General features: G+C 54.0%; 24 protein-coding genes. 10 read left to right on the top strand and 14 right to left on the bottom strand.

Features of this window, described 5'->3' with window-relative positions:
• From ONB24_02005 to ONB24_02015, 3 genes are all read right to left on the bottom strand, one after another.
• Window positions 1–610, bottom strand: a 610-nt coding sequence (locus ONB24_02005) for a UbiA family prenyltransferase (GenBank protein ID MDZ7314875.1), incomplete at its 3' end; no start/stop codon positions are given.
• A 104-nt stretch (window positions 611–714) separates the two neighbouring features.
• Window positions 715–6,864 (bottom strand): Ig-like domain-containing protein, encoded by a 6,150-nt coding sequence (locus ONB24_02010; GenBank protein ID MDZ7314876.1) that lies wholly within the window; start codon window positions 6,862–6,864, stop codon window positions 715–717.
• 26 nt (window positions 6,865–6,890) lie between these two features.
• The gene (locus ONB24_02015) at window positions 6,891–7,502 is read right to left on the bottom strand and encodes a hypothetical protein (GenBank protein ID MDZ7314877.1); all 612 of its coding nucleotides are present in this window, start codon (window positions 7,500–7,502) and stop codon (window positions 6,891–6,893) included.
• A 348-nt stretch (window positions 7,503–7,850) separates the two neighbouring features.
• On the opposite strand from ONB24_02015, the gene ONB24_02020 reads away from it, so the two are divergent.
• The 3 genes from ONB24_02020 to ONB24_02030 all read left to right on the top strand — a co-directional run bounded on the left by ONB24_02020 (window position 7,851) and on the right by ONB24_02030 (window position 10,572).
• Complete coding sequence (locus ONB24_02020) at window positions 7,851–8,699, top strand: TIM barrel protein (GenBank protein MDZ7314878.1); 849 nt, start codon at window positions 7,851–7,853, stop codon at window positions 8,697–8,699.
• A gap of 110 nt (window positions 8,700–8,809) precedes the next feature.
• Complete coding sequence (locus ONB24_02025; protein MDZ7314879.1) at window positions 8,810–9,760, top strand: hypothetical protein; 951 nt, start codon at window positions 8,810–8,812, stop codon at window positions 9,758–9,760.
• Window positions 9,757–10,572 (top strand): ZIP family metal transporter, encoded by an 816-nt coding sequence (locus tag ONB24_02030; GenBank protein MDZ7314880.1) that lies wholly within the window; start codon window positions 9,757–9,759, stop codon window positions 10,570–10,572. Before ONB24_02025 ends, ONB24_02030 begins: the two co-directional genes overlap by 4 nt.
• 6 nt (window positions 10,573–10,578) lie before the next feature.
• Here ONB24_02030 and ONB24_02035 read toward each other — a convergent pair whose 3' ends face one another.
• The gene (locus ONB24_02035) at window positions 10,579–12,054 is read right to left on the bottom strand and encodes a B12-binding domain-containing radical SAM protein (GenBank protein MDZ7314881.1); all 1,476 of its coding nucleotides are present in this window, start codon (window positions 12,052–12,054) and stop codon (window positions 10,579–10,581) included.
• 155 nt (window positions 12,055–12,209) lie between these two features.
• On the opposite strand from ONB24_02035, the gene ONB24_02040 reads away from it, so the two are divergent.
• The 6 genes from ONB24_02040 (at window position 12,210) to rnhA (ending at window position 23,884) form a co-directional block, all read left to right on the top strand.
• A complete protein-coding gene (locus ONB24_02040) occupies window positions 12,210–13,238 on the top strand; it encodes a HAMP domain-containing histidine kinase (protein MDZ7314882.1) in 1,029 nt (342 codons plus the stop codon).
• Entirely contained in the window at window positions 13,219–13,944 is a 726-nt protein-coding gene (locus ONB24_02045; GenBank protein ID MDZ7314883.1) for a response regulator transcription factor, read from the top strand. Before ONB24_02040 ends, ONB24_02045 begins: the two co-directional genes overlap by 20 nt.
• An 88-nt stretch (window positions 13,945–14,032) precedes the next feature.
• Window positions 14,033–15,280: a 6-phosphofructokinase gene (locus ONB24_02050; protein ID MDZ7314884.1), complete on the top strand. Its 1,248-nt coding sequence runs from the start codon at window positions 14,033–14,035 to the stop codon at window positions 15,278–15,280.
• A 73-nt stretch (window positions 15,281–15,353) separates the two neighbouring features.
• Window positions 15,354–20,834 carry an MG2 domain-containing protein gene (locus ONB24_02055; protein ID MDZ7314885.1) on the top strand — a complete coding sequence of 1,827 codons (5,481 nt, stop codon included), beginning with the start codon at window positions 15,354–15,356 and terminating at the stop codon, window positions 20,832–20,834.
• Between the two features lie 43 nt (window positions 20,835–20,877).
• The gene (pbpC, locus tag ONB24_02060) at window positions 20,878–23,133 is read left to right on the top strand and encodes a penicillin-binding protein 1C (protein MDZ7314886.1); all 2,256 of its coding nucleotides are present in this window, start codon (window positions 20,878–20,880) and stop codon (window positions 23,131–23,133) included.
• A gap of 58 nt (window positions 23,134–23,191) precedes the next feature.
• Entirely contained in the window at window positions 23,192–23,884 is a 693-nt protein-coding gene (rnhA, locus tag ONB24_02065; GenBank protein ID MDZ7314887.1) for a ribonuclease HI, read from the top strand.
• Between the two features lie 360 nt (window positions 23,885–24,244).
• Here rnhA and ONB24_02070 read toward each other — a convergent pair whose 3' ends face one another.
• The 10 genes from ONB24_02070 to ONB24_02115 all read right to left on the bottom strand — a co-directional run bounded on the left by ONB24_02070 (window position 24,245) and on the right by ONB24_02115 (window position 41,724).
• Entirely contained in the window at window positions 24,245–26,137 is a 1,893-nt protein-coding gene (locus ONB24_02070; protein MDZ7314888.1) for an endo-1,4-beta-xylanase, read from the bottom strand.
• 187 nt (window positions 26,138–26,324) lie between these two features.
• A complete protein-coding gene (locus tag ONB24_02075) occupies window positions 26,325–28,490 on the bottom strand; it encodes an endo-1,4-beta-xylanase (protein MDZ7314889.1) in 2,166 nt (721 codons plus the stop codon).
• Between the two features lie 14 nt (window positions 28,491–28,504).
• Complete coding sequence (locus tag ONB24_02080; protein MDZ7314890.1) at window positions 28,505–30,739, bottom strand: DUF4838 domain-containing protein; 2,235 nt, start codon at window positions 30,737–30,739, stop codon at window positions 28,505–28,507.
• Between the two features lie 106 nt (window positions 30,740–30,845).
• The gene (locus ONB24_02085; GenBank protein MDZ7314891.1) at window positions 30,846–31,199 is read right to left on the bottom strand and encodes a hypothetical protein; all 354 of its coding nucleotides are present in this window, start codon (window positions 31,197–31,199) and stop codon (window positions 30,846–30,848) included.
• A gap of 93 nt (window positions 31,200–31,292) precedes the next feature.
• Window positions 31,293–33,464, bottom strand: a complete 2,172-nt coding sequence (locus ONB24_02090) for a tetratricopeptide repeat protein (protein ID MDZ7314892.1) — start codon at window positions 33,462–33,464, stop codon at window positions 31,293–31,295.
• A gap of 92 nt (window positions 33,465–33,556) precedes the next feature.
• Window positions 33,557–35,437: an oligoendopeptidase F gene (pepF, locus tag ONB24_02095; GenBank protein MDZ7314893.1), complete on the bottom strand. Its 1,881-nt coding sequence runs from the start codon at window positions 35,435–35,437 to the stop codon at window positions 33,557–33,559.
• Between the two features lie 17 nt (window positions 35,438–35,454).
• Complete coding sequence (locus ONB24_02100) at window positions 35,455–37,107, bottom strand: peptidase (protein MDZ7314894.1); 1,653 nt, start codon at window positions 37,105–37,107, stop codon at window positions 35,455–35,457.
• 17 nt (window positions 37,108–37,124) lie between these two features.
• Window positions 37,125–39,266 carry a TonB-dependent receptor gene (locus ONB24_02105; GenBank protein ID MDZ7314895.1) on the bottom strand — a complete coding sequence of 714 codons (2,142 nt, stop codon included), beginning with the start codon at window positions 39,264–39,266 and terminating at the stop codon, window positions 37,125–37,127.
• On the bottom strand, window positions 39,263–40,063 hold the full coding sequence (locus tag ONB24_02110) for a hypothetical protein (GenBank protein ID MDZ7314896.1): 801 nt from the start codon (window positions 40,061–40,063) through the stop codon (window positions 39,263–39,265). The genes ONB24_02105 and ONB24_02110 overlap by 4 nt, the downstream gene beginning before the upstream one ends.
• Window positions 40,064–40,161: 98 nt before the next feature.
• Window positions 40,162–41,724, bottom strand: a complete 1,563-nt coding sequence (locus tag ONB24_02115; GenBank protein MDZ7314897.1) for an outer membrane protein transport protein — start codon at window positions 41,722–41,724, stop codon at window positions 40,162–40,164.
• A 250-nt stretch (window positions 41,725–41,974) separates the two neighbouring features.
• On the opposite strand from ONB24_02115, the gene ONB24_02120 reads away from it, so the two are divergent.
• On the top strand, window positions 41,975–42,363 hold a 389-nt coding region (locus ONB24_02120; protein ID MDZ7314898.1), incomplete at its 3' end, for a TetR/AcrR family transcriptional regulator.

Consider the following 42,363-nt stretch of genomic DNA (forward strand, 5'->3'; position numbering starts at 1 on the left):
TTTTGTCGAGGAAAGGTTCGTCATACAGGCGGAGGGTAGTTCGTATGCTGCCGCCCTCACTGCCCAAAGCAATAAACTCTGCCCGCCGCTTTCCTAAAGCAATAAAGAGCGCTAAAAAGCTGGTACAGATGATCAGCCAGGAAGATACCGGCTCGTGGATTACCCAAGTTCCGGCAATTGCACGCAGTACAAATCCGACGGCAATAATCATTACATCCAGAATAATGACATTTTTTAGTCCAAGAGAATAAAAAATAGACATGATCACATAAGCCGATGCCGCCAGTCCGAAGCGAAAATCCAGCCTAAAAGCGGTCGGCAGGCAGACGAGCATGAAAAAAAAGGCACTAAAGAGCGCAATGTTCGGCGACAGCCGACCCGAGGCGATCGGCCGCATCCGCTTGGAAGGGTGAAGAGCGTCTTGATGACGGTCTAAAACATCATTGATGAGATAAACAGCGGAAGAGATGAGGCAAAAGATCGCAAACGCCGATAAGGACCGGAAAGTTTTATAGGTAAAAATATCCCGGGCGAACAGCAGTCCTGCAAATAATAAAATATTTTTGCTCCATTGCCTCGGACGCATGGCAATGAAGAGATCGCGCAGCATGTATTTTTCCCGCCTTTATTGCCTTCATTATAGCAATTTCCGCACAAAACGCGAAGCGATTTTTAATAACCGCCTCCCCATGTCCTCATGGGGAGGCGGTGGGATTATTTGAGCAGCGTCATTTTGCGGATTTGCGAAAACTCGCCGGCCGTAATACGGCAGTAGTAAATGCCCGTAGGCACCGGCTGACCCGATTCGTCGCGGGCATCCCAAACGACCGTATGGATGCCGGCCGGGTATTCACCTTCCGCAAGAATCCGAATGATTTTGCCGGTGAGGCTATATACGGCCAGTTTAACCGGCCGCGCGGCGGGTAATTCGAATTGAATCGTCGTGGTCGGATTAAAAGGATTGGGATAGTTTTGACGCAGGGCAAATTCTTTCGGCAGTTCAATGATTGCTTCCACCAAACCGAGTTCAGTGATGGTTCCCGTGGTCTCGTGCTCGAGCAGCTGGTAGTACCATCGTTCACCTGCCTGCACTCGTTCGTCGATAAAGCTGTAGACTCCGTCAGTCCGCGGGATGATGAGAGAAGTATTGATCGGCGTAAAGGGCCCTTCTTTGCTGCGGCCGCGCTGAATCGTAAAGCCGAGCAGGTTCTTGACCGACTTGGTGCGCCATACAAGTTCTACCCGACCTTCTTTGACCGAGGCGGTAAAGGATTCCAATTCGACGGCCGCCAGCTTGCTCAGATGAATGCGCCAGCTCTTGCTCACCTGTTCCGAGCCGTCCGAAACGATGACGCGAACCACGGCAAAGGAATCTGGAAATGCCTGTTTGGAAAAGATGATCACCGGCAATTCGGGCTGGTCGCCGGCAAACAGCTCTTCTCGCGGTGTCGAGACCATCCAGGCGTAGGAGAGCGGATCGTTGTCCGGATCAACGGCCTGCACTTCAAAGCTCAGCGGCGTGTTGAAGGGCAGAATCAGCAGGGTGTCTGCCGGTGAAAAGCCGAGAATCTGCGGAGCGCTGTTTCGGGCGACAACTGAAATGCGTACCACCGTGCTGTCGGCGGCGTGGTAGGGGTCGCTGATCCTAAAAGTAACCAGATGATCTCCGGCGTCCGCGTTGGTCGGTGTCCAGCGGAAAGTTTGGGTTGTTTCCGCGTCGAATTGGGCGCCCTGCGGCAAATTGCGCACGCTGTAAAAAACTTGGTCGCCGTCGGGATCGACTGCCTTGATCTGGAACTGCAGCAGGTTGCCGGCTTCTACCGTGCGGTTGCGCTGCAGCGGGGGACTAAAGGTCGGCGCCGAATTGACGACAATGATCGTATAGGTGACCGGCGGGTGGACGGCATTGAGCGCTCTGAACTCGATTTGCTGTGTTCCGCTCAGGCCGACGACCCAGGTAGCCTTGGCCGTGCCGTCCGAACCGGTGCGCAGCGGCATGGTTTCTTTGATGTATCCTTGACCTAGGGTCGGCATGACCTGGATCGATTCATTCTGCAGCGGCCGATTGAAAGCGTCGAGCGCTTTGACGCTCACACTGATCTCGACCTGCGGCCTCACCTGCAATCCGTCCGGCGAGAGCTTGACCAAAGTAATGGTACGCTGCTCCTGTACAATTGCCGTAAAGAGAACGGCGCCGTAATTGCCTGCGTTTGCCCGTATCAGATGGAGTCCCTGCTGTGTTCCGGCACGAAGGAGCGCCTGCGCCTCGCCTTGCTGATCCGTATACGGCCGCGTAGAGGTCAGCCATTCACCCTGACCTTGCAGGATCGAAAAGTCAACCGGAAAGTTGGTGATCGGCTTGCCGGACGGATCCGTCACTTTCACTCGAAACGCGGCGGGCATCGGTTGATTGACGAGTGCTATCAGGGAGTCGCCGGAAACGATGCGCACGCGGCCTTCAGCCGGCGGCAACGCATAGGCAATAATATCGACAGGTTGCTCGATTCCTTGAATGCGGGCGCGCAGCTTTTGTTCATTATTCGCATCGCTGAGGGTGTCTCCCAATGTCCAGGTTACCATGGCGCGGCCGTCTTCGGCGGTCAATACCGGCTGAGGCTCTTTGATGCTTCCGCCGCCGCGCAGTACGGTGAAATGCACGGGAATATTTTTGACCGGATGTGCCCACGCATCCTGAACCAGTACCCCGACCGGTTGGGGTAAAGTTTTGCCTTTTTCCTGCGATTGGCCGGCATTCAATACGGAAACAAGAGCCGGGGGCCCGGCGATGAATTCGATGATCGTAGAAAGAATCGGCTGCTGGTCGACCAGAGCGTAGATGGCGGCTTTGCCGATGTTTATGGAGGTAACGGAACCTCGCGTCACTCCTTCCGAGTCCGTCGGCAGAGTTGGTTGCGAAATAAAGACTTCCAATCCGCTTGCCTGCAGGGTCACCATCTGAGAGACAATCGGATTGTTGTATCGGTCGCGCAGGCGCACGGTTACGGGTGAAGCCGTTTGTCCGTCGGCTACCACGTTTGAAACGGCCGTTATGGAGCATGTTTCCGGATCAGGTGGCCCTACCAGAGTCTCAATACTGAACTCAAGAAAGGCAGGCGTCAAAGGATCCACGCCGTCCGTGGAGGATGCTCGAATCGTCACATTACCCGGCCGTGTGTCGAGGCGAACAGCAATGCCGGCTATGCCGCGGCTGTTGCTTACGGTTTCAAGGGTCGTTCTCTGCCCGTCCAAAAAGGCCCTGCCGGATATCACTTGAAAGATTACGGGATGCCCCGCCACCGGTCGGTCGGCGGCATCCAAAACCTGTACCTGGAGAGAATCCGCTAAAACTTGCCCGACAGTACCGCTGTAAACCTGCTCGCCGTTTACTTTGCGCATTTTTTTAGCAAGGCTGATGCGCCCGGAAGCAAAAAACTGCAAAGGCGAGTTCCGCAGATTTCTGCCGTTGAATCGCGCTACGGCTTCAAATACATAATTATTCGTGCCGTAATTGGAACCCAATGTTGCGGTCGCCTGAGCATAGCCGTCCGCGTTGGTCATTTTTTTCACCGACGGTGAACCTGAAAATCCGGCTCCGGGCGTATAGGAGACAAAAGTGACTTCCACGTTGTTGACGCCGATGCCGTTGCGGTCCACAACCCGTACCACAAACGGTTCGAGCAGTTCAGTGTTGATGCGGCCGATTTGATTGTTGCCGCTGATGTAAAGCAGCGTTTCAGGGTCGCCGGGCGCCAGAAAAGCGCGAAAAACTTGCGGACTATCGATCAAAGGAATGCCGCTGCGCAGCGCCGTTGCCTCAACGCGTTGTTCATATTCGGTCGGCCCCATGGTATAGAGCGCCTGCGCCTGGCCGAAGGCGTTGGTGTATTCCGTAATTTCAGTTCTGCCGTTCAGCGTGCCGCCGCCTTGAACCACGCGAAACGTGACCGGATGGTTGGCGATGGGGTTGAAAAAAGAGTCCGTGACCGTGACGACAAAGTACTCGTTGAGGGCTTGACCGGCAATGCCTCTTTGATTGTCGCCGCCGCTTTTTACCAATCGCGCGGCAGGTCCGGTGGTGCCGACGGCGGTAAAATTGATTTGCGGAAGGGGGGTGCCGACGGCTGCCGCTACGGCCGAATTTCTTCCTGTCCGCGGACCTAACTGCCAATATGCTTGGGCGAATCCCTGAGCATCGCTCAGTACGACGATGCTGCTCTCACCGTTAAACGATCCGCCTCCTTCTGTTACGGCAAAACGGACCTCGTAATTCTTTACCGGATTGTCCAGCACATCGAACAATCTGACTTTAAGCGGCTCCGGCAATCTCTTTCCCGCCGACCCGGTTTGATTGTTGCCGGAGACATATTCGATCCGTGTAGGAGGACCCGGAATTGCCGAGGCTTTAAAAATAACCGGTGAGCCGGAAGCGGCTTGCGCGTGTGCTTCGAAGACATATATTGTGTCGCCGGCAGCGGTGCCTAAAGTCGGGCGTGCCGAAGCGTAGCCCTGGCTGTCTGTAAGGACATTGACAGAGTCACTGCCGCCGAACTTGGCCCCAAAAGTCATCGCTTTGAAGCGGATAATCTCTCCCGCCAGCGGCGCGTTCATTCGATCCACCAATCGCACGCGCAGAGGTTGCGGCAGCTCGGTGTTGATCTGTGCCGTCTGCCGGTCACCGGAGACATACAGCAGCCTCCGCAAAGGCTCCTGGGCCGAAGCGGTAAAAGTCAGGGGACTGTTCAGCAGCGCCGTCCCGCCGTATTCTGAAGTCACGTAGACACTCTGAATACCCAAAGCAGGCCCCAAAATCCAATTAGCTTGAGCAATTCCTTCTGCATCGCTCGTCACGGTCACTTGGGCTGAAAGCGAGCCGCCGGTCGTCAGCCGACCGCCGCCTGAGGCAATCGTAAACTGAACCGCATGACCGCCGACGGGGTTGCCGAATCGATCGGTGACGCGGACGCGAAGCGGTGTCGGTAAAGGTTCATTGATAAAGCCGCTTTGCGCATCACCTCCAGATTTAGCCAACACGGCCGGAACGTCCGGGTTTGCCGTCAGCTCGTAAACATCCGGTGAACCGACCAACGGTGCGCCGTTGAATTCCGACGCGGCTCGAATTTGATTGACGCCCGCAGGACCGGCGATCGGACCGAGAATCCACTGAATGCGCGCTCTTCCGTCGCTCTCGCTTAAAACCTGCTGCGAGGTGACCGAAGATGTCGGCGAAAGCGAACCGTTTCCCGACAAAATCGTAAAAGTCACCGGGTGCCCCGCCACGGGCTGATCGTCTGTGGTCAGCACCCGATAGACGAGCTCATAAGGCTGGCCGACGACCGCTCTTTGTGAAAAATTGATGTCGCGAACCAACCTGGCCGCATCGATACGGCGCGGGGTAATGACAAGCGTCTGGTTTGCAGGAACGCCGGTATATCTGCGTTCCGAACCGTCAGGCAGAATGACTTTGACGTCGACGCGCGTTTCTTGGTCCAAACCAAAATGCTGAACCAAAGAGGACTGACTTTTATAACCGCTTACCGGCAGAATTTCACGGTAACCCAACAACCCGGAAGAAACGCCGTACGCACCGCTTCGGTAGACATAGATCTTGGCCCCGATTCCCGCAGCATTGCCGGAATTGTCCGCCACTTTCACCTTGAGATAATTCTTGCCGCTTTGGATGTCATTGCGGAGTAGATAGCTGCGGCCGTAATTCTTTTTTTCTCCGGTTTTGGCATCGGTAGCCTGACCGCCGCGGCTTACCGCGTAGATGTCCAGGCGACCGTCATCATTGATATCCAAAAGCCCTATCCCGCGGCCGTCGGCAAAGTTGTACTCGACTCCTGTTCCGGTTCGTTCGATAAATCGTGTGCCGTCATTGATATACAACTTACCGGTTCCATTGACTGCAACGGCAAAAAGATCGAGTTTGCCGTCATTGTTCCAATCTCCCAATTGCACGCCCATGGCGTTGATCGGCACCGACCACTGAGCTGAAATATTGTTGAAATTAAAGTTTCCGTCGTTCCGATACACCTCAACTCGACCGGATGTACGATTGGCAACAAAGAGATCCAAATCACCATCGTTGTCCCAATCGGCTAAAGTAGCCGAGCTGCCGACGCCGGTAAATGAAAGGGCGGCGCCGTTCACAAAGGTGCCGCTGCCGTTGTTTTTGACAATTTGCACGCCGGTTTCATGCACCAAGGCCAGATCGGTAAAACCGTCGCCGTCGAGATCTCCGGCTGCAACCGCCTGATATTTAAAAGCCGAGGAACGAAAGTTTTCTAATCCCCGCGTTTGTAAGACAAAATTGCCGCGGCCGTCGTTAACATAGACCTTGTGCTGAGCCGCTTGGCAAACTACGACGATATCGTAATCTCCGTCGCGATCAATGTCAATGACCGTTCCGCCGTTGCAGTCGGCTGCCGTATCTCCCGAGAGACGATTGGAAGCATCGACAAAAGTGCCGTTGCCGTTATTTAAATAAAGCTTATTGGGCAGTTTGGGATAATCGGGGGTACGGTGAAAATTGACGACAAAAACATCTACATCGCCGTCTCTGTCAAAATCTGCCGACAGACTCTGGTATGAATAACCGGCATCGGCCAGTCCGCGGGATGAACTTTCTTCTTTAAATGCCCCGCTCGTCTGCATATACAATAGGTTCGGCGTCTCGATACCGGCCCCCATAAATCGAGAGATATATAGATCTTCGGCATTGTTCGCATCCAAATCGGCTACGATAACGCCTTGTCCGCCGATTTGCCGTTCTGCCATTTCTGCCGATGGAACAGCGATATTGGTAAATGGAAAATTGGTATCGGGAACGAATATCTTTAAATCCTTATAGGTAACCCCCGTCATGGTGGTTTTGTAATAGTTGTCGCGGCCTAAAAAGATATAAGCAAAGGTTTCAATCTGGCCGCTAAAGAAAAGGCATGTTCAGTTAAGACTTGCCCATCCAAAAGCACCCTGATGGTGGATCGATTCCAAACAATCGAGAACTTGTAATCTCGATTTCGATCCCAAGTTCGTTTGGCAATCTCGCTGGTTTTTCGCTCGGTAGCCGGATTGGCTCCATAAAAGGCGGCGGATACAAATTTAAAGTCGCGATTGAGAGAGGCATATTTGGGTTCAGTCTTTAAAAAGGCATATGAGGCGGGAGAAGGGTCTACTTCGTCAAAATTTCCGGCGCTGCGGGAATGAAGCGCAAAAAGAATCCACTCGTTGCTGATGGTCGGCATCATGCCCCGCATCGTCACTTCCATCGTACCTTCAGCCGGCAGAGCGGCGGCGCAGTCGATGCGCAGCTGCCCGCTTCCGGACGTGGCTCGCCAACCCTGAGAGGTAAACTCTCCGCCGTAGGAGGTGATCTGACCGATGGCGTTCGGCGCATTACTGGTCAGAGGCACATGATAAAGCAGCCGAGTATGCTGTTGAGCCGCGGCAGACAGAGACAATGCTAAAACCAAGGGAACGATGAAACGATGGTATATAGGCATGTTCACTCCAAAAATATCAACTTTTTTACAGTAAAGCCAATGAACGGCTTTATCCTGTGCAAAGATTAGGCCTTCAGTTTTCCAATCAGGTTTCGGGCATCCGAAAAGACATTCTCAAATCGGCGTGGAAACTTTGTTTTCTTTTAAATTATCGCCAAATCAAAACTTGTGTCCCTCGTCCGTAGGCGGCATTTATACTGAAATTGGTATGTCTTGTTTTGTTGCACCATATGACAGGATGTTTTATTACGAAACGGATCATCAGACTGCAAAAAAGTTGTCAGATATGAAAAATTTTTGTACTATGCAGTACGGCGGGGGAAAACCTTTTGCAGAGGAGAACGATTCATGAAGCAACAAACGAGACGTACTTTTTTGAAAGAAAGCGGAGCCGTAATTGCGGCGACCGCCTTATTGGGATGCCAAAAAAAGGAGAGCACCCGTTCGGCAGCGATTCCCTTGGGCGTTCAGCTCTATTCCGTGCGTAAAGAATGTGAACAGAATTTACCCGCCACTTTGGAGGCGGTAGCCAAAATCGGCTATCAGGGCGTCGAATTTGCAGGCTTTTACAACTATTCCGCTAAGGAATTGAAGGCGCTCCTCGACGCAAACGGCCTCAAGTGCTGCGGATCCCACACTCCCTTCGATGCCCTTCAGCCGGAAAATTTCGAAGCGACCGTCGCATTCAATCATGAGCTGGGAAACAAGTATCTCATCTGCCCGTGGTTGCCTGAAGAAAGACGCAAAACGATCGATCAATGGAAGGAGCTGGCAGCGTTTTTCAATGAGCTTGCCGAGAAGGCCAAGCCGCACGGCATGCGAATCGGCTATCATAACCATCATTTCGAGTTTCAAAATTTGGACGGCGAGCTGCCTTGGGATGTCTTTGCAGCCCATACGCGTGAGGACGTCATTCTGCAGTTGGATACCGGCAATGCGGCAAGCGGCGGTGCCGATGCCTATCAGACGCTCATCAAATACCCGAAACGCGCCGTCACTATCCACTTGAAAGAGTTTTCCCAAAGCAATCCCAACGCTGTTCTCGGCGAAGGCGACATTCCGTGGAAGGACGTGTTTACATTTTGCGAAACCCAAGGCGGCACTGAATGGTACATTATCGAAGAAGAAAAAGAAATCTATCCGCCGCTGGTTGCAATTGAACGATGCTATAAAAATTTTCAAGCCTTGAAGGGTTGATGAGCGAAACGGCGGGCTTTTTATAAAGCCCGCTTATGCTAGGCGTTAGGCTTTGGTAAAAGCGCGACCGGCAGGCTGGAGACAGCAAAATGTAAAGCGAGGGTTTGAAAATGATCCGATTCCGCATGATGTTGTTGGCGGCGTTTTGCCTTTCAGCCTCACTAGGCTTTGCCGCTAAAAAACCGACAGCTCTGCCGAGAACAACAGTGGAGGAACTTTCCAAAACCGCTTCATTGCCCCGAAAACTTGTCATTCGCGACGCGACCAAGATCTACTGGTCTTTCTTTATCTCAAATTATTTTGGCTTCGACGAACTTTGGACTTCCTACTCGCATGACATGAAAAATTGGAGCAGGCCGTTATATACCGGCATTCCGATTCTTCCGAGCCGCAATTATAAAATCCGCGTTACGGCCGGCTCGATCGAAGCAGATTGGTTCGAACCCTTTGAATGGGATCAGAGTCGGCGTTACTTCCGAAGTTCCATCGACACGACCGTTCATGGATACACAATTTTCAAGCATATTTTATACGGAGATGCAGACGCCGACGGCTTAACCGACCTTGCCGAGGAAATATTGTGGACCGATCCAAACGACATGGATACGGACGGTGACGGCATGGCCGACGGTTATGACCCCAATCCGTTGGCGGCACCGGTGGAAGAATTGACTTCCGTCGAACAGCTGCACAAGTTATTGGTCGAAAGCGTCTTGGAAAATTTTCCATCTCATCAACTGGTCATTGTAGAACAGCCCGAAGATCGTGCGTTGGAGTACAATCGGTCTTGCGGACTGGTTCTGAGCCTTTCGCCGGCAGCCTGCGATGCCTATGTAGAGGCAAACGCATACGGTGTGCCGATTTTGACCTGCAAGGTCGAGCCGGAAGGAGAGCAGAATTATCAGGTCCTGTTTCAATTTTTCGTTGCGCCTGATGATGCCTGGGGTTACGATGCCCGTTTTGCTTGGGACGGCTCGGATCGCACTTTTCACCTTGTAGGGACGCCGGATGAATGGCGGGTGATTCCGAACCGCATGGAGGAACAGTCGAGGCAAAGATGAGTTTGGAGCGTTTAGTTGATTTGGCGCCGGTACTGCAGGCCTTGATTGCCACCGGTTTTACTTATCTGATGACTGCCGCCGGCGCTGCCGTAGTTTTCTTTTTTAAAGCCATTAATCGTAAACTATTGGACGGCATGCTCGGTTTTGCGGCAGGCGTCATGATTGCCGCCAGCTTTTGGTCGCTCCTGTCGCCGGCTATCGAGTTGGCCAAGGAAAGCGGCTCGCGCCCCTGGATGCCGGCGGCCGTCGGCTTTCTTCTCGGCGGCGTTTTTTTGCGCCTTTTGGATGCACTGCTGCCGCATCTGCACATGAACACGCCGAAAGCCGAAGTCGAGGGCCTTCACACCACTTGGCGGCGCAGCGTTTTGTTGATCTTGGCGATTACGCTGCACAATCTCCCTGAAGGATTGGCGGTGGGCGTGGCGTTCGGCGCCGCAGCGGCGGGCATTCCGGCCGCTTCTCTCGCCGGGGCTGCCGCCCTTGCCGTCGGCATCGGAATCCAGAATTTTCCCGAAGGCGCAGCGGTTTCCGTTCCCCTCCGGCGTGAAGGATTGTCGCGCTTTCGCTGTTTTTGGTACGGACAGCTTTCCGGTCTGGTGGAGCCGCTAGCCGGCGTTCTCGGCGCCTTTGCAGTGAGTTCAATGCGCGCCGTGCTGCCTTATGCCTTGGCCTTTGCCGCCGGTGCTATGATCTATGTCGTGGTGGAAGAGCTGATTCCCGAATCTCAGGCCGAGCAGAACAACGACATTGCCACCGTGGGCGTCATGGTCGGTTTTGCGGTGATGATGATTCTTGACGTTGCGCTCGGCTGAGCCTCGCTATATGGCCTGTACCACTCGACGAAAATGAAAGCCGTAGATGGCCAGCGTCACCGCCGTGGGGAATGTCTTGGGTCGGCGAAAAAGGCTGTAGGTCAGCAGACTCCAATAATGCCTGCGGCCTTTGTCCAGAATGCCGATTTTCCAAATCGATCTTAGAAATGCCGCCACATCGTTCCATGTCAGGCGTACCGTATGATTCGCCGGTGGTCTGTAAGTTTTTAGAAAGGTTTTGATCCGCGCGTAATACGCTTTAGGGGAATAGATGCTCTCCAATATGTTTCGATACCCGCGTAAAAGCTCCGCATAGTTCATTTTGGGTATGAAATTGGTTGAGCCGTCCATGTTGTCGCCGGACATGACGCTTAGCAGACGGTTTTCCTGCTTTAGCCGCTGGAACAAGCGGCTGCCGGTCGGCGCGCTGAGCAGGCCGACCATCGCCGTAACGATGCCGCTTCTTTGGATGAATTCGATTTGTCGGCTGAAAATTGACGGCGGATCGTGGTCAAAGCCGACGATAAAGCCTCCGGAGACGATTAATCCGCACTGCTGCAGCTTCCTGACGGAATCGAGGAGGTCACGGCGACGATTCTGCACTTTTCCGCATTCGGCCAAGCTTTCCTCGTCGGGCGTTTCGATGCCGATAAAGGTGTGGCGGAACCCCGCCTGCACCATCAATTCGATCAGCTCATCGTCGTCCGCCAGGTTGATGGACGCTTCGGTTGTGAATTGAAATGGATAGCGGCGGTCGCGCGACCAGCGGATGAGCGACCCCAGCAGATCTTCCTTGAGCCGTTTCTTATTGCCGATAAAATTGTCGTCGACAATGAAAACAGCGCCGCGCCAATTGAGGTCATAAAGCCGCTGCAGTTCCTCCAGAAATTGTTGGGTCGATTTGCAGCGCGGCTTGCGGCCGTTCAAAACGGTAATGCTGCAGAACTCGCAATCAAAAGGGCAGCCGCGGGAGTACTGCACTGCCATTTCAGCGTAACGGTTCATTTTCAACAGCTCGTATTGCGGAATCGGCGTGCGGTCGAGGTCGGGAAATTCCGCAGAAGTGTAAACGGCTTTCGGCGTTCCCTGCAAGTCTTCGAGGAAAAGCGGCAACGTGGCTTCCGCTTCATTCAGGATGAAATGATCGACGCCCAGGATCGATTCGTGCTCCATCGTCACCAGCGGACCGCCGGCAACGACCTTGACCCCCAGCCGATTACAGCGCCGCACAATTTGCATAAAGGACTCTTTTTGCGCATTCATGCCGCCGAGAAAAACATAGTCCGCCCAAAGCAGATCTTTATCTCGAAGCGGCGAAACGTTGAGATCAATAAGGCGTTTTGTCCAGCTTTCCGGCAGCATGGCGGCAACCGTCACCAGACCGAGGGGAATGTCCGAGGCGCGCTTGGAGATGAACTTGACGGCGTGGGAAAAGCTCCAAAAGGTATCGGGAGTTTTGGGATTGACAAAAAGTATTTTCATCTGCATTTCCTTCAATGGTTCTGACCAATATAAGCATTGGAAATTGAAAAGCGTGTAAAAGTACGGTAAAGGCTGAATTTGACGTTTCCGGAAATGAAAAATCTTTTTATTTTGGTTATGCGGCGGCTGGTTTGACATGAACCGATGGAGCAGTAATGCAGAATAAGCACCTCAGAACGACTTCGATCGTTCTTTTTGTCCTGGCGCAGATAACCTCCTTTCTGCTGTTGGTGCTGTTTATCTATCGGTTTTTCTATTTGCGCGGTTCGGTCCCGCTTGCCGAAGGCATGCCGACTTTTGAGAGAGGTGAGGGTTCCGGCATTATCGTCCTCATCGGCGGGTGCCTCCTTTACGTCGCGGTAACCGTGGCGCTATCGATCATTTTCAAGAATCTCAGCACTCAGCTTCGACTGAACGAAATGTACGACACGTTCATTGCCAACATAACCCACGAGCTCAAATCGCCGTTGGCCTCCATCCAGTTGTATTTGGAAACGCTCAAACTGCGTCCGGTACCGAAGCAGCGCCGCGATGAATTCATCGATCTTATGCTTCAGGACGCTCTGCGCCTAAAAAATCTCATCAACTCGATCCTCAAGGTGTCGATGCTGGAGCAAAAGCGGGATCTGTTCGAGTACCGGCGTTATCGCTTTGATGAGCTCGTCTGCCGGCTAATGGATGAAGTGAGAGCACAATTCAAGGTTGGACAAGAGGCTATTGTTTTAAAGGGAACTGCTCCTGTTGAGGTCGTGGTAGACGAGAATGCGCTGCAAATTGTTTTGAGCAATCTGATCGACAACGCAATAAAATATTCGCAGCCGTCCGAACTAGTGACGGTCGATCTTTCCAGCGACGAGAGAACCGCTCGTTTGATCGTACGCGACAACGGCATCGGTATACCGACAAAGGAATTAAAACGGATCTTTCAGAAATTCTACCGCGTTTTAGATCATCGGATGCCGAACGTAAAAGGTACCGGTTTAGGTCTTTATTGGGCCAAAGAAATCATTCGGCAGCACGGCGGCAGGATTACCGCCTTTAGCGAAGGCTTCGGCAAAGGCAGCACGTTTTGCGTCGAATTGCCGATTTATCGGGAGCGCAAGACTCCCCGCCTGCACAGCCTGCTGCATTGGTCGAAGAAAAAGCGTGCCAAGGAGAGTTCCCATGTGCGCCAGTCCCTATAAAGGCAGCCGTATCTTGATCGTTGAAGACGAGGAACCGTTGGCAATCGGTTTGGAGTACAATTTAAAGGCTGAAGGGTATGTGGTGACGCGCGCGGCAGACGGGCTTGAAGCCCTGGAGAAATTTGCCGCAGAGCCGTTTGACCTGGTGATCCTCGACATTATGCTGCCGTATCTGGACGGCTTTCAGGTGGCGGAACGACTGCGGGTGATGGCGCCGCAGGTGCCGATCCTCATGCTCACGGCGCGCGGTGCAGCCGACGACCGCCTTCGCGGCTTGAGTGTCGGTGCCGATGACTATATCACCAAGCCGTTTCATCTGGAAGAGCTGCTGCTGCGCGTGGAGGGCATGCTGCGCCGCAAATCGTGGTATAATGATCCGGCTGAAGAAATGCCGGTCCTTTGCATCGGCCAAGCTCTGATCGATCTCAAAACTCTAACCTGCAGCAGGGGGGAACAGCAGCATCGGCTGACGCCCCAGGAAGCTGCAATGTTAAAGTATCTGTACGATCATCCCGACCGCATCATCCCTCGGAAGGAGCTGCTGCAGAACGTCTGGCAGCTGCCGCCGGATGTCGATACGCGCACGGTCGACAATTTTATTGTAAGACTGCGCCGACTTTTAGAAGACAACCCCAAACAGCCTCAGATTATCCTCAGCGTCCGCGGCGCCGGCTATTTGTTCCGCCTGCCGCCTTCCGAAAAATGAATTAAAGCCAATTTTAAAATTGATTCCCAAGCATTTTTTGGTTACATTACTTTTATAAGGCGAAAATAATCTCAACAGGAGGATTTAGATGGCTGTTAAAGGAAATGCAGTCTATGCCCAATCCGGCGGCGTGACCAGCGTCATCAATGCTTCAGCCTACGGCGTCATCAAGGCTGCTCAGCAAAGCGGTTTTATCGAAAATATCTACGCGGGACTCTACGGCATCAACGGCATTTTGGAAGAAAATCTGATCGACATCAAACAGGAAGCGCCCGAGGCAATTGAAGGCCTGCGCTATACGCCCTCCGCGGCTTTTGGTTCCTGCCGTCGTAAGCTGGGCGACCTGCAGAAACATCGCGAACAGTTCGAGCGCCTGATTCAAGTCTTTAAAGCTCACAACATCCGTTATTTCTTCTACAACGGCGGCAACGATTCGATGGACACCGCCTACAAAGTGAGCCGCGTCTCCAAAGAGTTGGGCTATGAGGTCATCGCAATCGGCGTTCCCAAAACCGTCGATAATGACCTGCCGGAAACGGACAACTGTCCGGGGTACGGTTCCGTTGCGAAATACAACGCCGTGTCGATTCGTGAAGGCTCTCTCGACGTCGAGTCCATGCATCGCGACTCGACCAAGGTGTTCGTGATGGAATCCATGGGACGCCATGCAGGGTGGATTGTCGGTGCGACCGGTTTGGCGGCGGTTACGGAAAAAGACGGTCCGCACATCATCCTTTTCCCGGAGCGCATTTTTAATGAAGATCTGTTCTTGAGCAAGGTCGAAGAGACGGTCGCCAAGATCGGCTTTTGTGTTGTCGCGGTTTCCGAAGGCGTGCGTCGTCCCGACGGTACGTTCCTTGCCGATTCCGGCCTGCGCGATGCATTCGGCCATGCGCAGTTGGGCGGCGCCGCCCTCGAAATATCCAAGATGATTATGAACAAACTGAAACTCAAAGTACACACCGCCATCCTCGATTACTGCCAGCGATCGGGCCGCCATATCGCTTCCAAGACCGATGTCGAGCAGGCGATTGCCTGCGGCAGAAAAGCAGTCGAGCTGGCCGCCGAGGGGAAAAACGGCTTTATGCCGATCATCGTGCGCGACAGCGACAATCCCTACAAATGGCATATCGGCGAAACCGACATTGCCAACATCGCCAACAAAGAAAAGCCGGTGCCGGATGAGTTCATCCGCGAAGACGGTTTTCACATCACCGATGCGTTTCGACGCTACGCCTTGCCGCTCATCGAGGGCGAGGACTATCCGCCGTATGTCAACGGTCTGCCGGCTTATGTTCGCTTGAAAAATCTGCTGATTCCTAAAAAGTTGAGCTGAAGACGAGTCGGGCTCCGCTTGCGGAGCCTTTTTTATTTGGGGAAAACGGGGAATATAACCTGGAGGTGCAGGCATGAAAAAGATTCTCATCGCTTTATCGGTCGCTCTTTTATTGAGCTGCGGTAAAGAGCAATCATCTGTACGCGGCAAAGCTTCTGCCGCCTTGAGCACTCATCCTTTGGTTGAAGCCTACACCTCGGGTTTCATCGGACGCACATCGACCATTCGCGTGGTTTTTGTCATCGACCTCGTCGACAGCAATCGTGTGAATACGCTCATCCAGCCCAGCCCTTTTACTTTTTCGCCCAAACTGCCGGGGGAAGCTTATTGGGCCGACCGCCGGACGATCGAATTTCGGCCCAGAGGTCGGCTAGCCGCAGGCGTAACCTACCAGGCCGAATTCGATCCGCGCAGGCTTTCGGATGTCGATTTGGGCGATGCGGCTTTTTCTTTTCGCTTCAGCACCATCGTCCCGGCTATGGAGGTGCAGCCGGAGGGTTTCATCATCGAGGGTGATCGGCTGCAGTTCGAAGGCCGCGTCAGCTTGTCCGAGATCGCCGATATCGATGATCCTCTATCGCTCCTCAAGGCGCGACTGGGAAACAAAGAATTGCCGCTGCAGCGCGAAGGAGAGGATCGCCGCGCTTTCCGCTTCCGCATCGTCGAGGTTCCGCGTTCGGAGAGGCCGGGAACTCTCTTCATCAGCTGGGACGGCAAAACGGCCGGCATCGAAGGGCGCGGCACCTTAGAGATTCCGGTGCCGGCCAAGAGCGTTTTCGAGCTCATTTCGGCGCGCGCCGTACAGGAAGAGGGAGAATTTATTGAACTGCGTTTTTCTCAAGCGCTGCAAAGTAGAAATTTTACCGGCCTGGTTCAAGTGGACGGCTCGGATAATCTGCGCTTTTCCGCCGATCGCAATGTGCTGCGGATCTATGGCGAGGAGCCGTTTACAGTCGGCGAGCACACCGTCACAGTCCATCCCGCCTTTGCCAGTGCCGAAGGTAAACGACTCGAGCGGAAGACCGTACGCACAGTGATCTTTGCGGAACGAAAACCCTCGGTTCGTTTTCTCGGCAAAGGCGTCATCCTGCCGACAACGCAGGGGGCCACTTTGCCGATCGAGGCTGTCAACCTGTCTTCTATTTTGGTGACGGCCGTGCGCATTCCAACGGAAAACGTGCCGCAATTTTTGCAGGTCAACGATTTGGGCGGCGAGCAGGAATTGCGCCGCGTCGGCCGCGAGGTGTGGAAGAAACGCGTCGATCTGACGACGCCGGAAGACGCGGGCAACCGGCGTTACGGGCTGGACTTGACGCCGCTGATTAAAAACGCACCTACCGGCTTGTATCGGCTGACATTATCTTTTCGCAGGCCGCAGATCATCTATCCCTGCGCGGAAGCGGCGAAAAGTGAAAAGCTCGACGAATCCCTCGCCGATTGGGATGACGAAGAAAGATGGAACTATGAAGAATTCGGCGATTTTGATTGGGGCGAATTTTATTCTCGGCGCTTCGATCCCTGCCATCCCGCTTACTATTATCCCTTTTGGGATCACGACGTAACCGTTGCGCAAAACGTGCTCATTTCCGACATCGGGTTGCTCGCCAAAATGGGCGGCGATACGCTGTGGGTCGCGGCTGCCGACCTCAAAAGCACGGTTCCGCTGCGGGGCGTCAAGCTGACGGTATTGAACTATCAGCGGGGCGTTATTGCTTCCGCAACGACGAACGACGAGGGACTGGCGCTTATTCCTTGCCCGCGCAAACCGTTTCTGTTGATCGGCGAGCACAAGGGACAGATTTCCTATCTCAAACTCAACGACGGATCGGCGCTTTCTCTCAGCCGATTCGACATCGGCGGCGAGCGGCCGGTCAAGGGCATGCGCGGCTTTTTTTATACGGAGCGCGGCGTCCGGCGGCCGGGCGATCCAATCTATGTCACGCTCATCCTTTGGCCGGAGGGCCGTCCGCCTGAAGAACATCCTGCAATCTTGGAGTTGATCGACCCCAGAGGCCGTCTCGTTGCCTCCGCCGCGCAAAAATCCGTGGACGGTTTTTACAGCTTCAAGCTCGCCACGAGTCCCGACGCCCCGACCGGCAACTGGACCGCACGATGCACGATCGGCGGCGCCGTTTTCCAAAAGACGCTCAAAATCGAGACCATAGTGCCCAATCGTCTGGAGGCGCAGCTCGATTTCGGCGACCGGGAGGCGCTCGGCTTCGAACCTACATTTTTGCGGCTTTCTGCACGGTGGCTTTTCGGCGCCAAGGCCTCCGGACTCAAGGCCAAAGTCGAACTGCGCCTGACGCCGCAGCCGACTCGCTTTTCAGCATTTCCCTCTTATACTTTTGATAATCCTGCTGCTCCCTTTACCCCGGAAACGGTGCAGCTCTTCGACGGCCGTCTGGATGAAGAAGGCCGCGCCGAATTTCCGCTGCGCTTACGCGATGACCTCCAATGCCCGGGTAAATTGGCCGCCGTTTTCGATATGCGCATTTTCGAACCGGGCGGCGCCTTTAGCTCGCTTCGTCGCGTCGTGCCGATGCACCGTTACCAACATTATGTTGGAATTGCCGCTCCGGCCGACAGCCTGATGCCGATCCTGGCTGTAGGCAAATCGCACCGCATCGACGTCGTGCGTGTGTCTCCCGACGGCCGCCCCAAAGGCGAGGGGCTGGTGGAAGCGACGCTGCTGAAAATCCGCTGGCGCTGGTGGTGGGAAAAGGGCGGGGAGGATGCGGCCGATTTTGTCGCCGCCCCTTCCTATAAAACGATTCCGCTCGGCACTTTTTCGCTCAGCGGCGGCCGCACTAGTTTCGAAATTCGCGTGCCTGAGGAAGAGTGGGGACGTTACCTTTTGCGCGTCCGCGACTTGGATGGAGGACACACTGCCGGGCGCGTCCTTTATTTCGATCAGCCGGAATGGATCGGACGAAGCCGGGCAGACGGCAGCGAAGGCGCCGCCATGCTGGTGTTTACGTCCGATAAAACCTCCTATCAAATCGGGGAAAAGGCGACCTTGACGATACCGACTTCTCCCGTAGGCCGCGGCCTTGTTACTTTGGAATGCGGTGATAAAATACTGCATGCCGAGTGGTTTGAACCGAAAAGCGACCGCTTTAAATACCGCTTCAAGGTGACGCCCAGTATGGCGCCGACGGTCTATGCTTCGGTCAGCCTCCTGCAGCCGCATCTGCAGACCGCTAACGACCTGCCGATTCGCCTCTACGGCGTCATCCCTATTTCTGTAGTCGATCCGCAGACTCGGCTCAAACCGATCATTGACTGCAGCGACGAAATTGAGCCTGAAACATCGGTAAAGCTGGAAATCCGCGAAGCGGAAGGCCGCGCCATGACCTACACCTTGGCGCTTGTCGATCAAGGCCTTCTCGATCTGACGCGCTTTACCACGCCCGATCCCTGGCAGTACTTTTACGGCCGGACGGGTCTCGCCGTGAAAACGTGGGACCTTTATGACTGGGTGATCGGAGCTTACGGCGGCAGGCTGGAACGGCTTCTCGGCATCGGCGGCGGCGAGACCGTGGAAATCGAGGGCGGCTACCAGGCAAACCGATTCCCGCCGTTGGTGCTTTTCGAAGGTCCTTTCCGCTTGAAAAAAGGGGAAATCCGAACCCACACGCTTACGCTGCCGATGTATGTCGGAGCGGCGCGCATCATGGTCGTCGCCGGATCGGGTCGTGCTTTCGGCGCAACGGAAAAACGCGTCACGGTGCGCAAATCGCTGACCTTGATTTCCGCACCGCCGCGGGGATTGAGCGTGCAGGAGGAAGCCGGCGTACCGGTTACGGTGTTTGTTGATGATCCGGAAATCAAGCAGGTTCAGGTGAAAATGCGCGTTGAGGGCGCGGCCAAAATCATCGGCGAACCTATGCGGACGATCGAATTCCGCAAACCCGGCGAACAGACCGTGGTCTTCAGCGTCGGTGCCGGAGAGGTGCCCGGCGTCGCGAGACTGGCGCTCGAAGCCGAAGGCGGCGGCAAAACCGCGCATGAGACCATTCAGCTGCCGGTACGCAATCCCATGCAGCCCGCAACGATTGCCGCTTCTTCGTTTCTCCAACCGCAGGCGCGCTGGTCTCCCGAGCTCCGGCTTCCGGGCAAAGAGGGAACCAACCAGCTGGTTGTCGAGTTGTCGCACATTCCGCCGCTCGATCTCAGTCGGCGACTCGGCTACTTGATGCGCTATCCGCACGGCTGCGTCGAGCAGATCACTTCGGCCGTTTTCCCGCAACTTTATCTTAACCGTCTGCTGGACCTTTCGGAGGCGCAGCTCAAAGAAATCGACGGGAACATTCGCGCGGCATTAAGGAAACTGGCCGCATTTCAGACTGCTGGCGGCGGCTTTGCCTTTTGGCCCGGACAGGATCACGCCGATGAAGCCTGCACCAATTACGTTACGGCTTTTCTGCTCGCGGCGCAAAAACTTGGTTACACGCCTTCGGGTCAAATGCTGGAGGACGCGCTCGCCTTTCAGCAGAAAACAGCGCGGGCCTGGAAACCGGTCGACGAGGCTTCGCTCCTCGTACAAGCCGATCGACTGTATACGCTTGCCGCGGCAGGCCGAGCTGATTTGGCTTCCATGAATCGGTTGAAAGAACTGAGCGATCTGACGTCGACCAGCAAATGGCGTTTAGCCGCAGCATACCTGTTGGCGGGACAGCAGGAGGCGGCCAGGCAGCTGATCCAGACGCCATCTCGAATTCCATACTATCGGGAATCGGGACATCCGTTCGGCTCCGAGCTCTATCATAAAGCTCTGATGCTGCAAACCGCGACGTTGCTGCGCGACCAATCCAAGGCCTCGGCTCTGGCGGAAGAGATTGCCGCCGCTTTGAGCAGCGAAGAGTGGCACAGCACCTATGCGTCATCCTCGGCATTAAGCGCCGTGGCCGAATTTGCGGGACTGCAGGAAAAGAGCGCTTCGGTGATCAAATGCACGCTGACGATTGACGGCCGCGTCATCAAACTGCAGGGAGAAAAACCGCTCCTCCGCTACGAACAGTCGCTTGCAGGACGCTCGATCGATCTGCAGGCCGTCAATACCGGCGCCTCGCCGCTTTATGCGAGAGTGCTGCTCGAAGGTACGCCGGAGCTCGGTCAAGAAGAGGCTGCTGCTAACGGACTTGACCTTTCGGTCCGCTATTTGACCGCGCAAGGTCAATATCTGCAGCCCGATCGGCTGCGACAAGGTCGCGACTTTTTAGCGCAGCTCGTGATCACGAATACCGGACTGCGTGACTATGGCTATTTAGCTTTAACGCACCTGATGCCCTCGGGTTGGGAAATCCATAACGAGCGGCTTTTCGATGATGCGACGCCGCAATGGTTCGATTATCAGGATATTCGCGACGATCGTATTTATACCTACTTTTCCCTGAAAAAGGGAGAAAGTAAAACGCTGACGGTACGCTTGACGGCTGCCTATTTGGGACGCTTTTATCTGCCGCCGATCTCCGTCGAGGCTATGTACGATCCGTCGGTTTACGCGCGAACCGCGGGAGAGTGGGTCCTTGTTGAGTCTTCGGAAAAATAGCGCTTTCTTTCGTCGCCGCGGCCTTGTTTGCGTCGCCGCTGTAATGGTTTTTCTAATTCTTTGCTTCTGGGCGATTCCTCTGCCGCGCTTCGAAAAGCCTTATTCGACGGCGATCTATGACCGCCGCGGCGAACTGCTGGCGGCAGGTGTCGCCGCCGACGGTCAGTGGCGCTTTGCTGAAATCCGGCGTGTGCCGCCCAAATGCGCCGCCGCAATCATCGCTTACGAGGACCGCCGTTTTTACGCCCATTTCGGCATCGATCCCATCGCCGTGGTGCGGGCTATGCGCGATAATTTGAGAAATCGACGCATCGTCAGCGGCGCGGGAACCCTGACCATGCAGGCGGTTCGACTGTCGCGGCCGGGTCCTAGGACGTGGCGGCGCAAATTCGTCGAGGCAATACTGGCACTGCGGCTCGAAGCGTCTTTGAGCAAACAGCAGATTCTCGCCCTTTATGCCTCGCACGCACCCTTCGGCGGCAATGTCGTCGGCCTCGAAGCGGCGGCATGGCGATGGTTCGGGCATTCGCCGGAGCAGCTCTCATGGGCAGAGGCGGCGCTTCTGGCTGTTCTGCCCAATAATCCTTCTTTGATGCATCCAGGCCGGAACCGCGAAGCGCTGAAGGCAAAACGGGACCGCCTGCTGACCGTTCTGCTGCGCCGCGGCGTCATCGATTCGCTTACCTGTCGATTGGCGCAGCAGGAACCGCTGCCTGAAAAACCGAACCCCTTGCCGATGTCGGCCCCGCACGTCGCCTCACTTTTTCGTCAAACAGGCGGCAGCGTGTACACCACCCTGGACGGCATTTTACAGCGCCGAACCCAGGAAGTTCTCGAACGTCATTTGCGCCGTCTTTCCGCACTGGGAATCTATAACGCCGCAGCCGTAATCGCCGCAGTCGATTCCGGCGACGTGCCGGCTTATGTCGGCAACGTGACGTTTAACGAAATTGACGGCAGTCCCGCAGTCGACATCATTCGCTCGCCGCGCAGCACCGGCAGCCTGCTCAAACCGCTGCTTTATGCCGCCTTGCTCGAAGCCGGTGAAATGGCCCCTTCTGCTTTGGTGCCGGACATCCCCACCCGAATGGGCAGCTTTGCGCCGCAAAACGCCTCGAGGACTTTTGAAGGCGCCGTACCGGCCGATCAGGCGATCGCCCGCTCGCTAAACGTCCCCGCCGTACGCATGCTGCATCGCTACGGCGTCGATCGCTTTTATCATTTGCTCAAAAGCCTCGGCATGACGACACTGTTTCGACAGCCGAACGACTATGGACTTTCGCTCATCCTCGGCGGCGCCGAAGGAACACTATGGGATTTGACCGGCATCTATGCCGGGCTGGCCCGATGTGCCGGTCAAGCTCATCCGGCTGAATTCTTTCCTCTGCGGTTGATAAAAAAGACAAAGGTAAGAGGAAATGCTCCGCTGTCGCCGGCTGTTTGCTGGACTACCCTGAAGGCCATGCGTGAAGTCACGCGACCCGGTGAAGAAAGAAATTGGGAATTGTTTTCTTCCTCGCCGGAGGCGGCGTGGAAGACCGGCACCAGCTTCGGCTACCGTGATGCATGGGCGATCGGCGTGACGCCCGACTATGTCATCGGTGTTTGGGTCGGCAACGCCGACGGCGAGGGTCGCCCCGAATTGACCGGTATAGGAGCTGCGGCGTCTATTCTTTTTGACCTTTTTCGATTGCTGCCTGCCTCTCGACCATTTGTGCCGCCGAAACAGGGTTTACAGCCGATCCGTATTTGCGCGGCAAGCGGCTTTTGCGCCGGCATGTATTGCGCAGAAACGCGGGAAATCATGGCCCCTGTCTCCGCCAAACAGTCGCCCCCATGCCCGTTCTGCACGCTGATTCATTGCGATTCCAACGGCTTACGGGTTAATCCGGAATGCGAAATTCCCTTGAAAATGACGGCACGCCCCTGGTTTATTTTGCCGCCGGCCATGGAGTGGTTTTATCGACAAAAACACCCCGACTATCAACCTCTGCCTCCTTTACGAGCCGACTGCCTGACAAGCAGCCGATCCGCCTCTATGAGCCTGCTGCGGGATCCGGCCGGTTTACTGTACGTGCCGGTCGAATTGGATGGAACGCGGGGCCGGACTGTGTTTGAAGCCGCCCATCGCGACCCGCAGGCGGCAATCTATTGGCATTTGGACGAACAGTTTATTGCCGTCACGCGCGGCATTCATCAAATTGCCGTCGATCCGGCTGTCGGCGAGCATCGGTTGACCCTGGTGGATGAGCGCGGCGAAAGATTGACGACGCGCTTCCGCATTCTGGAGAAAGATTAGATGAGTCCACGGTATAGGGCAAAAACGGTATGTTTCGAATCAACGTTTTGGGAGAATCGTGAGCAGTTCAAAAAAGATCTTTTACGCTGTTGCGCGGGGGAGACGTACGGGACTATTTACCTCCTGGGGCGGCGAAAACGGAGCCGAAGAGCAGGTGCGCGGTTTTCCCGGCGCCGTCTTTAAGGGATTTGCCAGGCTCGAGGATGCGCTCGATTATCTGCACGCTCACGGGGTAACGGCTGAAGGGTTTGCCGATCATCGTCCGCGTGATCGCCATGCCGACGGCGCCGTACATTTTTACACCGACGGCGCATCTATAGGCAACCCTGGCCGCGGCGGCTTTGCGGTCATACGAATTCGAAACGGCGACCGCAGCGAGTGGGCGCAGGGATTTCGACTGACCACCAACAACCGCATGGAGCTGCTTGCCTGCATATCGGCGTTGGAGTCGCTGTCGGAGCCGCTGCCGGTTGTCATTCATTGCGATTCCCGCTACGTGATCGACAATTTGCAGCAGGGACGCGTTCGACGATGGCGTGAAAACGGCTGGCGCACCGCGGCCGGCAAGCCGGTCGAAAACGCCGACCTGTGGCAGCGGCTGTTGGAGCTCACGGAGCGTTTTTCGCCGACATTCGATTGGGTGAAGGGACATGCCGGCTCGCCGGAAAATGAACGCTGCGACCGTTTGGCTCAGGCTGCGGCCGCTGCAGACGATGTCGCGATTGATGAGGGATATGAGAGAAGGGACTGAAAAAAAGTTCACAATTTTTGATCTACGGTCGCTTATAGCGGCTTTATTTATTATCAGCATCGGCCGGCGCCTATAAAAGGCTGTGCCCTTGAAAGCTACGAAAATCGCCGAGGAACTATAATAACAAGGCATTTGCTTTTTTAATCCAGTGTACTCCTAAAAAATATCTCCGGCCATGTTCCTCAATTTTTAAAAGCGAGAGGGTATAATTTGACCCTATCACAATAATCGGTCACTCCACACAACTTGGGCAGTCCAGCCTTCCAGCTCACAAAAATAAGAAAACTCTCGAGTCCGCGTCATTTGCTGATGATTTTTTCACGGTGAGATAATTCTGCGTAATGACGCAAGTGAAGGCGATTAACGACGCAACAGCGTCAATCCTTTCGGATTTTCCGGCGGCGAGGTGTCAGGTTCCAGTTCGACGAAAAACGTGCTGCTGTTCGGCTTGAAATCGATGACCGTCTGCTGCAGGCAGCCGCCGTAAGCGACGGTAACTTGGTATTGTCCATAATAAAGGCGCCCTGACCACTGGCCGGTCTTGTCGCATACTCCTTCGCCTTCGCTGCGCCAGCGCTGAAAAACGTAATCCATAAAAACCCGCCCGGAAGGCTTGAGCGACCAATCGGAGTAAAAGATCGGTGCATCTTTTTGCCAATGTGCGCCGTCCCAAAAACCCCACATGATGAAATTTTTAACGGCGGGATGGCTGTAGCAGGTAATAAGCAGGTCACGGAGATAATCGGCAGCCGCTTCGTCTGGGATGTTGACCGCATCGAACTCGGTGATGCTGATCTCTTTGCCGCGCGCAGCCAAGTCGTCGAATATTTCCAGCCAGCGTTTGGGAGGAACGAGCTCGTACTTGACGTGCCCCTGGATCCCGACCCCATGCACCTTGGCCCCGCTTCGGTCGAGCCTGTCCAACAAGTCGAGGAAGCGCTTATACAGTGCAGCATCGTACCCGCCTGCAGAGAGAATTTCGTTTACATTGATGTAGAGTTTTGCGGAGGGATCCTTTTCTTTTGCCCAGCGAAAAACCGAGGCATAGATCGAATCGCTGCCCATGGCAAATTCCAGATCACGACACCAAAGCGGTTCATTCAAAACGTCCCATTCCTCGATTCGTCCATTGATACCGGGATAGCCCAGTATTTCATAAATGTGCCCTCTAACGCGATTCGAAAGATAGGACTTATCCGAGCGATGCTCCTGCATGTCTTTGGGCATGGCCGACCACGCCGGCCAGAGCAGATTATGTCCCCTTAATCTAAAATTTTTGTCCCGCAGCCAATCGATGATCTCGACAACTTGCTCCCGGCTGCCGTGAAGGCGGTCGTCCTCCCAGGGCGGCCATTTCAGCGCATTCTCCAATACGATTGTATTAAACCCATGACCTTGGCCGTCCAGGTCGGTCAATTTGCGGAGATAGATTTCGCCGTCTCGGCTGGGCTGCAGCCACGGAAACACGGACACGGCCGTGCCGAAACCGAAAGCATGACGGATCATCGAATAGCGGATTCTGGCTCCGACGGCCGGCCGCCCGTTTGCGTCGCATACCTTGAGCGATATTTGTCCGCGATGGATTTGTTCGATGCGGTTTAAAGCCTCTTCGCGCCAAGACGCGGAGCTTTCGCGGCCTTCATAGTACAAACCAGGGCATTCAACCGGCAGGTCATAGATTCGATAAGATTTCTCATAATTCAAAGCTGCAGGCGCCGAAATGAACAGTGTATCGGCAGGCTGCATTGGCAAAATTTTGAAATAACCGTTACCGCTGGTCTGCGCTTTGAAAGGCAAAAGAATAAACTGCCATTGCGGAGAAAGGCGAACCACAGCTTTAAGGGAATTCGTCGCCGGTGTTGCCTGATTGTCGTATTGCAGGGTGACTTTGGCGTCTTTTGCAGACCTCAACCAAAGCATGAGCAGAGCCATGTCCCCGCCGGAAACTGCCGACGCTGCCCAGCGCAGCTCAGATATTTCTCCGGAAATATTATGCGGTCTATATTTGATGAATTTCCGAAAAGGCATTTCGTCGGCGGGCAGCAACTGAATGTCCCCTCCGCTATACACCATGCGGCTGAAAGCGGACTCTTCTGTTGTACCTAAAAGCCACTTGCCGCCGCTGATGCCGTATCGTCCCGTCAACATCGTCTTGAGACTCGCATGGAAGGCATCTTCCGAGGTTTCCTGCGGCGCCTGTAACTCGAGTGCAAACAATATAAAAAGCAGAAAGCTCGGCAGACTAAAGGCCAAAATGCCGATCCTTGCCGAGCGGCGCGTAATACTTTGCCAACCGCTCTTTACCCCAAAACTTTGCTCCTTTCGCCGAAAGACATTTTACTGGGATTTCAGCAAAAATCGTGCAGTGTTTTTAAATGCAAAGGGATAAAAAAAGCCTCGGCTCAGTTTTGGCCGAGGCTTTGTTAAATTGCGGTCACAATCAACGGAGGAGCGTCAATTTACCGAAATATTTTTCCTGCTCGAAAGACAGTGCATAAATATAGATCCCGGAAGGAAGGGAATCGGCTGAAAACCGGAATCTGTGTTCACCGGCGCTTTGCGTTTCGTCGACAAGCGTCCGCACTTGTCTTCCCGAGAGATCGAACAGATGCAGAGAAACATGTCCGCTGCGGGGGAGAACGCAGCCGATGACCGTCTCGCTGTTAAAAGGATTGGGGTATGCAGGCATAACCTGAAAGCGATGGGCAAGCTCGGATGATGCGACCTCCGTCGCCTCGGTATCCAGCTGCAGAACAATCTCGCCCGTGGAGCGGCTGAATTTTTCGGTTTTGTAGCCCTTAGCGCCTGCGGCTTCGACCTGGATTTCGTAATCGCCGTAAAAAGCGCGGGTTGTAAAATTGCCGGCGTCATCCGTTACGCCTTCGGCGTTCGTCCACCAGCGGTAAAAGACCCACTCGATATAAGATCGGCCGCTGGGCTTGAGCGACCAGTCTCTGTTGAAAATCGGTGCATCGTTCAGCCAATGCGATCCGTCCCAAAAGCCCCACATGAGAAAGTTTTTCATGGCCGGGTGGCTGAAGGCGCAGATTAGGATGTCGCGCATATAGTCACCGGCGATTTCCGGATGGGCTCCTGCGGCGTCGTACTCGGTGATGCTCATGTGCAGACCCAGCTCGGCAAAATAGTCGAGAATCTGCAACACCCGTGTAGGCGGGGTGAGGTTGCTCCCCACATGGGTCTGTATCCCGAGTCCGCCTATTGGCGCACCCGCATCGATGAGCTTTTTCAGAAGCGCTTTATAAGCCTGCTGAGTGGCTGTGTCCAGGCCTCCCGAAGACAATATACTGTACTCATTAAGATACAACACCGCGTCGGGATCAGCCTCGTGAGCCCATTCGAGCCATTCCTTATAAATATCCTGCGTGCCGAAGGCGTTTTCAAGATATTTATTGTGCACCATCTCGTTGATGACGTCCCATTCCTCTATGTTTCCTTTGACACCGGGATAACCCGCAACGTCGAAAATATGATTACGGATCTCGTTATGGACGTAATTGAGATTATTGATGTTGTTGACGATGCGCGAGGGAAGCCAATCCGGACCCGGCCATACGAGGCAATGGCCGCGAATGCGTATATCGTTATTTCTGAGCCATCGGATAACGTCGACGACATCCTTTTTCGTACCCTCCCAGTCGCTTTCCCAAGCATCCCACTTGAGGGCGTTTTCGAAAACGACCATATTGAACGAACGGCCATCTCCGGTCAGATCGAGCAGCTTTTGTCGATAGGTTTGCGCATCCCGCGTGTTGATGAGAAACCTGTTGACTGCGATCGCGGTGCCGAAACCGAATTCGTGCCGCAACATGTCGGCCTTGACTCGGGCATTGCGAACCGGCTGTCCGTTGCGATTGATCACTTTGATCTGAAGGTCGCCTTTGCGAATCTGTTCGATGCGCTGTAAGGCTTCGGCGCGCCACGGTGCGTCCGGCTCTCGGCCCGCATATTCCATATGATGCGTCGTGTAGGGCAGCTGATCTTTACGATACTTGCGGCCATAATTGATGACCGCAACGCCTGCAATTTGGATCGTGCCCTTCATGAATCCCATATCGAGTTGGTAGCGGGAGCCGCTTGCACCGGCAGGATAGTCGACGCCGGCCTGAAACGGCAACAGCCATTGCCGCCAACCGGGCTTGATCGTGGCTCCTTGATGGATCGCCTGCGTGTAGGGAGAATAAGCAAGTTCGAACTTGTGATAAACCAAGTTGGTCTTGTCCTCATTGTCCGATTCAATGCTGTTCATCCACAGGACCAAAAGAAGCACGTCGCCGTTCTTGACCGCCTGCGTAGTGGGGAATCTGACGGCGTTGTCCCATGAATTCGCGCGCTTGGCGCTCGTCTTTAATTCCAAGATTTCCGTAAACGGTTCCGCGCCGCTGTAGGCGATCTTTTTCGCCGTGACATTGGTCAGGTTGGCGCTCGAATTGACCTGCTTTTCGGTCTCCGGAAGAACCCAGGTTCCGCCGGTTATGCCATACTGAGTTTCGAGCTGTTGCCGCAACGCCTGATGATAAGGGTCTTCGGCGGCTGAAATCGTCAAAAAGGGCAGGAAAGCAGTATAAATGACAAAGAATCGCTTCATTTGACTCCTTTCTGTTAATTGTTATTACTGAGCAAAAGAACTTGGTCAATTAGATCTTTGACGCCGATCTCCTCCAGCGCCGTAGTCGAGCCCTTGAAGGGTGAGGTGAGTTTGTAAGCGGCCAATTTCTGCCTATTTTCCCGCAGTCGATAGATTGCTTCGATGCGATCGTCTGCAAACTGCTCGTCGGCAGTGAAAAAGGTTATCAAATTATCGAATGTATTGATAATTAGAAGCGCATACTGCTGCTCTTCAATAAGAGTCTTAAGACGATCGGCATAGACCGCCGGCAAAGATCTTTGCATTGCCGGTTCCAAAAGATAATAGCTTTCATAAATAAGATTAAAGGTGTCTTCCCAAAGGGTATTGAAATTCGGCTCGTCCTTTCGCGTTGGACGATTAAAGCTTTCGGTTACCAAGGTGGGGCGGTCGGCCGAACGGCTTTTGATAAGCTCCAAAAGCTGCGGCGCACGACGCGGCAAATAGTACGTCCATGTCGTAATTGTAGACAGACACTTTTCCATCGCATCATGAAAGCCGGCGGCAAGGTCCGCAATCGGAGCATAAGCAAAGCGGAAATAGTTCGACTTGAGAGAATCAAGCGAAACATCACGGTTCCACGCCTTTTGTGCGAACAGGTAACATTGCAGGGTCGACATGCCTGTCTTTTTCAAAGAAGGATGCATATACTGGACCGCTGATAAACCGAGTTCGGCAAAAGCAGGCAGATCGATTTTCATAACCTGGGAATGGAGGGTAGCGATACCGGCAAAGCTTTCGTCCGCATAGTGCTCTGTCACACCCAGTTTACCCTGATAGCCGTTCTTTTTTTCCAGCCAGCCGAATACTTCTTTGATGAACCACAGGTTGATATTGACACACTCGGTGCTGATGAGGTGATGATGATAGCAGCGAGGCCAGGCGTCGAGGAAAACGATCATATCCTCGTCGGACGGCAGCGAAACGGTCGGCGGCTGGGTGCCGTTCAAACGACAATAAACATAAAGAACGATACGGCGAGTCAGGAGGCCTTCCTCCCGCGCGCGCCGCATCTGTTCGGTTAAAATCTGCGCCAATCGCAACAGTCGATCTGTCGAATTCCCTTTTGCTCGGCAGGCGGAACACTCGCACCAGACCTCCGGCTCCCAAAGATCCAGCACGTCGCAGTTGCGCAAATCCCCTTCTGCAAGTTCCTGAATGAGCAAACGGGCGAATTCTTTGGCGGCATCGGGATTAGCCGGACAGAAAGAGATCGCCTCGCCGCGTCGATTTGAAGCCGCTGTTGAAATAGTCGTTGCAAACCATTCCGGATGCGCCTCTCCATAAGACAAGCGGCCGTCGTCGTTCAGATCACCTTGATAGCTTTCACTGAGCAGATAAGGATCCGTCGGATATTGTTGATCGGGAACAAAAACCGGATGATTGTAAAGGTACGGCCGTTCGGGGGTCAAGATCGTCGAAAGGAGGCGGCGGCTGCCGGTGTTGGTACGAAAGCCGTACAAACGCAGCAGGGGGACATCCAGGCCGGGACCACGAATTAAGTTAAGGCGGTTTCTTCCCCACCATTGGATCATTTCGGCATCAGGAGAATCGATACGGTCGGCATCGAACCACAAGCCGCGCACGGCAAAAGTCGGAGAGAAAGCTTCGTGAACAGGTGCCAAGTCAATTATGGACTTGAACTCAAAGGCGGTTCCCTCTTCGCCGGGAAGGTACCAATGAACGCCCCACCGGTCCAATAGCTCATAGACACCTTGCAGCAGACCTGCAGAGGTGTCGCTGCTGATGACCAATCCGCGCTGTTCTTTTTCGGAAAACGAGTCATAGCGGAAAAGCGGCTTGGATCTTCGGTCTTTACGGCCGTACCTGCGGGCAACCTGCGCCGCTGCCTTGAACTTGGCCTGTTTGGGAACGCCGATAAAGATGAAATTCCCTGTTGACGGTGCGCTCTGTTCCTTAACGATCGTCAGGCGATCCGGAGGCAAGTTCAACAGCCTGCACAAATGGCGCTGCAGCTCAACCGCGGCAAACGCCGTTCTGCACACATCATCGTCTTGGGAGGTTTGATCCGACCAGTTTACTGCCCGCCAATCCGCCGCAGCCTCGACGGCGTCTTTGTAGGAGCCGTAATCCGCAACGATGGTGCAGGTTTGATCGGGAGACAAAAGTCGGAACGGCATCTCTTGGCGGCTGCAGGCGGAGGTAAGAAAAACCGCAGCAAAAACAGCAAGGGGTATAATCGAACGCATCGGCTCTGTTATCTTGGGTTCTGATTGCTTTCAACAAACCAAAATGATTGGTGCAGACAAAATAAGGATTTTTGCACAAAGAAAAAAGCAGTTGCGCCGCAAATCGTTAGTGGGTAACGTACCTCGCCACCTTATCCAGCTTGCGGTTGACATAGATGGAAAGCGCCGGCACCAAGCCGTGACTGTAGATCAACAATTGAAAACGGGAGCGGATGTGTTCGATCATTGCCTCCAAAGTCTCGAACCGTTCCGGGTCGATTTCGTCAAGCACTTTTTGAAAAGCGTGAACGCCGAGCAGCTCGTTTTGAAAGGTGGCAAGATTTTGCAGAATGACCTTTTCACTGATCTGTTTGCTTTTTTCATCCGCGCGGCACTGCTCGATCAAATGCTCGATGTCGGCCTGAAGGTCCTCCAATTCGATGCGCAAAATCCGCAGATAGTTTTGCTTGACCGCCCGCATGACTTTTCTCCCTGGAAAGGTCTTCTTAAACAGAAGCTTTGGTTTCTCCAAATATTAAAACAGCGGAAAAGGTTGCGGGCTTCCATAGTGTTGTCATTCTGCTGTAAATAAGCCGATCTCTTCTGCTTTTTGCAAATGGAATGCAGCTTCACCCTCGCGTCCTAAATGGCGATAGACCTGAGATAACGCCTGATGCACATGCGGATTTTGCGGCCGAATGCTTTGCGCCCGCTGCAGGTAACGAAGCGCCTCTTCAGGATCGTGAACCGAATAAAGCAGTCCATATCCCAGGAGCGCATAAAAATTGTGCGGATCTGCTTCGATCGCTTGGCGGAGATAGATTTCAGCTTCAACCGGCAAATTTTTTTTAAGAAAAATAATGCCCTGAGCGGCAATAAAGTCGGCGTGAGGCGAGAGTGAAGCGGCGGTGCGGTATTCTTCCAGTGCGGCATCATTGCGGCCTGCTTCTTCGTATCTTCTGCCCAGGGCAAAATGTCCGCGGGCTCTTTGAACGGCCGCTTCTTCCGGCTTTTCGTTTGTTTCAAGCCATGCGGCGTAGGCCTGCCTTAGCTCGACGTCGTTCGGCAAAAGCTGTACCGCTTGTCCAAGCCGAATTCCGGCCTCGACCTTTTTCTGCTGAAAGAGCGCCAGGGCATATAGTTTGTGAGTCCTGGCCGAGATCTCTTTTTGTTGAAAAGCCTTTTTGAACGATTTTTGTGCCGCCAGGGAATCGCCGCTTCGCAGCTGCAGAACGGCAGTTAACGCATAGGCCTCTGCATTGAACGGATCAAAGGCAAGCGCCTTTCGACACAGCTGCAGCGCCGCAGCAATAGAATCTCTTTCAGCCAATAGTGCGGCTTCGTTGAGCCGTGCTCGGGCGAGCATAAGATTTCGTCGACGTAGGTCCTTTTTCTGCTGATAAATTTGCGCCAGAAGCTCGAACGGCGTAATGAGTTCGGGCTGCAGTGCCGCGGCTTTTTCGAGATGTCTCTGCGCCTGCTCGAGGTCGCCGGTCAGCAGTTTTGCACGGCCCAAATTGGCATGCAGCATGGCGTACTCGGTTGGCCAGCGTGAAATGTCGCGACATCCGCCCAACAAATCGCTGAAACTTCCCGTTCGATTGTCCGCTGCATCCGTGCGCCGTGACTCCCGAAGGCCCGTATAGAGATTCAATGCCTTTTCATAGGCTGCCTTCGCCTGTATCGGATCGTCTTCCGCCAGAATGTTGCCGAGATTGTTGTAAGCCATGGCGTTATCGGGTTCCAAAGCCGCCGCCTTTGCAAAAGCTTGTTTTGCTTCGTCATTGCGTCCCAATTCCATAAGCAGATTCCCTTTATGGATAAAAAAGACGGAAGCGGAGCTGTCTGCGCAAAGCGCCTTCTCTATGAAACGGAGCGCCTCTTCCAGCGCACCGGCTCGGCTCAAAACGACGGAGAGATTGAACAGCGCTGCGGCGGAGGTGCTGTCCGTTTCCAAAACACCGAGAAAATCTTCGGTCGCGGTTCGATAGTCCCCTTTTTCCATGCGGATCAAGCCGCGATTGTTGCGGGCGCCTGCCATGCGCGGATCGATCTGCAGCGCCTGAGTATAAGCGGCTTCGGCCTCTTCCAGGCGGCAACGCTGCGCGTGGATATTGCCGATGTGAAAAAAGATCGTCGCATTCTGAGGCGCAAGCTGGGAGGCTTTTTCAAAAGTCGCTAATGCGGCATCCAGATCGCCGCGGCTGCGCTGGGCTTCTGCCAAATCGATAAGAATGCCGACATCCTCCGGTGCAAGCTGTACGGCACGGAGGTAATATTGCATCATCTCTTCCGTGCGGTTCAGCTTTTCAGCAATTTTAGCCGCCAGAACATAGGCCGAAGCGTTGTTCGGCTCGCGGCGCTGCGCTTCCAGTGCCGCTTGACGTGCAGCCTCGAACTCGTTCAGCTCAAGGAACGCATACCCTAAATCGATATAAGCTTTAGTGTAGGCAGGCCGGAGTCTTATCGCCGTCTGAAAGGCGGCAACGGCCGAGTCCGGTTTGCCGGCGCGAAAGTATGCCGCGCCGAGATTGTTCGCGGCAATCGGACTGTTGGGCAGAGCTTCCGCCGCTTTGCGAAAGTAATCGACCGCTTCCGCAAAGCGGTTCGTCGCCAGCGCTTCGCTGCCCTTTTGCGTATAATATGCAGCCATGGTCTGCAGATAATTCTCAATCTCCTTCTGTTCACGGCTTCCGGCGCAGGCGAGAAAAAGAAGGAATGCAATGAGAACAATTTTTATCAGCATGGGCGGCTCCCGTCATCGGCAGGTTATCGAGATGCATGTCTGCCGTTGTAATAAATGACAAAGGGCGATTCAAGATCGCCCTATCGAACGGCTTAGATGCCTTTCTTTTTTAAAATTTTGTCGATCTCGTCCATTACACGGTTCATCTTGGCCATGGTTTGATTGAACGGCTCGGAAGTGGTCATGTCGACGCCTGCCTTTTTCAACAGCTCGATCGGATAGTCTGAGCCGCCTGCAGATATAAATTGCAGATACTTTTCCAAAGCATCCTTCTCTTTGCGCAGAACTCTTTCGGCAAGCGCGGTGGAGGCGTTAAAGGAAGTAGAATATTGATAGACATAAAAATTGTAATAAAAATGCGGAATATATGCCCACTCATAAGCATACAGGTCATCCACTCGACACACGCCTTTGTCGTGGCCGTAATATTTGCGGAAAATATCGCCGTAGATGCGGGTCAGCGTTTCGCCGGTCAACGCCTCGCCGCGCTCGGCGAGCTCGTGAATGCGCAGCTCGAATTCCGCAAATTGCGTTTGACGAAAGACGGTGCCTTTGAGGCCGTCGAGATACTCCATGAGCAGCGACAAACGCGTGTCGTCATCGCGGATTGTCTTTAACATGTATTCGATGAGCAGGGCTTCGTTAAAGGTCGAGGCGACTTCGGCGACGAAAATCGGATAATTGGCCAACGGATAGGGTTGATGCTTGTTGGAGTAATAGCTGTGCATGGTATGACCGAGTTCGTGCGCCAGTGTGCTGACGTCGTTATAGGCGCCGTTGAAATTGAGGAGAACGAAGGGATGCACGTCGTAGGCGTCGCCGGAGGAATAGGCGCCGGACCGCTTGCCGACCGTCGGATAGACGTCGATCCAGCGCTCATTCATTGCCTTCTTGACCGTAGCGACGTATTCGGAGCCCAACGGCGCCAGTGCCTGCAGAACCAAAGCGTAAGCTTCTTCGATCGAATATTTGAGGTCGATTCCGGCGACTGTCGGTGCGTACATGTCGCTGTATTTCAGCTCATCGACTCCCAACAGACGCCGCTTGATGTTGAGGTAGCGATGAAAGGAGGGGAGGTTGGCATTGACGTTGTCGATGAGGCGGTAATAGACATCAAGCGGGATATTGTTGGCGTCGAGCGCGGCAGCCAGACAGGAATCGTAGCGGCGGCTTTTGGCGTAAAAGATGTGGCTGTTGACGGCCGTCGCCAACGAGGTCCCGAGCGTGCTTTGAAACCGCTGCAAAGCGCCGAAAAACTCGCGGAAGACCAGTTCACGATCGGCGCGATTCGCCGCCGCACGATGCTTGGCAAATCCTGCCGACGTCAACTTGACCTGTTCGCCGGTGCTCAGCGTGACGGTCGGGTAAGGCAGTTCGGCGTTGGTGAAAATGCTGTAAATGTCGTGGGCGGCACCGGTGATGCGCGACGATTCGGCCAGGATGCGCTCTTCGCCTTCGCTGAGCCGATGGGCTTTTTTGCGCAGCAGATCGCGAAGATAGAACTCATACACAGCCAAACCCTGTTCCTCTAGCAGAAACCGTTCCAAAGTTTCGGCGTCGATCTGCAGAATTTCCGGCTCGATGAACGCCGATAGAGCGCCGATTTCTGCAGCCGCCTGCTGCAGCTCCTGCACTTTGGCTTGATAGATCGGATCCCGCGTGTCCAGATCAAAGCTCTGCTGCGCATAAACCCAAAGACGATTGAACTCCTTGCTAAGATTGCTGTTAAAATCAAGGCACTCCCGCAGAACAGCGGGAGATTCAGCCAATCTGCCTTTGTAGCGTGTGATTTCGTGATATTCCGCCATTACCTTGGCTTTCGCTTGTGCCCACGCATCGTCATTGTCGTACAAATCGCGCAGATTCCACTTGTATCGGTCTTCTACTTGCGAACGCTCCATCTGTCCGTATACCAAGCTGTTGACAGCTGCCGTCAGCAGTATCATCTTGATTGCTCGTCCTGTTTTCATCATAGTCCTTTCTTTGCGAACTAGAGGGTGCCGCCTGTTGCTTCGACGGCAAATATAGGCCGAATGTCTATCGGTGCATCCTTGAGTTCATGCAGAAATCTATCCATGAGCGGAGTCCGGCGCTTGTAGTGCTCGATGAGCTGCGCTGCAGCATGGTAATCACCGGTCGCCTCAATGATCAATAGCCGGGCTGCAAGCTCCTGTAATCCAGATTTGAGCTTGGCGGCATCGTAATCCAAACGTCCGTCGGCCGTCTCGAAAAAGCCGCCTTTTTCTAAAAGGAAATTGAACTGAATGGCCACTCCGGCGCCGTGCGCCTCATCGATGCCGAAACGAATCGAACGGAACATGCCGCCGAGATAAGAGGCGTACACGCTCTCCTCATCCACATCGGCAAAAACGCCTTTGCGGATAAGCTGCTCGAGCGTCGTCATGCCGAGTACATCGGCTTTGCACTCTTCGATGGTGGAATAAAGATTCTTCAACTCTTTACTGACGGTTGTCTCCTTGCCGTTTTTGATAATGAACCCCGGCCCCAGTCCGTGGCTGACTTCGTGCATGAGGACATGGTTAAAATAGGCCTCGAACGATACTTTTTCCAAGGCATGAGGCGCCAACACGACGCGGACGATCGGCATCCAGCAGAGTTCATATTTGGCGCGGGCGATATTTTTCAGCATTACCTTTTTCGAGCCTTTGGCGCGACGAACCCGCTCGTCATTCGGCAGATTGAACGCCGTAGTCTGGATGCCCGCTTTGGTATCTCCGGCGGAAAAAATCTCATTGACCACTTTGATGGGCGAGCTCGAGCCGCGGCTGAAATTTTTGTAAGCATCAGGAATCGGTAAGGAGGCCTCCAACTCGTGCAAATGGTCGGCTACGCGCTTCAGTTTTTCGCTTTCTTGATGATCGACGCGACAGATGAACGCCTCGTAAGCCGCTTTATAGTTAAAGAGCGCATCTTCATAAACCTCATAGGGGCCGATGACCACCTCGAGATCACCGGCCAGATCCATCCAAGCCATATCGCTCTCGAAATAATCATCAGTGATCAACGCTTCGGCGCGCAAAGCGAGATACTTGGCCAGAGAAGGATCATCGGTCAACGCCGCCGCTTCTTTGAGAAGCTTTGCAGCTTTCGCCACCGGATAGGCCTCATGATACGGTACGGCAATCAATTTTCCGTTCGTTCGCCGAATAATGCGGAATTCGTTAGTAAAAGCTGCTGCTTGATCAGGATGCTTTTGCAAAAACTTTTCAAACTCTTCCCGCGTCATGTCCTCGGGATAAAAACCGGCCCCCAACGGTTTAGGTTTTCGGTCGAGAAACGGCTCATTTTCGACAAGGCGGTTCCACCGTCCGAACATGACTTTAAACAATTCCAAATGATCAGTTAGACCGGCTTCCTGCTGCTTTTTGCGGATTTTAGGATTGGCCGGATCAACCTGCATCAAAAACAGCTCGTCGATCTCCTTGGCCGCTTCGATCAGCTTCCCCAAAGCCTTGCGGTCGCCCTCGGAAAGGCCGTCCAGTTCCACCCGGATCGGCGCCGGCGCCAGTTTGGCCAATTCGGCCCTTACTTTTTCAGTCGGGGCGCGTTCCGGAAACGGTTCTTTTGATGAACAGCCTGCAAGGATTATCATGACAAGCACTCCCCAAAAGCTGATGCGCATAGTAACTCCCGCCTCTTTTATTGCTGGACAATCGCTGAAAGGACATAATGCCGGATCGGCATTAGAGTTCGTTCCATCTGTGTATAGTTGTAATTAAAGACGTTGTTGACGTTGAGCGCCAGGCGCAAACTGCCGCGTTTCCAGGCTGCGCGCAGGTCGAGGACTTTTTGCGGGACGCGTTCGTCATTGGGATACACCTCGACCCGCTCGATGCGCGAGACGTACCGAAAATCCGCCCCTGCCTCAAAACTGCCGAAGGTGTAGGTGGCGGAAAGCGTCGCCAGGCTTTTGGGACGATAGGAAAGCACCGTGTTTTGCTTGAGGTCTTGGGGATTCATGAGGGTGAAGCCAAGGTTTATAAAAAGCGGCTTGATCGGCTGCAGCGTTGCCGTTACCTCTCCGCCTGAAATTCGCGCGCGCGTGACATTGATGAATCGGATGATCTGGTTTTCGTCCGGCCGCGGCTCGATCATGTCCCAATAGTCATTGACAAAGCCCGCAATATCAACGTAAAACTGCGGCCGCGGCGACCAATTGATGCCGGCTTCGTGCGACCAGGAGCTTTCGGATTTGAGATTCAGATTGGGTACAATGACCAGGCCGCTGTAGATGCCGTTGGGAAAGCGCTCCGACATGCTCGCAGCGCGGAATCCGCGTCCTGAAGACGCGCGCAGGGCGAGTTCCGGCCGCAGGTGCCACACAACCCCGGCTTTGGGGCTCCATTCACTATCCCGCAGGCCGATGTCCACCCACTGATGGTCGTAGCGTGCCCCTAGTGTGAGATTGACGTTGCGCAATACCCTCCGCTCATTCTGAATGTAGCCTGCCAGAGTGTGTTGATCATGATTGCCGACCAATCCGGATTTGACATGATCCCAACTCCCTTCACTGCCGATGATCAGCGAGTTTCGTTCGCTGATCTGCCAGTCGGCCTGAATCTCATAACCAGGCTTTTGCGCCGTCGAAGCGTTCAAATTGTCGTGAAAATAGTTCTTCCAATAGTTGATATAGTACGAAAGCCGCGACTGCAATCGCAGTTTTTTACTAATAACCCATTGATGCTGCAGATTCATCAAATATTTGTGGGAAACCACATAATCGCCCAGCGCCTCGGGGTTCACCTCCAAAGCGCGGCGCTGACTGCGCCACATTAGACTGCTCTGTCTTTCGCCGCCTTCATAACTTGTCATCGCCGTCAGGTAATGATTACCGTTGAAGCGATAAGCCCACTTGATGCTGCCGTTGTGACGAAGGTAGGACGTGTTTTGCGCGTAACCGGTCGATTGATGCCGTCCGGCCGCGACAAGCAGCTCCGATCTGCCGATCTGCCGGGCATGATCCGCATCGACATCGGTAAAATAGAGCAGCTTGTCCGTCCACCGCCATTCGGGATAGGCAGGACGATCGTAAACTCCGGAAGCCAGCCGCAGCGTCGTGGTCGGTCTGCCTCCGGGCCGTTTGGTCACCACGTTGACGACGCCGCCGAGCGCGCTCGATCCGTATAACGCTGAACCGGCGCCTTTGACCACTTCCACGCGCTCGATCTGCGTCGTCGGGATGTTGTCCCATTTGATGTCGCCGCTGTCTCCGGGCATGACCGGTACGCCGTCGACCACAAGCAGCACGCGGCTGCCTGCGCCGTAATTGAATCCAGATGAACCGCGGATATTGATCTGACTGCCGATAAAATTCACTCCGGAGGCATACTGCAGCACTTTGTCCAAATAGATGTCGCTGCGCGACAACAGCTCCTTCTGCGTCAATACGCCGACGCTGTTGGGGGAATCCGAGATGTTCTGGCGTCGCTTACCTGCGGTCACCACCAATTCCGGTGTCTCCAATACCGTCTCCGTCATCTCAATATGCAAAGTTGTGGTCTGGCCGGCCTGGATCGACACGTTGGTTTGGCGATGACGTTTGTAACCGATCATGGTAAACTGCACATCATAAGTGCCGACAGGAATGCGCTTCAATTCGAATCGGCCGGCGGCATCGGTGGCGGTCCCCATAACCGTGCCGACGAGTGTAACGTTTACTCCCGGCAGCGGAACTCCGTTCTTCTTGTCAACGACTTTACCGGCAAGGATACCGGTTTCGCGGGGAAAAGCGTAGCCGAGAAGACCGACAAGCAAAGCCGAAATCAACATCAGGGGCTTCATGGCAAAGTTCCTCCGAAATCGAGCACGAGGCGAATGCCTCTGACGACGGTCGTATCGTTGGGCACTCCGACGGCCGCGGGAAGGAGATCGCTGGGACGCTTTTTATACACGGCTTTGATGCTTTCCACACCGATGTTCTTGTTCTCCTCGATCAACAGCGCGCCGATGAGACGATAAGTGCCGGGGGGAACAGAGATCGAAAAGGCCGTCGAATCAAAGCCTGCCGGGATCGGCGGACTGAAAATGATGTCGAGCAGTCCGGTCGGCAAAATAAGGGGCGAGGCGATGACGAGCACTTGTCGCGCCGCCGGCGGCCAAACACCTTTGGCGACCAGCATGCCTTGAATGGCGCTTGCCGTTTTCGGACGGGCTTTGGAAAGATCCGCCGTTATGTCGATACCCTGTACCAGCGTTTTTTTGTCGGGAATGACGACTTGTCCAGGCGAGAAATAATTGCTGGTCGGGAAATAGATGCCGATGATGTTGGTTACATCCCAAGGTTGATCTTTTTCCTTCCAGACGACGCCGACGGCTGCAAAGGTCATGGGCGACGTCCAGATGACATACTGAGCTGAATCTACGAATGTCGGCAACGGCTCGCTCATGACAATGTCGCTGATCGCCGTCGGCGGAAACTTTGTCGCCGCCACCACCATTACCTGATCGGTAGACGCCGGCCACTGCTTTTTGAAGCGCACCGTGCCGGACAATCCGCTGCGCGTCGGTTCCAAGCCTTGATCAATCCGGCAAGCTGCTATAATAAAGGTAAAAATCAATAAAGCCCACAAACGTTTCATGGAATACCTCTAGCAATAAAAAAGCCTCGAAGCTGAAGGAACGCCTCGAGGCCCCATTTTATTTCTGTCGAGCTAAAGTTCGACTGAAGAAACGGTCATTAGAACTTGTACTCGATGCCCACCATCAGATTGTTGACGTTCATGGTGTAGGTTCCGGCCAAGTTCTGCGCAGTCGAATTTTTGTCGTAGACCCACGTCGTGACCGTTTTATCGCCGATAAAAAGCTTTTCATAATTGAAGGCAAGAGAAACCGGACCAACGGGTACCGACAAGCCCAAGGAAAAGACGTTGCGGCGATTGATGTCGGGGATCATAACGGTCAGCGTCTCGTCAACTGCCGCAGGCGGCTCGCTGTAAAAACCGCCGCGGATTTTCGCGGTTCCGGCCGTGTATTCCATTCCCACGCCGAAACGGAGCGTGTTCTTCCAATTCTGCACCAACTCTGCAGCTGTACCGCCGTTCTTGTCCTCGATAACGATCGTGTCCCACGCAGACCACTGGGTATAGGCCACGTCGGCAGTCAATACCATATTCTTTAGTCCGGAATAGCTGACGCCGATGCCGAATTTGGCCGGAAGCGGCAATGCCGTTTTTACATCCTTTACCGGCTGCGGCACAACCTGGCCGGAGAAGTAATTGGTTAGAATGAAATATTGATCCGGTGTCAGCATGCCTTGTTGCAGCATGGGCGTGAATACGGAATCGGCCAACTGAGTCAGAGCAGCCTGATAGGGCATTACCTCTGGGAAATAAATGGTATTGCTAAAAGTTCCTTCGAGGTTCTGATCCAGATAGTACTGCACCGAAGCGCCGATGCTGATCTTGTCCGTTGCCTTGAAGGTGATACCGAAATTGGCGCCTAGGCCGGTGCCGTTGCCGTCGAGTTCGGCCTGTGTCAGCAGATGATCAAAGGGGTATTGCCGCATTCCTGCAAGAAGGTTGCTCAACCCTCTGACGGCAGCAAAGTTGTCCAGTATGGGTGCCAAAACGGGATGATAGAGATAGGGATTCTGAATGTAGACCGGTTTGCGAATGTAAATGTCAGTGAGCAGGAAGCTTAAACCGGCACCGACAGCCAGCTTGTCGCTGAGCTGAACCGCCACCGTCGGGTGAATGTCGATGACCTGAAGATTGCTTTCATATTCGACGTTGGGATATTTGGTGCTGTAGGTGTCGAACGGTCTGCCCGGGACACGGCCGTAATTGCTGCTTACCGTGCGCAACAAATCCCATTTGGAGCCCAGACCAAAAGGCGCCCAAACACCGAGGCCGAAGGCAATATTATTGCCGACTTTATAAGCTACGCCGGCTGAAGGGAGGAAAAAGGCCTGTGATTCATTCGGCCTCTCGTTGCGATAAACACAGCTGAAAGGATAGGTTATATTCTTTCTCATGCCGTAAAGGCTGTTGGCAACCGTAAAAGTCGCCTGCGGAAAAACGACCTGGAAGCTTGCTCCCGCCGTCAAGCCCTTGGTAAACGCCAGACCGGCAGGGTTCCAATACATGGCGCTCCAATCCGCAGCAACTGCCCGATAGTTGCCGCCCATTGCCTGCGCGCGCGAACCGACGCCCGTCAACTCTACGCCCGACGCCAATACCGTCGTAAAGGCTGCCGGAAGAATCAGCGCGAGGGCCATGACCCTGACTAATGCTCTTTTCATTGTACCTCCGTTGCAGATGATATGGTTTTTACCCACTAGAATCTTCGGAGTGCAAAGCCTGAACAAACGCAGCTATTCTACAAAAAAAATCAACTATTGTCAACACTTTTAATAAATAAGAGACACATCCTTGCTGTATGATCGATATCGACCAAGATTCTTGAAGCTCTATTCGACAATTTTCTTGCTTTTTAAAACGAGTTTCTTTACAATGTTGAAGAATATTCAACCACTTTAGGGAGGTTTGGGTATGGATCCTTCAAAGCGTGAGCGTCTGCTCAAAGCGGCCATTAAGCTTTTTGCGCGAGACGGCTTTTTCAAAGCCAAAGTGGAAGAAATCGCCAAGATCGCCGGCGTTGCAACAGGCACGACGTACCTATACTTCAAGAACAAGGATGATCTCCTCATTTCCATATTTGAAGAGGAAATGACGCCGATCATCGAGGAAATGAAAACGGCGATGACGGCTCTGCAGTCTCCTCAGGAAAAGATACTTGCCTATATCGCGCACCATTGTGAAACCGTTCGTAAAAATCCTGACCTGGCAATGCTGCTCATCGTGGAGCTTCGCCAAAGCAACAAATTTTTGCACGATTATCAGGGAACCAAATTCAAAGAGTATCTTGAACCGTTGGGAGA

The organism is candidate division KSB1 bacterium, from assembly GCA_034505495.1.
In the GTDB taxonomy this organism is placed as follows: domain Bacteria; phylum Zhuqueibacterota; class Zhuqueibacteria; order Residuimicrobiales; family Krinioviventaceae; genus Fontimicrobium_A.

What these genes read in the sequence shown, in the direction of transcription:
- ONB24_02010 (MDZ7314876.1), bottom strand. Translation starts at nt 6,864, where the DNA reads ATGACGGGGGTTACCTATAAGGATTTAAAGATATTCGTTCCCGATACC.
- ONB24_02015 (MDZ7314877.1), bottom strand. Translation starts at nt 7,502, where the DNA reads ATGCCTATATACCATCGTTTCATCGTTCCCTTGGTTTTAGCATTGTCT.
- ONB24_02020 (MDZ7314878.1), top strand. Translation starts at nt 7,851, where the DNA reads ATGAAGCAACAAACGAGACGTACTTTTTTGAAAGAAAGCGGAGCCGTA.
- ONB24_02025 (MDZ7314879.1), top strand. Translation starts at nt 8,810, where the DNA reads ATGATCCGATTCCGCATGATGTTGTTGGCGGCGTTTTGCCTTTCAGCC.
- ONB24_02030 (MDZ7314880.1), top strand. Translation starts at nt 9,757, where the DNA reads ATGAGTTTGGAGCGTTTAGTTGATTTGGCGCCGGTACTGCAGGCCTTG.
- ONB24_02035 (MDZ7314881.1), bottom strand. Translation starts at nt 12,054, where the DNA reads ATGAAAATACTTTTTGTCAATCCCAAAACTCCCGATACCTTTTGGAGC.
- ONB24_02040 (MDZ7314882.1), top strand. Translation starts at nt 12,210, where the DNA reads ATGCAGAATAAGCACCTCAGAACGACTTCGATCGTTCTTTTTGTCCTG.
- ONB24_02045 (MDZ7314883.1), top strand. Translation starts at nt 13,219, where the DNA reads ATGTGCGCCAGTCCCTATAAAGGCAGCCGTATCTTGATCGTTGAAGAC.
- ONB24_02050 (MDZ7314884.1), top strand. Translation starts at nt 14,033, where the DNA reads ATGGCTGTTAAAGGAAATGCAGTCTATGCCCAATCCGGCGGCGTGACC.
- ONB24_02055 (MDZ7314885.1), top strand. Translation starts at nt 15,354, where the DNA reads ATGAAAAAGATTCTCATCGCTTTATCGGTCGCTCTTTTATTGAGCTGC.
- pbpC (MDZ7314886.1), top strand. Translation starts at nt 20,878, where the DNA reads ATGGTTTTTCTAATTCTTTGCTTCTGGGCGATTCCTCTGCCGCGCTTC.
- ONB24_02075 (MDZ7314889.1), bottom strand. Translation starts at nt 28,490, where the DNA reads ATGAAGCGATTCTTTGTCATTTATACTGCTTTCCTGCCCTTTTTGACG.
- ONB24_02080 (MDZ7314890.1), bottom strand. Translation starts at nt 30,739, where the DNA reads ATGCGTTCGATTATACCCCTTGCTGTTTTTGCTGCGGTTTTTCTTACC.
- ONB24_02085 (MDZ7314891.1), bottom strand. Translation starts at nt 31,199, where the DNA reads ATGCGGGCGGTCAAGCAAAACTATCTGCGGATTTTGCGCATCGAATTG.
- ONB24_02090 (MDZ7314892.1), bottom strand. Translation starts at nt 33,464, where the DNA reads ATGCTGATAAAAATTGTTCTCATTGCATTCCTTCTTTTTCTCGCCTGC.
- pepF (MDZ7314893.1), bottom strand. Translation starts at nt 35,437, where the DNA reads ATGATGAAAACAGGACGAGCAATCAAGATGATACTGCTGACGGCAGCT.
- ONB24_02100 (MDZ7314894.1), bottom strand. Translation starts at nt 37,107, where the DNA reads ATGCGCATCAGCTTTTGGGGAGTGCTTGTCATGATAATCCTTGCAGGC.
- ONB24_02105 (MDZ7314895.1), bottom strand. Translation starts at nt 39,266, where the DNA reads ATGAAGCCCCTGATGTTGATTTCGGCTTTGCTTGTCGGTCTTCTCGGC.
- ONB24_02110 (MDZ7314896.1), bottom strand. Translation starts at nt 40,063, where the DNA reads ATGAAACGTTTGTGGGCTTTATTGATTTTTACCTTTATTATAGCAGCT.
- ONB24_02115 (MDZ7314897.1), bottom strand. Translation starts at nt 41,724, where the DNA reads ATGAAAAGAGCATTAGTCAGGGTCATGGCCCTCGCGCTGATTCTTCCG.